Origin of the sequence: Pseudoxanthomonas sp., from assembly GCF_051953815.1 — a bacterium.
Lineage (GTDB): Bacteria > Pseudomonadota > Gammaproteobacteria > Xanthomonadales > Xanthomonadaceae > Pseudoxanthomonas_A.
The window spans coordinates 1-55170 of record NZ_JBQCIJ010000044.1 but is presented as its reverse complement, the minus strand read 5'-3'; the positions used below and the strand labels follow the sequence as shown (position 1 = coordinate 55170).

General features: G+C 67.8%; 49 protein-coding genes, 3 tRNA genes and 2 pseudogenes (1 of these 54 only partly in view). 34 read left to right on the top strand and 20 right to left on the bottom strand.

Annotated elements, in window-relative coordinates; all coding sequences use genetic code 11:
* The 14 genes and pseudogenes from ACTHN1_RS13585 to ACTHN1_RS13520 all read left to right on the top strand — a co-directional run.
* Nucleotides 1-1786 (top strand): annotated as a pseudogene (locus tag ACTHN1_RS13585) (DNA internalization-related competence protein ComEC/Rec2) (its annotated part extends 779 nt beyond the left edge of the window); the annotation flags it as partial.
* Nucleotides 1713-2342 carry a MotA/TolQ/ExbB proton channel family protein gene (locus ACTHN1_RS13580; protein WP_440471466.1) on the top strand — a complete coding sequence of 210 codons (630 nt, stop codon included), beginning with the start codon at nucleotides 1713-1715 and terminating at the stop codon, nucleotides 2340-2342. The pseudogene ACTHN1_RS13585 and the gene ACTHN1_RS13580, both read left to right, overlap by 74 nt.
* A gap of 7 nt (nucleotides 2343-2349) precedes the next feature.
* Nucleotides 2350-2772: an ExbD/TolR family protein gene (locus ACTHN1_RS13575; RefSeq protein WP_440471465.1), complete on the top strand. Its 423-nt coding sequence runs from the start codon at nucleotides 2350-2352 to the stop codon at nucleotides 2770-2772.
* Complete coding sequence (msbA, locus tag ACTHN1_RS13570) at nucleotides 2769-4526, top strand: lipid A export permease/ATP-binding protein MsbA (RefSeq protein WP_440471464.1); 1758 nt, start codon at nucleotides 2769-2771, stop codon at nucleotides 4524-4526. Before ACTHN1_RS13575 ends, msbA begins: the two co-directional genes overlap by 4 nt.
* A 5-nt stretch (nucleotides 4527-4531) precedes the next feature.
* The gene (gene lpxK / locus ACTHN1_RS13565) at nucleotides 4532-5530 is read left to right on the top strand and encodes a tetraacyldisaccharide 4'-kinase (RefSeq protein ID WP_440471463.1); all 999 of its coding nucleotides are present in this window, start codon (nucleotides 4532-4534) and stop codon (nucleotides 5528-5530) included.
* Entirely contained in the window at nucleotides 5527-6306 is a 780-nt protein-coding gene (gene kdsB / locus ACTHN1_RS13560) for a 3-deoxy-manno-octulosonate cytidylyltransferase (protein WP_440471462.1), read from the top strand. Before lpxK ends, kdsB begins: the two co-directional genes overlap by 4 nt.
* Nucleotides 6303-6767 (top strand): low molecular weight protein-tyrosine-phosphatase, encoded by a 465-nt coding sequence (locus tag ACTHN1_RS13555; RefSeq protein WP_440471461.1) that lies wholly within the window; start codon nucleotides 6303-6305, stop codon nucleotides 6765-6767. The genes kdsB and ACTHN1_RS13555 overlap by 4 nt, the downstream gene beginning before the upstream one ends.
* A 25-nt stretch (nucleotides 6768-6792) precedes the next feature.
* Nucleotides 6793-8214: a hypothetical protein gene (locus ACTHN1_RS13550; RefSeq protein ID WP_440471460.1), complete on the top strand. Its 1422-nt coding sequence runs from the start codon at nucleotides 6793-6795 to the stop codon at nucleotides 8212-8214.
* On the top strand, nucleotides 8211-10058 hold the full coding sequence (uvrC, locus tag ACTHN1_RS13545) for an excinuclease ABC subunit UvrC (RefSeq protein WP_440471459.1): 1848 nt from the start codon (nucleotides 8211-8213) through the stop codon (nucleotides 10056-10058). Before ACTHN1_RS13550 ends, uvrC begins: the two co-directional genes overlap by 4 nt.
* An 8-nt stretch (nucleotides 10059-10066) precedes the next feature.
* Nucleotides 10067-10714 (top strand): CDP-diacylglycerol--glycerol-3-phosphate 3-phosphatidyltransferase, encoded by a 648-nt coding sequence (gene pgsA / locus ACTHN1_RS13540; RefSeq protein ID WP_440471458.1) that lies wholly within the window; start codon nucleotides 10067-10069, stop codon nucleotides 10712-10714.
* A tRNA-Gly gene (locus ACTHN1_RS13535) sits at nucleotides 10705-10780 on the top strand. The genes pgsA and ACTHN1_RS13535 overlap by 10 nt, the downstream gene beginning before the upstream one ends.
* A gap of 90 nt (nucleotides 10781-10870) precedes the next feature.
* Nucleotides 10871-10944 (top strand) — tRNA-Cys (locus ACTHN1_RS13530).
* Nucleotides 10945-11042: 98 nt separating this feature from the next.
* Nucleotides 11043-11129 (top strand) — tRNA-Leu (locus tag ACTHN1_RS13525).
* Nucleotides 11130-11268: 139 nt separating this feature from the next.
* Complete coding sequence (locus ACTHN1_RS13520; RefSeq protein WP_440471457.1) at nucleotides 11269-12822, top strand: EAL domain-containing protein; 1554 nt, start codon at nucleotides 11269-11271, stop codon at nucleotides 12820-12822.
* 28 nt (nucleotides 12823-12850) lie between these two features.
* On the opposite strand, the gene ACTHN1_RS13515 is transcribed toward ACTHN1_RS13520, so the two are convergent.
* A complete protein-coding gene (locus tag ACTHN1_RS13515) occupies nucleotides 12851-14041 on the bottom strand; it encodes an MFS transporter (RefSeq protein WP_440471456.1) in 1191 nt (396 codons plus the stop codon).
* A complete protein-coding gene (locus ACTHN1_RS13510; RefSeq protein ID WP_440471455.1) occupies nucleotides 14038-15252 on the bottom strand; it encodes a serine hydrolase domain-containing protein in 1215 nt (404 codons plus the stop codon). Before ACTHN1_RS13510 ends, ACTHN1_RS13515 begins: the two co-directional genes overlap by 4 nt.
* 113 nt (nucleotides 15253-15365) lie before the next feature.
* On the opposite strand from ACTHN1_RS13510, the gene ACTHN1_RS13505 reads away from it, so the two are divergent.
* Complete coding sequence (locus ACTHN1_RS13505; protein ID WP_440471454.1) at nucleotides 15366-16274, top strand: LysR family transcriptional regulator; 909 nt, start codon at nucleotides 15366-15368, stop codon at nucleotides 16272-16274.
* A 54-nt stretch (nucleotides 16275-16328) separates the two neighbouring features.
* Here ACTHN1_RS13505 and ACTHN1_RS13500 read toward each other — a convergent pair whose 3' ends face one another.
* Nucleotides 16329-18953, bottom strand: coding sequence for a TonB-dependent receptor (locus ACTHN1_RS13500; protein WP_440471453.1), 2625 nt, complete (start codon nucleotides 18951-18953; stop codon nucleotides 16329-16331).
* A gap of 276 nt (nucleotides 18954-19229) precedes the next feature.
* Here ACTHN1_RS13500 and ACTHN1_RS13495 point away from each other — a divergent pair, with 276 nt between their 5' ends.
* Nucleotides 19230-20849, top strand: coding sequence for an FMN-binding glutamate synthase family protein (locus ACTHN1_RS13495; RefSeq protein ID WP_440471452.1), 1620 nt, complete (start codon nucleotides 19230-19232; stop codon nucleotides 20847-20849).
* 430 nt (nucleotides 20850-21279) lie between these two features.
* Here ACTHN1_RS13495 and ACTHN1_RS13490 read toward each other — a convergent pair whose 3' ends face one another.
* Complete coding sequence (locus tag ACTHN1_RS13490; RefSeq protein WP_440471451.1) at nucleotides 21280-22554, bottom strand: TIGR03862 family flavoprotein; 1275 nt, start codon at nucleotides 22552-22554, stop codon at nucleotides 21280-21282.
* Between the two features lie 119 nt (nucleotides 22555-22673).
* Between ACTHN1_RS13490 and ACTHN1_RS13485 the strand changes: the two genes are divergently transcribed.
* Nucleotides 22674-24278, top strand: a complete 1605-nt coding sequence (locus ACTHN1_RS13485) for a serine hydrolase (protein WP_440471450.1) — start codon at nucleotides 22674-22676, stop codon at nucleotides 24276-24278.
* Nucleotides 24279-24404: 126 nt separating this feature from the next.
* Here ACTHN1_RS13485 and ACTHN1_RS13480 read toward each other — a convergent pair whose 3' ends face one another.
* Together ACTHN1_RS13480 and ACTHN1_RS13475 are read right to left on the bottom strand one after the other, a co-directional pair.
* Nucleotides 24405-24836 carry an FKBP-type peptidyl-prolyl cis-trans isomerase gene (locus ACTHN1_RS13480; protein WP_440471449.1) on the bottom strand — a complete coding sequence of 144 codons (432 nt, stop codon included), beginning with the start codon at nucleotides 24834-24836 and terminating at the stop codon, nucleotides 24405-24407.
* A gap of 54 nt (nucleotides 24837-24890) precedes the next feature.
* Nucleotides 24891-25688 (bottom strand): SDR family NAD(P)-dependent oxidoreductase, encoded by a 798-nt coding sequence (locus ACTHN1_RS13475; RefSeq protein ID WP_440471448.1) that lies wholly within the window; start codon nucleotides 25686-25688, stop codon nucleotides 24891-24893.
* A gap of 35 nt (nucleotides 25689-25723) precedes the next feature.
* Between ACTHN1_RS13475 and ACTHN1_RS13470 the strand changes: the two genes are divergently transcribed.
* On the top strand, nucleotides 25724-26089 hold the full coding sequence (locus ACTHN1_RS13470; RefSeq protein WP_440471447.1) for a DUF6164 family protein: 366 nt from the start codon (nucleotides 25724-25726) through the stop codon (nucleotides 26087-26089).
* Nucleotides 26090-26114: 25 nt separating this feature from the next.
* On the opposite strand, the gene ACTHN1_RS13465 is transcribed toward ACTHN1_RS13470, so the two are convergent.
* The 3 genes from ACTHN1_RS13465 to ACTHN1_RS13455 form a co-directional block, all read right to left on the bottom strand.
* Nucleotides 26115-26666 (bottom strand): SRPBCC family protein, encoded by a 552-nt coding sequence (locus ACTHN1_RS13465; protein ID WP_440471446.1) that lies wholly within the window; start codon nucleotides 26664-26666, stop codon nucleotides 26115-26117.
* A gap of 67 nt (nucleotides 26667-26733) precedes the next feature.
* Nucleotides 26734-27171, bottom strand: coding sequence for an SRPBCC family protein (locus tag ACTHN1_RS13460; protein ID WP_440471445.1), 438 nt, complete (start codon nucleotides 27169-27171; stop codon nucleotides 26734-26736).
* Nucleotides 27168-27545 carry an ArsR/SmtB family transcription factor gene (locus ACTHN1_RS13455; protein ID WP_440471444.1) on the bottom strand — a complete coding sequence of 126 codons (378 nt, stop codon included), beginning with the start codon at nucleotides 27543-27545 and terminating at the stop codon, nucleotides 27168-27170. The genes ACTHN1_RS13460 and ACTHN1_RS13455 overlap by 4 nt, the downstream gene beginning before the upstream one ends.
* A 101-nt stretch (nucleotides 27546-27646) precedes the next feature.
* Here ACTHN1_RS13455 and ACTHN1_RS13450 point away from each other — a divergent pair, with 101 nt between their 5' ends.
* Both ACTHN1_RS13450 and ACTHN1_RS13445 read left to right on the top strand, forming a co-directional pair.
* Nucleotides 27647-28390 carry a sulfurtransferase gene (locus ACTHN1_RS13450; protein ID WP_440471443.1) on the top strand — a complete coding sequence of 248 codons (744 nt, stop codon included), beginning with the start codon at nucleotides 27647-27649 and terminating at the stop codon, nucleotides 28388-28390.
* A gap of 5 nt (nucleotides 28391-28395) precedes the next feature.
* Nucleotides 28396-29955, top strand: coding sequence for a protein adenylyltransferase SelO (locus tag ACTHN1_RS13445; RefSeq protein ID WP_440471519.1), 1560 nt, complete (start codon nucleotides 28396-28398; stop codon nucleotides 29953-29955).
* A 10-nt stretch (nucleotides 29956-29965) separates the two neighbouring features.
* Here the strand turns inward: ACTHN1_RS13445 and ACTHN1_RS13440 are convergent, their stop codons facing one another.
* The 3 genes from ACTHN1_RS13440 to ACTHN1_RS13430 form a co-directional block, all read right to left on the bottom strand.
* On the bottom strand, nucleotides 29966-30889 hold the full coding sequence (locus ACTHN1_RS13440; RefSeq protein WP_440471442.1) for a LysR substrate-binding domain-containing protein: 924 nt from the start codon (nucleotides 30887-30889) through the stop codon (nucleotides 29966-29968).
* A gap of 71 nt (nucleotides 30890-30960) precedes the next feature.
* Nucleotides 30961-32334, bottom strand: a complete 1374-nt coding sequence (locus tag ACTHN1_RS13435; RefSeq protein WP_440471441.1) for an aldehyde dehydrogenase family protein — start codon at nucleotides 32332-32334, stop codon at nucleotides 30961-30963.
* Nucleotides 32335-32401: 67 nt separating this feature from the next.
* Nucleotides 32402-33175 carry an SDR family oxidoreductase gene (locus ACTHN1_RS13430; protein WP_440471440.1) on the bottom strand — a complete coding sequence of 258 codons (774 nt, stop codon included), beginning with the start codon at nucleotides 33173-33175 and terminating at the stop codon, nucleotides 32402-32404.
* A gap of 181 nt (nucleotides 33176-33356) precedes the next feature.
* Here ACTHN1_RS13430 and ACTHN1_RS13425 point away from each other — a divergent pair, with 181 nt between their 5' ends.
* Both ACTHN1_RS13425 and ACTHN1_RS13420 read left to right on the top strand, forming a co-directional pair.
* Complete coding sequence (locus ACTHN1_RS13425) at nucleotides 33357-34028, top strand: glutathione S-transferase family protein (RefSeq protein WP_440471439.1); 672 nt, start codon at nucleotides 33357-33359, stop codon at nucleotides 34026-34028.
* A 202-nt stretch (nucleotides 34029-34230) separates the two neighbouring features.
* The gene (locus ACTHN1_RS13420; RefSeq protein ID WP_440471438.1) at nucleotides 34231-35214 is read left to right on the top strand and encodes an LLM class flavin-dependent oxidoreductase; all 984 of its coding nucleotides are present in this window, start codon (nucleotides 34231-34233) and stop codon (nucleotides 35212-35214) included.
* A gap of 229 nt (nucleotides 35215-35443) precedes the next feature.
* On the opposite strand, the gene ACTHN1_RS13415 is transcribed toward ACTHN1_RS13420, so the two are convergent.
* Nucleotides 35444-36625 carry an NAD(P)/FAD-dependent oxidoreductase gene (locus ACTHN1_RS13415; protein WP_440471437.1) on the bottom strand — a complete coding sequence of 394 codons (1182 nt, stop codon included), beginning with the start codon at nucleotides 36623-36625 and terminating at the stop codon, nucleotides 35444-35446.
* 1 nt (nucleotide 36626) lies between these two features.
* Entirely contained in the window at nucleotides 36627-37184 is a 558-nt protein-coding gene (locus ACTHN1_RS13410; protein ID WP_440471518.1) for a YaeQ family protein, read from the bottom strand.
* A 313-nt stretch (nucleotides 37185-37497) separates the two neighbouring features.
* Here ACTHN1_RS13410 and ACTHN1_RS13405 point away from each other — a divergent pair, with 313 nt between their 5' ends.
* Nucleotides 37498-37707, top strand: coding sequence for a cold-shock protein (locus tag ACTHN1_RS13405; protein WP_079722614.1), 210 nt, complete (start codon nucleotides 37498-37500; stop codon nucleotides 37705-37707).
* An 83-nt stretch (nucleotides 37708-37790) separates the two neighbouring features.
* On the opposite strand, the gene dbpA is transcribed toward ACTHN1_RS13405, so the two are convergent.
* The 4 genes from dbpA to ACTHN1_RS13385 form a co-directional block, all read right to left on the bottom strand.
* Nucleotides 37791-39170: an ATP-dependent RNA helicase DbpA gene (dbpA, locus tag ACTHN1_RS13400; protein WP_440471436.1), complete on the bottom strand. Its 1380-nt coding sequence runs from the start codon at nucleotides 39168-39170 to the stop codon at nucleotides 37791-37793.
* A gap of 78 nt (nucleotides 39171-39248) precedes the next feature.
* Nucleotides 39249-39695, bottom strand: coding sequence for a barstar family protein (locus ACTHN1_RS13395; RefSeq protein WP_440471435.1), 447 nt, complete (start codon nucleotides 39693-39695; stop codon nucleotides 39249-39251).
* Nucleotides 39692-40276 (bottom strand): ribonuclease domain-containing protein, encoded by a 585-nt coding sequence (locus ACTHN1_RS13390; protein WP_440471434.1) that lies wholly within the window; start codon nucleotides 40274-40276, stop codon nucleotides 39692-39694. The genes ACTHN1_RS13395 and ACTHN1_RS13390 overlap by 4 nt, the downstream gene beginning before the upstream one ends.
* Nucleotides 40277-40281: 5 nt before the next feature.
* On the bottom strand, nucleotides 40282-41292 hold the full coding sequence (locus ACTHN1_RS13385; RefSeq protein ID WP_440471433.1) for a YbaY family lipoprotein: 1011 nt from the start codon (nucleotides 41290-41292) through the stop codon (nucleotides 40282-40284).
* A 125-nt stretch (nucleotides 41293-41417) separates the two neighbouring features.
* On the opposite strand from ACTHN1_RS13385, the gene ACTHN1_RS13380 reads away from it, so the two are divergent.
* The 3 genes from ACTHN1_RS13380 (at nucleotide 41418) to ACTHN1_RS13370 (ending at nucleotide 43841) form a co-directional block, all read left to right on the top strand.
* Nucleotides 41418-42038 (top strand): YdeI/OmpD-associated family protein, encoded by a 621-nt coding sequence (locus ACTHN1_RS13380; RefSeq protein WP_440471432.1) that lies wholly within the window; start codon nucleotides 41418-41420, stop codon nucleotides 42036-42038.
* A 110-nt stretch (nucleotides 42039-42148) separates the two neighbouring features.
* A complete protein-coding gene (locus tag ACTHN1_RS13375) occupies nucleotides 42149-43030 on the top strand; it encodes a ZIP family metal transporter (RefSeq protein WP_440471431.1) in 882 nt (293 codons plus the stop codon).
* Between the two features lie 58 nt (nucleotides 43031-43088).
* Nucleotides 43089-43841, top strand: a complete 753-nt coding sequence (locus ACTHN1_RS13370; protein ID WP_440471430.1) for a glutathione S-transferase family protein — start codon at nucleotides 43089-43091, stop codon at nucleotides 43839-43841.
* A 171-nt stretch (nucleotides 43842-44012) separates the two neighbouring features.
* Here the strand turns inward: ACTHN1_RS13370 and ACTHN1_RS13365 are convergent, their stop codons facing one another.
* Nucleotides 44013-45779: a M14 family metallopeptidase gene (locus ACTHN1_RS13365; RefSeq protein WP_440471429.1), complete on the bottom strand. Its 1767-nt coding sequence runs from the start codon at nucleotides 45777-45779 to the stop codon at nucleotides 44013-44015.
* Nucleotides 45780-45910: 131 nt separating this feature from the next.
* Between ACTHN1_RS13365 and ACTHN1_RS13360 the strand changes: the two genes are divergently transcribed.
* The 3 genes from ACTHN1_RS13360 (at nucleotide 45911) to ACTHN1_RS13350 (ending at nucleotide 48983) form a co-directional block, all read left to right on the top strand.
* On the top strand, nucleotides 45911-47533 hold the full coding sequence (locus ACTHN1_RS13360; RefSeq protein ID WP_440471428.1) for a POT-type proton-dependent oligopeptide transporter: 1623 nt from the start codon (nucleotides 45911-45913) through the stop codon (nucleotides 47531-47533).
* 9 nt (nucleotides 47534-47542) lie between these two features.
* Entirely contained in the window at nucleotides 47543-48157 is a 615-nt protein-coding gene (locus tag ACTHN1_RS13355; RefSeq protein ID WP_440471427.1) for a rhomboid family intramembrane serine protease, read from the top strand.
* A gap of 76 nt (nucleotides 48158-48233) precedes the next feature.
* On the top strand, nucleotides 48234-48983 hold the full coding sequence (locus tag ACTHN1_RS13350; protein WP_440471426.1) for a hypothetical protein: 750 nt from the start codon (nucleotides 48234-48236) through the stop codon (nucleotides 48981-48983).
* A gap of 100 nt (nucleotides 48984-49083) precedes the next feature.
* Here the strand turns inward: ACTHN1_RS13350 and ACTHN1_RS13345 are convergent, their stop codons facing one another.
* A complete protein-coding gene (locus ACTHN1_RS13345) occupies nucleotides 49084-49293 on the bottom strand; it encodes a hypothetical protein (protein ID WP_440471425.1) in 210 nt (69 codons plus the stop codon).
* Nucleotides 49294-49489: 196 nt separating this feature from the next.
* Between ACTHN1_RS13345 and ACTHN1_RS13340 the strand changes: the two genes are divergently transcribed.
* From ACTHN1_RS13340 to ACTHN1_RS13320, 5 genes and pseudogenes are all read left to right on the top strand, one after another.
* Entirely contained in the window at nucleotides 49490-49765 is a 276-nt protein-coding gene (locus tag ACTHN1_RS13340; RefSeq protein WP_440471424.1) for a GNAT family N-acetyltransferase, read from the top strand.
* A 110-nt stretch (nucleotides 49766-49875) separates the two neighbouring features.
* Nucleotides 49876-50685: a PdaC/SigV domain-containing protein gene (locus tag ACTHN1_RS13335; RefSeq protein WP_440471517.1), complete on the top strand. Its 810-nt coding sequence runs from the start codon at nucleotides 49876-49878 to the stop codon at nucleotides 50683-50685.
* 22 nt (nucleotides 50686-50707) lie between these two features.
* Complete coding sequence (cfa, locus tag ACTHN1_RS13330; protein WP_440471423.1) at nucleotides 50708-51826, top strand: cyclopropane fatty acyl phospholipid synthase; 1119 nt, start codon at nucleotides 50708-50710, stop codon at nucleotides 51824-51826.
* A 186-nt stretch (nucleotides 51827-52012) separates the two neighbouring features.
* On the top strand, nucleotides 52013-53794 hold the full coding sequence (locus ACTHN1_RS13325; protein WP_440471422.1) for a hypothetical protein: 1782 nt from the start codon (nucleotides 52013-52015) through the stop codon (nucleotides 53792-53794).
* 194 nt (nucleotides 53795-53988) lie between these two features.
* Nucleotides 53989-55170, top strand: a pseudogene (locus ACTHN1_RS13320) (hypothetical protein); the annotation flags it as partial.

Here is a 55170-nt window from a genome sequence, read left to right as displayed (position 1 = left end):
CATTTCGGGTTTCCACGTCGGCATGGTCGCCAGCGCTTTCGCCGTGCTCATCGGTGGACTGTGGCGCCTGTTTCCCACCTGGGCGCGGCGCCTGCCGCGTCCCCAGGCGATGGGGCTGGCGGCGGTGCTTGCCGCGCTGGGTTACGCCGTCCTTGCCGGTTTCGCCCTGCCGACCGTGCGCACGGTGCTGATGATGGCCGTGTGGGCCGCGGCCCGTCTGGGACGCCGGCCCGCACGGGTGATCGACACCTTGGCGCTGTCCCTGATCGTGGTGCTGCTGTTCGATCCGTTGTCGCCGTTGGCGGCCGGGTTCTGGCTGAGCTACGGCGGCGTCGCCTGGCTGGCCTGGTGCCTACCGGCGACCGGCACCCAGCACTGGCTGCGTGGTTTCCTGTCCGCGCAGGCCGTGGCCACGGTGGGCCTGCTGCCGTTGACGGTGGTGTTGTTCGATCAGGCCTCGCTGGCCGGGCCGCTGGCGAACCTGGTCGCGATCCCCTGGTGGAGTCTGGTGGTGGTGCCGTTGTCGCTGCTGGGAACCGCGGCCGAGGCCTTGATCCCCGGCGGTGGCGCCTGGCCGTGGCGCTGGGCGGCGGCCTGCTTCGATCTGACCTGGCCGGGTTTCCGCTGGCTGTCGGAGAGCAGTTTCTCGCTGTGGTGGTTGCCGGAAGCGGCGCCCTGGGCGGTGGGAATGGCGCTCGCGGGTGCCTTCTGGTTGCTGCTGCCGCGTGGGGTGCCGGGCAAATCGCTGGCGTTCCTGTTGTGGCTTCCCTTGCTTTGGCCGGACCGCGGACTGCCGCGGCGGGGCGAGGCCGAACTGGCGATGGTCGATGTCGGCCAGGGCCTGTCGGTGCTGGTCAGGACTTCGGGACATGCGCTGCTGTACGACATGGGGCCGGCGATGCGCGGAGGCTTCGATGCCGGTGAACGCGCCGTGGCGCCGGCGTTGCGCGCCTGGGGCGTGCCGCGCCTGGATCGGGCCGTGGTCAGCCACGACGACAACGATCATGTCGGCGGTCTGGCCAGCGTCCTGCGCGTGCTGCCGGTCGGGGTCGTCCAGGCGCCGGGCGGACAGATCGCCGCCGTGGAGCAGGCGGTGCGGGCAGTGCCGGCGTCCATGGCGCTGCCTGAAATACGCGGCTGCGTCGCCGGCGAAGCCTGGGAATGGGATGGCGTGCGTTTCCTGTTCCTGCATCCGCACCGGCACTTTCCGAATATGGGCAACGAATCGAGCTGCGTGCTGCGGGTTGAAACCGCCCGTGGCGCGGCGCTGCTGACCGGAGACATCGGCGAGGTGATCGAGCGCGAACTGGCCCGGCGCTCGCCGGCGCAGTTGCGGGCGGACGTGGTGTTCGCGCCGCATCACGGCAGTGCCGGCTCGTCGGATCCGCGCTTCGTCGCCGCCACCGGGGCCCGCCTGCTGCTGGTGTCCAGCGGCCACCGCAATCGCTTCGGCCACCCCCGGCCACAGGTGGTGGCGCGCTGGGAGGCGGCCGGGGCGGAGGTGGTCGGTACCGCCGACAGCGGAGCGGTGCAGGTCTGGCTGAGCGGGGAGGGCGTCGCGCTGCGTGAACGGCGTCACGCCCGCGCCCGTCTATGGGATGCCGCGCGGCGCTGAGGGGCGCGTGGGCTATCCTATCGCCCATCGATGAGACGGCCCCGCGGGGTCCCGAGGACTGAACGTGCTTGAACTGGTCAAGGCCGGCGGCTGGCCCATGATCCCCCTGCTGCTGCTGGCGGTGCTGGCGCTGGCGATCGTGGTGGAACGCTTCTGGACCCTGCGGCGCAAGGAAATCATGCCTCCCGGCCTGGGCGAGGAGGTCCGCAACTGGGCGGTGCGCGGGCAACTGGAGCCGGCCCATATCGAATCCCTGCGCCGGACCTCGCCACTGGGTGAGCTGCTGGCCGCCGCGCTGGAGGTCCGCCAGCGCCCGCGCGACCAGATCCGCGAGCGCATCGAGGATACCGGCCGCCATGTCGTGCACCGGATGGAGAAGTTCCTCAACGCCTTGGGCAGCATCGCCTCGGCGGGTCCGCTGCTGGGCCTGCTGGGCACGGTGGTCGGCATGATCCAGATGTTCCTGGGCATCCAGGACAGCGGCGTCGGCGACGTCAACCAGCTGGCCGGCGGTATCGGCAAGGCGCTGGTGTGCGCGGCCACCGGCATGATCGTGGCGATTCCGGCGCTGATGGCGCACCGCTACTTCCGTGGCCGCATCAACGGCTACGTGGTGGAGATGGAGAAGGAAGCCATGCAGCTGCTCGACGCGCTCGATTCACGGCAACCGCGTCCCGCGGGCGCGCGCCCGGCAACCGCGCCCGCCGCCGCGGCGGTCGGGGCCTGAGCCGCGCATGAGGATTCGTGACGACCGCGCCCACGAGGAGCCGGAGATCAACCTGGTGCCGTTGATCGACGTGATCCTGGTGCTGATCATCTTCTTCGTCATCACCACGACGTTCGATTCGCGCTCGATGCTGCAACTGCAGCTGCCGAGCGCGAAGGGCGAGCCGGTGGCGGCCCAGACCAAGACCCTGAGCGTGCTGGTCAACGCCGACGGCCACTACGTCGTGGACGAACATGAAGTCCTGCGCACGGACGTGGATGCGCTGAAGCAGACCATCGCCCAGGTGGCCGGCGACGATCGTTCGCGCCCGGTGCTGCTGCGCGCCGACGCGCGCACCCCGCACCAGGCGGTGGTGACCGCCTATGACGCGCTGGCGCAATCCGGCTTCCGCACCATCCAGATCGCCACCGCGCCGGAGGTCAAGCGATGAGTGCGCAACCCGTTTCGGCCTGGCATACCTATCGCCGGCTGATCCGCCTGGCCAAGCCCTACCGTGCCCTGCTGCTGCTGGCGCTGCTGGGCATGCTGATCGAGGCCGCGGCCAGCGGCGCTTTCAGCTATCTGATGAAGCCGGTGGTGGACGGGACGTTCGTCACCCGCAATACCCGAATGGACCTGACCCTGCCGTTCGCCATCGTCGGTCTGTTCCTGGTCCGCGGCCTGGCGGGTTTCCTCACCGACATGAGCATGGGCAAGTCCGCCCGCAGCATCGCCCGCGACATGCGCGTGTCCGTGCTGGGCAAGTACCTGCGCCTGCCGGGCATGCGCTTCGACAGCGAACCGGTGCCCTCGATGCTGGTCCGGCTCGGCTCCGACTGCGATCAGATCGCGCAGGCCGCGGTGGATGCCACCAAGGTGGTGCTGCAGCAGTCGTTCCAGATCATCGCCATGCTGGCGGTGATGTTCCACAACAGCTGGCAGGTCACGCTGGCGATCCTGTTGCTGGGCCCGCCGCTGGCCTGGATCATGGACAAGGTGGCCCGGCGTTACCGCAGGATCAGCCACCGCATCCAGGAAAGCGGCGCGCAGTTGCTGCAGGCCGCGGATCAGACCCTGAGCAGCCAGCAGGAAGTGAAGGTCTACGGGGCGCAGGCCAGCGAGATGGACCGCTACCGCAAGCTGGCCGACAACAACCTGCGTCTGGCGATGAAGGTGGAAGCCACCCGCGGCGTGTCCTCGGCGCTGGTCCAGATGATGGGCGCCGTGGGGCTGTCGCTGCTGCTGGTGGTCGCGGGTTACCAGGCCATGCAGGGACGCCTGACCGCCGGCGGCTTCGTGTCGCTGATGGTGTCGATGATCGCCATCATCCCCGCGCTCAAGCAGCTCACCAACGTGCAGAACATGACCCAGCGCGGCGTGGCCTCGGCCGAACGCCTGTTTTCGGTGCTGGATGCGCCCGACGAAGTCGACGCGGGCACCCGCCCGCTGGTGCGTGCGCAGGGACTCATCGAGTTCCGTGACGTCACCGCACGCTATCCGGGACAGGTGCGGCCCGCGCTGGGCGGCATCAGCTTCACCGCGCGGCCGGGAACGGTCACCGCGATCGTCGGTCGTTCCGGCAGCGGCAAGTCCAGCCTGATCAAGCTGATTCCGCGCTTCTACGAGCCAGAGGCCGGCCAGATCCTGGTCGACGGCCATCCGGTGCAGGAATATCCGCTGGCGGATCTGCGGCGGCAGATCGCCCTGGTCGGCCAGCAGGTGATGCTGTTCGACGGCACCGTCGCCGCGAACGTGGCTTTCGGCGAAATGGAGGACGCGCCGGAGCCGGCGCTGGTGCAGGCGGTGGAAGGCGCCAACGCGATGGAGTTCGTGCGCGAACTGCCGGACGGTTTGCAGGCCCAGGTCGGCGCCAAGGGCGGCCGGTTGTCCGGCGGACAGCGCCAGCGCCTGGCGATCGCGCGGGCGATGCTGAAGGACGCGCCGATCCTGATCCTGGACGAAGCGACCGCCGCGCTGGACAACGAATCCGAGCGGTTGGTGCAGAACGCGCTGCAGAAGCTGATGCCGGATCGCACCACGCTGGTCATCGCGCATCGCCTGTCCACCATCGAACACGCCGATCAGGTGCTGGTGCTGGATCAGGGACGCCTGGTCGAGCAGGGCACCCACGCCGAGCTGCTGGCCCGCGACGGTCTCTACGCGCATCTGCACCGCATGCAGTTCCGGGAAGGCGACGGCGAGTGAGTGAAGTGAGCAAGTCCCGGCATGTCCCGCCCGCCTATTGGTATTCCAACGCCGCCGTTCCCGCGCATGCGCGGCTGCTGGCGGCGATCTATGGCGCGCTGATCGGCCTGCGCGCGCGCCTGTTCCGCTGGGGCCTGCTGCGCCGGCACCGGCTGTCCGCGCCGGTCATCGTGGTCGGCAACGTCACCGTCGGCGGCACCGGCAAGACCCCGCTCACCATCGCCCTGGTCCAGCGCCTGCGCGAGGCCGGATTCAAGCCGGGCGTCGCCAGCCGGGGATACGGCCGCGCCGACGAGCGCCAGGCCCTGTGGGTGGAGGCGTCCACCTCGCCGGAGCAGGGCGGGGACGAGCCCGTGTTGATCGCGCGCCGAACCGGAGTTCCGGTGCGGGTGGATCGGGATCGTGTCGCCGCCGCGCGCGCGCTGATCGCCGCCGGTTGCGACATCGTGGTCTGCGACGACGGCCTGCAGCACTATCGCCTGCGACGCGACATCGAGATCGAGGTCATCGACGGACAGCGCCGCTACGGCAACGGCCGGTTGCTGCCGGCCGGCCCGCTGCGCGAGCCGGTCGAGCGTGGCGCGGCCTGCGATTTCCGGGTGCTCAATGGCGGCGAATCCGCCTTCGGCGAGTGGCCGATGCAACTGCACACGGATGCGGCGCAGCCCCTGCGCGGCGGTCGTCCGCATCCGCTCATGTCGTTCGCCGGCCAGCGCGTGCATGCGGTCGCCGGCATCGGGCATCCGCAACGCTTCTTCGACAACCTGCGCGGTCTGGGTATCGGCGTCGTGCCGCATGCCTTCGACGATCACCATGCCTATCGTGCCGAGGACTTCGCGTTCGGCAGCGAACTGCCGGTGCTGATGACCGAGAAGGACGCGGTGAAATGCGCCGCCTTCGCGAAGGACTGGTACTTCAGCGTGCCGGTGTCGGCGCGCCTGCCGGAGGCGTTCTGGGTGGCGCTGCTGGACCGCCTGGCCCATCCGGAATCTCCAAAGCCATGACGACAGACCCCGTGAAGACAGGATTCATCGTGGCCATCCCGGCCCGCTACGCGGCCTCGCGGCTGCCGGGCAAACCGCTGCGCCTGATCGGCGGCGAACCACTGGTACTGCATGTGGCCCGCCGCGCGCTGGCCGCCGGCGCGGGCGAGGTCTGGGTCGCCACCGACGACGAGCGTATCCGCGAGGCGTTGCGGGGAACCGGCGTACGGGTGGCGATGACCCGCGACAGCCACGCGTCGGGCAGCGATCGCCTGGCCGAATGCGCCGACATCGCCGGTTGGCCGGACGATGCGGTGGTGGTCAACCTGCAGGGCGACGAACCGTTCGCGCCGGTGGCGGGCATCCGCACGGTCGCGCGGACGCTGGTGGACAGCGGCGCCGAGATGGCGACCCTGGCCACGCCGGTCGAGTCTGCCGAGCTCCTGTTCGACCCCAACGTCGTCAAGCTGGTGCGGGCGGACAGCGGCGACGCGCTGTATTTCAGCCGCGCGCCGATTCCCTGGCACCGGGATGCCTTCGCGCGCGATCGCAGTGCCCTGCCGCAGGGACCCTGGCTGCGCCATATCGGCATCTATGCCTATCGCGCAGGCTTCCTGCGCCGCTTCACCGGCCTGCCGCCCGGACAACTGGAACAGATCGAGTCGCTGGAACAACTGCGGGTGCTCGAATCCGGATACCGCATCGCGGTGGCGCTGACCCCGGAACCGTTCCCGCCCGGCGTGGACACGCCCGAGGATCTGGCCCGGGCCGAACAGCATTGGTCCCGCGGCGCATGAGGCTGCTGGTGGTCTGCCTGGGCAACATCTGCCGCTCGCCCATGGCCGAAGGCGCGCTTCGCCATCATCTGGCGGCTTCACCGCTGGCCGGACGGGTGGAGGTGGACTCGGCCGGCACCGGTGACTGGCACGTGGGAGAACCGCCGGATCGCCGGGCCATCGCCTGCGCCCGCCAGCATGGCGTCGACATCGCCGGCCTGCGCGCGCGCCAGCTGCGGCGGGAGGACTTCGAAAGGTTCGACTGGCTGCTGTGCGCGGACGGGCAGAATCTGCGCGATGTCCGCCAGCTGGCGCCCATGGAACTGGGGCACAAGGCGGAATTGTTGCTGGAGTGGACCGGCATCCAGGCCGGTGGCAGCGTCCCGGATCCCTACACGGGCGGCACCAAGGACTTCGAACACGTCTGGCAACTGGTCGATTCGGCGGCACGGGCGGCGGTCCGGCGCCTGTCCCGCGGATAGGACTGCGGCATAATCGGAGCGGATCATGAATGCCTCGCCCGCTCCCGAACTTCCCCAGGGATTGCCCTGGCTCAACGCGCCTTCCGGATCGCTGCTGGAACAGCGCGGTCGGATCGTGGCGCTGACCTTCGTCAACGCCGCCTCGGCCTGGTGCGGGCAACGCCTGAACGAACTGGCCGCCCTGCAGGCCCGTCACCTGGGACGCCTGCAGACGCTGGTGGTCAACGTGCCGCGTTTCGACAGCGAACGCGATCCGCAGACCGCCCTGAAGCGCCTGCGCCGGCACGGAATCGCTTTTCCAATCGCGCATGACGCCAACTGGGCGGCGTGGCAGGCATTCGGTATCGAGGCCTGGCCGACCGTGCTGCTGATCGACGGCGACGGCGTCACCCGCCACCGGCTGGTCGGCGTCGACAACACCGCCGAGCTGGAGCGCGCCGTGTCCGCGTTGTGCGAGACGCTGGCCCGGCCCAGCGACGACGATCTGCGCAGTCCGCGTGAAAGCCATCCCGAGCCGCGCCTGGCGCTGCGTTTTCCCACCGGCCTGGCGGCCACGCCGGACCGCCTGTTCGTGGCCGACAGCGGGCATCACCGCATCCTCGAATGCACCCACTCGGGACGGGTCCTGCGCCAGTTCGGCCTGGCCGCCGCCGACCTCATCGATGGCGACCACACCCATGCCGCGTTCCGCAATCCGCACGGATTGGCGGTGCTGCGCGAGTCCCTGTACGTGGCCGACAGCGGCAACCATGCGTTGCGCCGCATCCATCTGGCGACCGGCGCGGTTGACACCCTGTGCGGCAACGGCCGCGCGGGTGAACCCGTGGAAGGCATCGTCGGCCAGCCGCGTGGCGTGCCGCTCAACCAGCCGCTCGCGCTGGCGACCAGCAACAACCAGATTCATATCGCCATGGGCGGCGACAACCGCATCTGGAGTTATGACCTCGCCACCCGCGAACTCAGCGCGCGGGCGGGCTCGGGGCAGCTGGAGGTACGCGACGGCAGCGGTTCGATGGCGGCGTTCGCCCAGCCCGCGGCGCTGGCGGCTGTCCATCAGACGCTGTACGTCTGCGACGCGCTGGGATCGGCGATCCGTTCGCTGCAACTGCGTACCGGCGTCGTGCAGACGCTGGTCGGGCAGGGGCCCTGGGTGTTCGGCGCCGAGGACGGGCCGCGCGAGACCGCGCGTCTGCAGCATCCGCAGGGCATCGCGATCAGCAGCGACGCGCCGCAGATGTGGATCGCGGACAGCGGCAACAGCAGCCTGCGCACCTTGCGCCTGGGCGGCGGCGAGCTCACCAGCGTGGCGTTGCCGCGGCCGCTGCACGGTCCCACCGGCCTGGCGCTGTCGGAGGGCGTGGTCTGGATTGCCGAAACCGATGCCCACGCCGTGCTGCGTTATGACATCGCCAGCGGCGAACTGAGCCACGTGCCGATCGACGAATGAGCGGTCGCAGGTCCACCGATTTCGACGGCAAGGCGTTCGCGGCGGGCTTGAGCCTGGCGCCGGGCGTCTACCGCATGTATGCCGCCGACGACAGCCTGCTGTATGTCGGCAAGGCCGGCGCGCTGCGCAAGCGCGTGTCCAGCTATTTCAGCAATACGCCCAAGACGCCGCGTATCCTGTCGATGCTGTCGCAGGTGGCGCGGATGGACGTCACGGTCACCCGCTCCGAGGCCGAGGCGCTGCTGCTGGAGAACCAGCTGATCAAGTCGCTCGCGCCGCGCTACAACGTGCTGCTGCGCGACGACAAGAGCTATCCCTATGTTCTGCTGACCCAGGAGACCTGGCCGCGGATCGCGTTCCACCGCGGGCCGCGTGCGATACCCGGCCGCTACTTCGGCCCGTATCCCAGCGCCGGCGCGGTGCGCGAAACGCTGAACCTGATGCAGAAGCTGTTCAAGATCCGCAACTGCGAGGACAGCGTGTTCCGCAATCGCTCGCGTCCGTGCCTGCAATACCAGATCGGTCGCTGCAGCGCGCCCTGCGTGGGATTGGTGGAAACCGGCAGCTATGCCGAATCCGTGCGCCAGGCCGGCCTGTTCCTGGATGGGCGCAGCGACGAACTGACCGGCGAACTCAGCCGGGCGATGGAAACCGCGAGCGAACAGCTGGAATTCGAGGAAGCCGCGCGCCTGCGGGATCTGATCGGCTCGATCCGCAGCCTGCAGGCACGCCAGTATGTGGACGGCCATGCCGCGGATCTCGACGTGCTGGCCTGCGCGATGCGCGGCAGCTCGGCGTGCGTCCTGTTGCTGGCGTTCCGCGACGGCCGCAACCTCGGCACGCGCACCTTCTTCCCGCGCACCAACGGAGAAGAGAGCGCGGAGGAGGTGCTGGCCGCGTTCGTCTCCCAGTATTACGGCGAGCAGACGCCACCGCAGGAGATCATCCTGGATCGGGAGATTCCCGACGCGGAACTGATCGAAACGGCGCTGAGCACCTCGGCGGGACGCAAGGTACAGTTGAAGTGGAACGTGCGCAGCGAACGCGCCGGCTACCTGGATCTGGCGCGACGCAATGCCGAGATCGCATTGGTGACCGAGCTGTCCAGCCGCGGCGCGCAGACCGCGCGCAGCGAGGCCCTGCAGGAGTTGCTGGGTCTGGCCGAGCCGGCGCAGCGGATCGAGTGCTTCGACATCAGCCACACCATGGGCGAAGCCACGGTGGCCTCCTGCGTGGTGTTCGACGCCAACGGACCGGTCCGTGCGCAGTACCGCCGTTTCAACATCACCGGCATCGAGCCCGGCGACGACTATGCGGCCATGCACCAGGCCATCGAGCGCCGGTTCCGCCGCGCGGTGGAGGAGGGCGGCGTGCTCCCGGACGTGCTGCTGATCGACGGCGGCGCCGGACAACTGGCGCAGGCACGGGGCGTGCTGGCCGATCTGGGCGTGGACAGCGTGGTGTTGGTCGGCGTGGCCAAGGGGGAGGAGCGCCGGCCGGGCCATGAAACGCTGGTCCTGGCCGACGGCCGCGAGGTCCGGCCCGGGGCGGCGTCGCCGGCCCTGCAGTTGATCCAGCAGGTCCGCGACGAGGCGCACCGGTTTGCCATCACCGGTCACCGCGGCAAGCGCCAGAAGGCGCGCATGACCAGCAAGCTGGAGGACATCCCAGGCATCGGCCCGCGCCGCCGCGCCAGCCTGCTCAAGCATTTCGGCGGCCTGGCCGGCCTCAAGGCCGCCGGCGCGGACGAGATCGCCCGTGTTGAAGGCATCAACGCCGCGCTCGCCGAGCGGATCTACGCTAACCTGCACGGGTTGCCGGCGCCGATTGCGGGAAACGAGTAGAAAAAGCAATGAAGTTGACCCTCCCCACCTGGCTCACCCTGTTGCGGATCGTGCTGATTCCGGTGCTGGTGCTGGTGTTCTACCTGCCGCACAAATGGACCAACTTCGCGGCGGCCTTCATCTTCATCCTGGCGGCGGTCACCGACTGGCTGGATGGCTGGATCGCGCGGCGCTACCACCTGTATTCGGCGTTCGGCGCGTTCCTGGATCCGGTGGCGGACAAGCTGATGGTGGCGGTGTCGCTGTTCCTGATCGTGCAGGACAACCCGACCATGTGGATGGCCATCTGGGCCGCGGTGATCGTCGGGCGCGAAATCGCCGTGTCCGCGCTGCGCGAATGGATGGCCGAGCTGGGCCAGCGCGCACGGGTCAAGGTGGCCACCATCGGCAAGATCAAGACCATCGTGCAGATGGTCGCGCTGGGCTGCCTGCTGTACGCGGCGACCCCCGGGACGGTGGAGCGTTCGGACATCTGGCTGGGTGAATGGGTCTTCAGGATCGGTGACTGGCTGCTCGCCATTGCGGCTATACTTACCCTCTGGTCCGGCTTCCAGTACCTGCATGCGGCATGGCCGATTCTGCGGGCAGACGAGAAAAAAGCAGTTGACAGTTCTCGGGATACCGGTAAAATTTCAAATCTCACGACGCGGGAATAGCTCAGTTGGTAGAGCACGACCTTGCCAAGGTCGGGGTCGCGAGTTCGAGTCTCGTTTCCCGCTCCATATTCAGAACACAACCCCGTTCGCGGGGTTTTGTTTTGTAAGGCGCTTGAAATGGCGCCGGGATTGCGCCAGTCTCGCGCAATCGCCATCGGCCTGGTGGCAGAGTGGTTATGCAGCGGACTGCAAATCCGCGTACGCCGGTTCAATTCCGACCCAGGCCTCCATTTCTGAAAACCGACCTCGCGGTCGGTTTTTTTGTGCCTGACGGACGGAAGGGTTCGCGACTTTCCATCCCGTCCTGGCTCAGGCACGCTATCGACATGCCCGGATGGCGAAATTGGTAGACGCATCGGACTTAAAATCCGCCGGCCGCGAGGCCATGCCGGTTCGATTCCGGCTCCGGGCACCATGATGGAGAAACGGGATTCCGATGCGGAATCCCGTTTCTCGATCGGGGTTCGTCCGGGATGTCTGTGGCGGGCAACGGTCGGCAGGGGGCTGGCCAGCGACGTGGCGATCATCCATTCCCACCGCAAAGAACGATATCCATGAAGCAGGCACGGAGATGGGCAACCTCGCGCTGGGCAGGTCGTTTGATCTTCCTGGTCGTGCTGCTTGCCACGCTGGCGGTTGCGTTGCAGATGCGAGATGCGGTTGCAGACCGATGGCTGGACCATGAAGTCAGCCAGCAGGGGGCGCGGGTCGTCGATCAGATCGACCACGTGTTCGATACGACGGCTCGCATGCTGGCTGAAGCGGACCGCTCGACGCATGCCGACTGTTCGGCGGAGGAACTGCGGCGGCTGCGGGCGGTTTTCATGCGGGCCAAGTTCACCAAGGATCTTGGCCGGTACGTGGGAGGAAACCTGGCATGCACTGCCGTGCTGGGAGTCCTGGCCAAACCGGTCGTGCCGCGCCAGGAGCCCCTCGTGCTGGCGGCTGGGTTGACGGGTTACTGGACGGCGCTCTCGCTGACGGATCGGGATTCCTTTGCCCTGGTGGTGCGCACGGAGAAGTCGGGTTTCCAGCTCGATTTGGATGCATTCCGAGTGACGCGGTCGCCGGGCCTGTATTACGTGGTCGGCTTGCGGGACCGGGCGACGCGTCTCGTCATCGGGCTCGATGCGCAGGACTCGCCCGGCTTTGTCGAAGCTGGAAAAGGGCAGGGTCGCGAGGATGGTCGATTCTGTTCGCGGCGTTTTCCCATCTGCGCCACCGTCCTGGTGACTGCCGTGGCCGACGAACGCGCGTGGACGAGCGCCATGTGGATGGTACTGATCCTGGGGGGGCTGCTTGGAACCTGCCTGGGCTGGCTGGCGCTAGCCGCGCACCGTCGCTGGAGCGCGCTTCCGGCGCGGATGCGCCGCGCGCTGGCGGCAGGACGATTCGCGCTTCGTTATCAGCCCATCGTCGCGCTGGAGACATCTCCACGCATCGTCTCGGCCGAGGCGCTCATCCGCTGGATCGATGGCCCCGCATCACCGGAGGTGTTCATCGCGGAGGCGGAGCGCGCGGGGATGATTGCCGAGGTGACCGCGTTCGTCGTGCGCACGGTGCTGGACGAGAACCGCAAGCTGTTCGAGGCCTTTCCCGATTTCCGGGTGACCATCAACGTGAGTTCTCCCGAACTGGTGGATGGCAGCCTGATGGAGACCCTGGACTTCCATTGGCCGCCCGGCCTGCCGCGACGTCATATCGGCTTCGAATTGACCGAGCGTTCCACCGCGGAACTGCAGGACATCCTGCCCGAGCTTGAACGCCTGCGCTGGCTCGGCCATCCGATCTACGTGGACGACTTCGGTTCCGGCTATTCCAGCCTGAGCCAGCTGCAGCACCTGCCAATCGATTACATCAAGGTCGACCGCTCGCTGTTGCCGGAAGCGGCGGCGCAATTGCAAGGTTCGATCCTGCCGGAGATCCTCGCCATTGCCCGCCGCCTGGAGGCGGGCCTGGTGTTCGAAGGCGTCGAGACCGGCGAACAGGCGCGGATGCTCGCGTGCGCGGATCAGAGGGTACTCGCGCAAGGTTGGTACTTCGGCAGGCCAGATACGGCCGAAGCGCTGGCGCGGACGATGATGTCGGGCGCGTCCGCGGCGGCGTGACGCGACCCGGTTCGCGGCGCGCCCGTGTTCATCGCCAATCACGCGCGGACAGGGATAAGCCGAGGGCCGGCAGCAACAGCAACAGCGCCGACCAGGACAGGCTGGCGGGGCCGATGCTCTGCAGCAGCAGTCCCCCCAGGATGCCGCCACCGGCGATGGCGATGTTCCAGCCGGTGACCAGCATCGATTGCGCGACGTCGGCGGCGTCACCGGCATTGCGCGTGAGCGCGGTCTGGAACAGGGTGGCCGCGCCACCGTAGCCCAGTCCCCAGATCGCGGTCGCTACCGCGAGTAGCACCGACGCGTCCGGCGATGACGCCATCATCACCACCGACGCTACGAACAAGGCAAGGCTGGCCAGCGTCAGTTCGTGCGGCCACCGGTCGATGAGCGCGCCGACCACGCCGATGCCGACGAGCGCGGCGACGCCGAACAACAGCAGGTAACGCTCCACCATGGCAGCTGCATCCGCCACGACGAGCAAGGGGGCGATGTAGGTGTACAGCACGTTGTGGGCGAGCACGAACAACAGCATCGTCCCCAGTACGCGCGCAACGCCGGGCAAGGCCAGCACCCGGCGCAATCGCAATGGCACGCCTGCTGTCTGACCGGCGAAATCGGGCAGGCACGCGCGCGCCCACGCCAGCAGGCCCAGGCTGAGCAGCGACATCAGGCCAAAGGTCCAGCGCCATCCGATGGCCTGGCCCAGCACGGCGCCGGCGGGAATGCCCAGCGACAGCGCCAGCGGCGTGCCCACCATCGCCACCGCGATCGCGCGGCCCTGCTGGGCGGGCGCGACCATCCGGCTGGCGTGGACCGCCAGCAGCGCCCACAGCAGGCCGGCGCTGACGCCGGCGACGAAGCGTGCGACCAAGGTGAGACCATAGAACGGCGAAACGGCGGTCACCGAATTGGCCACGGCGAAACCGGCGATGGCCATCAGCAACAGCGGTCGTCGCCGTCGATGGCGGGTCGCGGCGACCAGCGGAATCGCCGCCAGCAGCGAACCCAGCGCGTAGGCGGTGACCAATTGTCCCACCCAGGCTTCGCCGACTCCAAGTCCGGCGCTCATGGCGGGCAGCAGTCCGGCCGGCAAAGCCTCGGTCAATATGGTGATGAATCCCGCACAGGCCAGCGCCAGCAGTCCGGCCCACGGCAGCCGCGAATCCACGTCCGTCGACGAGGCCGCACGGTCGACACCACCGTCACCGGCACTCATGCCGCCGCTCCACGCAAGCCGGCATAGACCGCGTCGCGAAGCGCGGTGACGAAGGTCCCCGACATGCCCTCGTAAAGCGTGTTGGTCAGCGCCACCACGCTCAGGCGGCGTGAGGGATCCACGAACCAGCTGTGCCCATAAGCGCCGCCCCAGCGCCAGGTGCCGACGGACTCGGGGCTGGCGGCGGCAATCGGGTCGTGCAGGACCGAGAAGCCCAGGCCGAAGCCCACGCCGGGACTGTCGGGAGGTCCGTGCGGACCACTCTGCACGCGTCCCATTTCGGCGATCCATTCGGTGGACAGCGAGGGAACGCGGGCCTGGCGCAGCGCTTCCAGCAGATGCATCAGATCATCGGCGCTGCCGACCATGCCGCCGCCAGCGGAAGGGAAGGCATGCGCATCCAGCGCACGCGACGGATTGAAGCGGATGCCCGCCAGCCCGGGGAAGGGAGAAGCGATTTCGCCTTCCTGCAACCGGTGCGGCGGTGTCGCGCCGTCGGCGGCGGCGTAGGCGGTGGCGAGCCGCGCCGGGTCGAGCGCATGGAATGCGGTATCGCGCATTCCCAGGGGACCGGTCACGGCGGCGTCCACCACCGCCGGCAACGGTTGGCCATCGACGGCTTCCAGCAGCGCGCCCAGCACGTCGGTCGCCAACGAGTAGCCCCAGGCGGTACCCGGCGGGTATTGCAGGGGAACCCGCGCGATGCGACGCAGGTTTTCCGCCAGTGACAAGGGGCTGGCATCCATGCCGTCGGATACGCCCGCGCGGGCGTGCGGGCCATCGCCATCCGGCGCCGGATCCAGGAAACGGTAGCCAAGCCCCGCGGTATGGCTGAGCAGTTGCCGCACGCTGATATCGGGCCGGCTGCCGTTCGCGAGTGCGGGTCGGAAGTCGGGCAGCCAGTGCTGGATGGGGTCATCCAGATTCAACCGGCCCTGGGCGACGCGCACCATCGCGGCGGTGGAAACGATGGGCTTGCTGACCGACGCGAGCCGGAACAGCGCATCGCGGTTCATCGCGCGCCGCGCCTCGCGGTCCGCCCAGCCTGCGGCGCGTGCGTAGCGGAGCTGACCGTCGACAGCGATCAGCACGACCGCGCCGACCAGGCGCTGTTCGGCAAGCGCGATATCCAGCACGCCATCGACGGCCGTGACGAGCGAGGGAAGGGGGAGCGGAACGGCTGAGCGGGCAACCAGGGGACGCGACGGCATGGAAGGTTCCAGGCATGGAATGAGCCGTCATGGTGGTAATGCTCCGGCGGGCGAAAAAGGCGGGTAGAGTTCGCCGCAGCACGGACAGGAATGTCCGCAATGGGAAAAAGTGGATGGAAAGCCTGGGCAGCCTGCAAACCTTCGTGCACGTCGCGGAGACGCGCGGCTTCGCCGAAGCCGGTCGTGTGCTCGGTGTCTCCGCCGCCGCGGTGGGCAAGAGCGTGTCGCGGCTGGAGCAGAGCCTGGGAGTGCGCCTGTTCCATCGCAGTACCCGCAGCGTCGCATTGACCGCGGAGGGCGAACTGTTCCTGGTGCGCTGTCGGCGGATCCTGGAGGAAGTGGCGGCCGCGGAGGCGGAACTGTCACACCATGCGGGTCATGCGCAGGGCCGCTTGCGGATCAGCCTGCCGCTGATCAGCGATCTGGCGCTTCCGGTATTGGCGGACTTCATGCGCGCCTATCCGGACGTGCTGCTGGATCTGGATTTCACCGATCGCCTGGTCGATGTGATCGAGGAAGGCTTCGACGCGGTCCTGCGCGTGGGCGATCCGGTCGATTCGCGCCTGACCGCGCGGCATATCGGTCATTTCCACCGCCGGCTGGTGGCATCGCCGGCCTATCTGGACGAACACGGCACGCCCGGCGAACCGGCGGATCTGGCGCGACATCTTTGCCTGCAGTACCGCAATCCGAGCAGCGGACGCATCGAAGCCTGGCCGCTGCGCGGCGCGCCGACGGACCTGAGGGTGCCGGAATCGATGGTGTGCAACAACATCGAAACCCGGGTGTGTTTCGCCAAGCGGGGGCGCGGCATCGCCTATGTGCCGGATCATTCGGTGCGCGAAGCACTGCGCACCGGCGAACTGGTGACGGTGCTGGACGATTACGTGGACGCGCCCGGGAATCTCTACCTGCTGTGGCCCTCGGGGCGCCATGTGTCCCCGAAGCTGCGGGCGTTCGTCGACTTCGTCAGCGAACACCTGTTGCCGGCCTGTTGCACCGGCCTGCCGGTGAAGGCCTGACGGGCGCACGAAAGCGGCGGTGGCCTTGCGCCAGCCGCCGCCCCGTCATCCGCGTCAGAACCGGTACTTCACCCCCAGCGAGACGAACTGGCCGCGCAGGTTGTACTGGGTGATGTCGAAACCGCTGGAGCCGCCGGCCGGATCGAACGGCGGGTCCTTGTCGGTGAGGTTCTGCACCGCCAGCGACAGCGTGGTCTTGGGAATGCCCTGGTAGGCCACGTAAAGATCCAACTGGTGATACGGCTTGACCTTGTCGCGCAGGCCCGGATTGCTGGCCTGGGTGGATACGCGCTGGTCGTAGCCGGCGATGTACTGCAGGCTCAGCGTGCTTTCCCAGTCGCCGGCTTCCCAGCCGAGCGAGGTGGTGCCGCGGTTCTTCGGCAGCGCGCCCAGACGGTTGTTGCCGGCGCCGTCGTAGGGCGCCTGTCCGGCGACCAGCGGCTGCTTGAACTCCAGCAGGTGGGTCCAGCTTCCGCTCAGGGTGAAATTGCCGGCCGAGGCGGTGCGGAAGGTCCGGCTGAAATCCAGATCGATGCCGGAAGTCTTCAATTCTCCCTGGTTGGAATACTGGTTGGTGATGATCTGGATGCGACCCTGCGCGTCGCGGATGACCCGACCCGGGAACTGGGTGGGATTGTTGACGATGAACTGCGCGTTGTCCGGCTTGATCAGGTTGTCCTGCTCGATGCGGTAGTAGTCCAGGCCGATGCTGGTGTCCGCGTCCGGCGACCACACCGCGCCGATGTTGAAGTTCTTCGAGCGTTCCGCGTCCAGATCCGGGTTGCCGGTGCGCACGTTGGTGACGCCGCGGCTGCCGCCCGGCGACAGCGGATCGTAGGGATCCACCACGGTGCCGTAGCTGATGGTCTGGCCGGGCGCGATTTCCGGCAGCGACGGTGCACGGAAGCCGCGCGAGAACGAACCACGCAGCAGCAGCGACTCCAGCGGCTGCCAGCGCAGCGCCACTTTCGGCGAAAAGGCGTTGCCGAAGTCGTCGTAGTGATCGGCGCGGCCGGCCAGTTGCAGCTCCAGGGTCTGGTGCAGCGGCACGCTGAACTCGGCGTAGGCGGCGCTGACCTTGCGTTCGCCCTTGACGATGTTGATGGCCGGGCGCAGTTCGGTGCCGGACAACACCTGGCGGCTGGTGCGCGCGTCCAGCGACTCGCGGCGGAATTCCGCGCCCCAGGCGAAGCCGATCGAGCCCGCCGGCAGTTCCAGGAAGGACGTCGAGGCCTTGGCGCTGATCCCGTCCAGGCGGTAGTAGCCCGGACGCTTGGTCTGCAGGCGCAGGTCGTTCAGCGGCGCCGGTGTGCGGGAGGGATCCAGGAAGTCGTAGCTGCCATCGGCGAGGATGCGCTGGAACGCGTAGCGGTTGATGAAGTTGTCGACGTACTCGCGTTGCAGGCTCTGCGAGGTTTCCGCGGCCACTTCCCAGTCCCAGCGCTCGGTCTGCCCGCGCAGGCCGGCCAGGGCGCGATAGAACACCTGGGTGTTGTCCTTCAGGCGCGGGCCGAGATCGAAGAAGGTGTATTCGAACGGCAGCGGCACCCCGTTGGGGTTGTTGGGATGACCGACCGGCAGCGCGACCGGGATGTCCACCAGGGTGCCGGTGGCCGGGTTGTAGGCGCGCAGGCCGGGACCGACCGTGAGCGGGGCGCTGAAGATCTGATCCGCCTGGTTGTGGCTGTAGAGCAGGTCGGCGAAAAGTTCGGTGCGCTCTCCCAGGCGGAAGGTCGCGCTCAATGAAGCCTGGATGCGTTCGGCGCCCGGCTGCAGGGTCTTGTATGGCTGCGCGTTGAAGGCGCAGGCATTGCCGGGCAGGGTGCTGCCGAAATCGCTGTACGGACGCAGCACGCTGCCATCGGGGCACGGCGAGAACGGGGTCGGCTGGCGCGGATTGAGCAGCCAGTTGCGACCGGCGGTGGACCAGCCGGCCAGGCGCCCGCCGGGCTTGTCGCGGAAGTCGCCGCTGCGGGTGAAGGCGCGTTCGTCCGCGTCCAGGCGCTCGCGCTTGAGCAGATCCAGGCCGAACAGCACGTTCCAGCCCTGCTGTTCGAGATCGCCGAAGCCGAGCAGCAGGTTGGCCTTCTGTTCGTCCAGGCCGCCGCGGGTGGCACCGCCGACCGCGCCGCCGACCTCGATGCCCTGGAAGTTGCGGCGCAGGATGATGTTGACCACGCCGGCAATCGCATCGGAACCGTACACGGCCGAGGCGCCGTCCTTGAGCACTTCGATGCGCTCGACCGCGCTGATCGGCAGCGCGTTGAGGTCGACGAAGGTGTCCTGGGTGTTCAGCGCGAAGCCGAAGTTGGCCACGCGGTACCCGTTGACCAGCACCAGGGTGTTCTTCGGGCTCAGGCCGCGCAGGCCGATAGAGGCCGAACCGGCGGAGAAGCTGCCGGTGTACTGCTCGTCGTAGCTGTTGCCGGCGTTGGCCGACAGCGAGCGCAGCACGTCGGTCAGGGTGGATTTGCCGGTGCGTTCGATTTCCTCGCGGGTGACGACCTGCACCGGGTTGGGACCGGCGGTATCGCTGCGCTTGATGTTGGAGCCGGTGACGACGACCGCGTCGAGGGTCTTGTCCGGTGCGGGCGCGTTGGCGCCGGTGTCCTGGGCGTGGAGGAGGGGAGAGAGGATGGCCAGCGAAATGGCCAGGGCGAGCGGGGTGGTTCGCGACATCGAAAGGCATCAAACAGTGGGCGCATGATTACCGCACGCCGATGCTGCACTGCCGAATGACCTGCGATTATCCCCACATGACCGATTGGCATGTCTTCGCGCTTGACCTGGCTTGTCCGACCGGCCCGCGACCGAAAACCACCCGTACAGGTGGCGGTCGCACGCCGGTGGCGGCGGGACATTAAGATGCCCGGGCCGCAGGGTCCGGCGCTTGGCGCCGGACGCAATAGGATTGGCGGGCGGGGAGCGCGGCGGCCTGGCCCGACGAGGAGCGTGATGAATCGTTACCTGGCCTACGGGCTTTGCATCCTGCTGGCGCTGCTGTCGCTGGCGCTGTCCTTCCAGTGGCCCGCCTGGGGCTGGCCGGCCGCGCTGTTCGGCGTGTTGGCGCTGCTGGGCACCTGGGACCTGCTGCAGACCCGCAGCACCCTGCGGCGCAACTACCCGGTGCTGGCCCATTTCCGCTACGGGCTGGAATCGGTGGGACCGGAGATCCGCCAGTACTTCATCGAAGGCGACACCGCCGAGGTGCCGTTCTCGCGCCAGCAGCGCTCGCTCGTCTATCAGCGCGCCAAGGGCGTGATGGACGTGGTGCCGTTCGGCAGCCAGCAGGACGTGTACAGCGTGGACTACGAATGGATCAACCATTCGCTGGCGCCGACCCAGGTGGATTCGCACGACTTCCGCATCACCATCGGCGCCGGCACGGCGCAGCCGTATTCGGCCAGCGTGTTCAACATTTCGGCGATGAGCTTCGGCGCGCTGTCGGCCAACGCGATCCGCGCGCTCAACGAGGGCGCCCGCCGGGGCGGTTTCTACCACGACACCGGCGAGGGCTCGATTTCCCCGTACCACCTGGAACACGGCGGCGACCTGGTGTGGGAAATCGGCTCCGGCTACTTCGGCTGCCGCGACGAGCAGGGCCGTTTCAGCGAGGAGCGGTTCGTGCAGAACGCGCGCCTGCCGTCGGTGAAGATGATCGAGATCAAGCTCTCGCAGGGCGCCAAGCCCGGCCACGGCGGCGTGCTGCCGGCGGCCAAGGTCAGCCCGGAGATCGCGGCCACCCGCGGCGTGCCGATCGGACACGACTGCGTGTCGCCGGCGCGCCATTCGGCGTTCTCCACGCCGGTGGAACTGCTGCAGTTCGTCGCCCGCCTGCGCGAACTGTCGGGCGGCAAGCCGACCGGCTTCAAGCTGGCCATCGGCCATCCCTGGGAATGGTTCGGCATCGCCAAGGCGATGCATGAAACCGGCCTGTTGCCGGACTTCATCGTGGTGGACGGCGCCGAGGGCGGCACCGGCGCGGCGCCGGCCGAGTTCATCGACCATGTCGGCGTGCCCATGCACGAGGCCCTGCTGCTGGTGCACAACACCCTGGTGGGTTTGAAGCTGCGCGAACGCATCCGCATCGGCGCCGCCGGCAAGATCATCAGCGCCTTCGACATCGCCCGGACCATGGCGATGGGCGCGGACTGGTGCAACTCCGCGCGTGGATTCATGTTCTCGCTGGGCTGCATCCAGTCGCAGAGCTGCCACAACGATCGCTGCCCGACCGGGGTGGCGACCCAGGATCCGACCCGCTGGAAGCATCTGGACGTCGGCGACAAATCCGTGCGGGTGCAGCATTTCCACGACAACACGCTCAAAGCCCTGCGCGACATGCTGTGCGCGGCGGGCCTGGAGCATCCGCAGCAGCTCGGGCCGGAGCACATCCTGCGCCGGGTCTCGCCGATCGAAGTGCGATCGCTGGCGATGCTGTACCGCTTCCTGGAACCGGGCGAACTGCTGGATCGGATTCCGGCGCATGCGGTGTTCCAGCAGTTCTGGTCCGAAGCGCGCAGCGACGCGTTCAGCCCACCGGCGCGCGTGCGCGCGCTGCAGGACAGCAAATGCTGATGTCGATGAAGGCTGATGGAGGAACGGCATGAGGTCATGCCGATGCGTTCGCACGAACTGTGAACGCAAGCTGCGTTTGTCATCGCAATGAAGTCAAACGCTAACCGAATTTCAACGTCCTGCTTTGTATCTTACGCGCACGCCCCGCTATCGCTGCGCGCAGGTTCTCTCCAGCCTGCCGCAGCCATCGCGGGCGACCAGACAAGGGCGACGATGCGTTTCATGCGGACAGGAAGTCCGAGGGTGGAAACGGAATCCGGAACCTGAAAGCGTGTGGTGTGGAAGACCCGCCATCCATGTCCTGCCCGAGCGGCAGGCATGATGGCGGGGATCTGGGCGGCGTGGCAATGAAGCCGTTGCGCCGCTCACGATCGAAAGCCGACTGCCGATGTTCTTTTGCTCCGCCGTGTCGTTGAACGGCCACGTCCTTTCAGCGTGATGCGATCCCGCGTTTCTCCAGCCAGGCCAGCATGCCCTCGGCGGCGCGCTGACCGCTCGCGAAGCAGGCGGTCAGCAGATAGCCGCCGGTCGGCGCTTCCCAGTCGAGCATTTCGCCGGCGGCGAACACGCCGGGCAGCGCGCGGATCATGAGGCCTGCATCCAGGGCTTCCAGGCGGATGCCGCCGGCGCTGCTGATGGCCTCGTCGATCGGGCGCGGACGAAGCAGCTTCAGCGGCAGTCGCTTGAGGGTGGCCGCCAGCGCGGCGGGATCCCGCATGGCGTCCCGCGTCATCACCTCGTACAGCAGCGCGGCGCGGACACCGGAGACGCCGGCTTGGCGACGCAGGTGATCGCCGAGGCTGCGGGCGCCGCGCGGCTTGCCGAGATCGCGGCGCAGCCGCGCTTCGTCGCGACCCGGCACCAGATCCAGATGCACGGTCGTTTCCCCATCGCGCGTGATGGCCTCGCGCAGCGTGGCCGACAGTGCGTAGATCAGGCTGCCCTCGATGCCGGTGGCGGTGATGACGCATTCCCCCTGCAGCGACCGCCACTGACCGGTGGCGTCGCGCCAGTGCGCGATCACCGGCTTGAGCGGACTGCCGGCGAAGCGGCCGGAAAGATGTTCGCTCCAGCCGATGTCGAAGCCGCAGTTGGCAGGTTGCAGCGGCGCGACATCGACGCCGCGCGCGGTCAGCAGCGGCACCCAGCCGCCATCGGAGCCCAGCTCCGGCCAACTGCCGCCGCCGAGCGCGAGCAGCACGGCGTCGGCGTGCACTTCGATTTCGCCTTCCGGATGGTGGAAGCGCAACGGGCCCGCTTCGCTCCAGCCCATCCAGCGATGCTGCATGTGGAAACGCACGCCCTGGTCGCGCAGCCGCCGCACCCAGCCGCGCAGCAGGGGCGCGGCCTTCAGGTCGCGGGGAAACACCCGCCCCGAGCTGCCGACGAAGGTCTCCACGCCCAGCCCCGCGGCCCAGGCGCGCAGGGCGTCGGCGTCGAAGCCGCGCAGCCAGTCCGCCACCGCCGCTTCGCGGGCGCCATAGCGGGAGACAAAGACGTCGAAAGGATCGGAGTGGGTCAGGTTCAACCCGCCCTTGCCGGCGATCAGGAACTTGCGCCCGACCGAACCCTTGGCGTCGTAGAGGTCCACTTCCAGCCCGGCCGCGCGCAGCCGTTCGGCGGCGAACAGCCCGGACGGCCCTCCGCCGACGATGGCGACGCGTGCGGGAGAACGGGCGGGCGGGGAGGGCGGGACGGCGGACATCGCGCCATTATGCCAAGCCGGGTTCCCGCGACGGCCTTACGGTGACCATCGGCAGGGGGACGCCCGCCCCGGGCTGACGTATCGTTGGCGGTCGTCTTCGCTTTCCAAGGGGCTCAATGATGCGGATTCCGCTGATCGCCGGGCAGGCCGGCGCGCTGGTGCTGTCGTTCGGACTGTGGACGGGCGCGCATGCGCAGACCCAGGCCGTTCCCGCGCAGTTGCAGGATTTCGACGCCTACGTCGAATCGGTGCGCAAGCAGTTCGACGTGCCCGGCATCGCCGTGGCCATCATCCAGGACGGCAAGGTGGTGCTGGAGCGCGGCTACGGCGTGCGCGAGCTGGGCAAACCGGAGAAGGTGGACGAGCACACCCTGTTCGCCATCGCCTCCAACACCAAGGCCTTCACCGCCGCCTCGCTGGAGATGCTGGCCGACGAGGGCAAGCTGGACATGGACGACCGGGTGATCGACCACCTGCCGTGGTTCCGCATGTCCGACGCCTACGTGACCCGCGAGATGCGCATCCGCGATCTGCTGGCCCATCGCAGCGGCCTGGGCCTGGGCGCGGGCGATCTGCTGTATTGGCCGACCACCAGCTACACCAACCGCGAAGTGGCCGAGCGCCTGAAGGACGTGCCGCTGATCGGCGGTTTCCGCGCCCAGTACGCCTACGACAACATCCTGTTCGGCGTCGCCCAGCTGGTGATCGAGCAGGTCAGCGGGATGGGCTACGAGCAGTTCCTGCGCAGCCGCATCTTCCAGCCGCTGGGCATGGCCCAGACCCGCTTCAACAGCGATGCGCTGAAGCCCGGCGACAACGTCGCCACCGGCCACGCCAAGGCCGATTTCAAGGACCTGAAGCCCGCGCCGCGGATGACCTGGTCGAACGTCGCCGGCGCCGGCGGCATCTATTCCAGCGTGCACGACATGACCCGCTGGATGGGCATGCAGCTGGCCAGCGGCACCTACACCGACCAGGACGGCCGCCAGCAGACGCTGTTCACGCCGAAGCGGCAGCGCGACATGTGGTCGATGATCACGCCGATTCCGGTGTCCGAGCCGAAGATCGAAACGCTCAAGCTGGCCAAGCCCAATTACCTGGGCTACGGCGAGGGCTGGATGCTGTCGGATTACCGCGGCCAGAAACTGGTCTGGCACACCGGCGGCTGGCCCGGCATGGTCTCACGGGTGACCCTGGTGCCGGAGCGCAAGCTGGGCGTGGTGGTGCTGACCAGCCAGGAAGTCGGCGCGGCGTTCAACGCGGTGACCCTGCGCGCGCTGGACGCGATGCTGGACGCGCCGAAGACCGACTGGCTGGCGGCCTATGCCGAAGCGGTGGCCAAGTCGCAGGAGAACGCCGATGAAAGCTGGCAGAAGCACCTGGCCGCGCGTGACGCCAAATCCAAGCCCTCGCTGCCGCTGGCGAAGTACGCCGGCACGTTGCGCGATCCCTGGTATGGCGATGTCGTGATCAGCCAGGAGGGCGGCAAGCTGGTGCTGCGCTTCAGCAAGACCGCCGAACTGGTGGGCGACCTGAGCCACTGGCAGCACGACACCTTCGTGGTGCGCTGGCGCGAGCGCTGGCTCAACGCCGACGCCTTCCTCAATTTCGCGCTGACGCCCGATGGCGAAATCCGCGAGGCGCGGATGGAGGCGATTTCGCCGCTGACCGACTTCAGCTTCGACTTCCACGACCTGCGCCTGGCGCCGGTGAAGAAGAAGTAAGCGCCATTCCCCGTAGGAGCGAGGTCAGTCGCGACCCCGTAACGAAGCGCCCGCTGGCGCGGTTCCAGGCTGGAAGATTCCGGTCGCGACTGGCGTCGCTCCTACGGGAGGGGGTGGAGCCGAGCCCTAGTGCGGCTTCACGTCCAGCAGTTCCACTTCGAACACCAGCGAGGCGTTGGGCGGAATCGCGCCGCCCGCGCCATCGCGGCCGTAGGCCAGATCGGCAGGAATCAGCAGCACGCGCTTGCCGCCGACCTTCATCCCGGCCACGCCGTCGTCCCAGCCGCGGATGACACGCCCGGCGCCGAGCAGGAAGGTGAACGGCTCGGCGCGATCCACCGAACTGTCGAACTTCTCGCCGCGCTGGTTGGGCACGCGCTTGTCGTAGAGCCAGCCGGTGTAGTGCACGGTGACATCCGAACCCTTCGCGGCGATCGCGCCGGTACCGACGCGTTCGTCGATGCGTTGCAGTTCCGCCACGCTGCCGCCGGGCGGCGGTCCGGGATCGGCGCAGCCGGACAGCAGCAACAGGGCGAACGGCAACAGGAAACGGCGCATGGAGGCATCCGGTGGAAAAAGGTGCGCCGAGGTTACCCGATCATTCTCCGCGGGTCAGTCCACCAGCGAGCCGCAGCTCAGGTTGGCGATGGCGCCGGTCATCGCGCCGGCACGGTCCGAGGCCGCGAACGCCGCGAAGCCCGCCACCTGCGCCAGCGTGGGCAGGCGCTTGAGCAGCGTCGCGGTCGCCGCGCGTTCGGCCAGCATGGCATCGATGGAGACGCCCAGGTCACCGGCCGCCGCCGCGAACACCTTCCCGGAGTGGGAGGTGGCCACGGCTTCCGGAATCGCGTCCGGGCGTAGGCAGACGACCCGGATACCGTATCCGCCCAGTTCTCCCGCCAGCAACCGCGAAAACGCCTCGACGGCGGCGCTGGCCACGCCATTGCCGAGGAAGCCCGCACCGCTCAGGCGCGCACCCGGTGTTGAAAGGGTGAGCAGCACACCGCCGCCCTTGCGCATCATGTGCCGCGCCGCCGCCTGCGCGGTGCTGAAGTTCGCGCGGGTATAGGCGTCGACGGGATGCAGGTAGTCGTCCAGCGGAAGATCCAGGAACGGCGTGCCCTGCACGTGAAAGATACCGACCGCGTTGAGGCTGACGTCGATGCCGCCGGCCTGCGTGGCAATCCCGTCGGCATGCCGTCGGGTGGCCGCGGTGTCCAGCACGTCCAGGATGTCGAACGAAGCGCGTCCGCCTGCGTCGCGGATTTCCTCGGCCACCCGTCGCAGCGGGGCGGCGGTGCGGCCGGTCAGAAACACTCGCGCGCCTTCCTGCGCGAACGCGCGTGCGCACGCGCCGCCGACGGCACCGCCGCCGCCATGCACGATCACGACCTTGTCTTGCAGTAGCATGTCCGCCTCTCCTGTGGGAATCCGGGCCCGGCCCGATGTCGAAACGATTGTTCAACCTGCGCGGCGTGCCGGACGACGAAGCCGGCGAGATCCGCGAACTGCTGGATCGCGAGGGCCTGGGCTGGTACAAAACGCCGCCGAGTCCGTGGGGCATCTCGCACGGCGCGCTGTGGCTCTCCGATGCGACCCAGTATCCGCGCGCCAAATCCCTGCTGGACGACTATCAGCGCCAGCGTGGCGAGCGGGCGCGCAGCGAGCACGCGCAGGCGCTGCGGGCCGGCACGGCGCAGACGTTCGCGGGTCTGCTGCGCGAACGCCCGGTGTTCGTGCTGGTCACGATCGGCGCGATCCTCTTCATCCTCGCGCTGACGCTGGCCTTGCCCTGGTTGCTGCTGGGCTGAAACCGCGCGCCGGCGCGTACACCGATCAGGCGTTTTCGGGACGCGGCAGGCGCTGGTCGTACTCGGCTTCCAATCCGTCGTGCAGGCGCCAGAAGTTGCGGGGTTCGCGACCTTCCAGGCGATCCCGCAGGATGTTCAGGTGGGCGTGCCAGCCGCCGGCGACGCTGACCATTTCCTCGCGGTCGCGCAGCTTGCCGTGGGTGACCGTCAGCAGCACGCGTTCTTCCCTGGGTTCCAGCTCGAACAACACCTCCGAGGTGCTGCCGTCGCTTTCGCCCCAGGTGTAGCCGAGCCGTCGCGGCGGCTCACAGACGGTGACGCGTCCGTCCATGCCCACGCCGTCCTCCATGTCCTGGTACTTGGCCGGCGCGCGGCCGGGTTCGCTGGACAGGCTGGCGTGGTGGAAGAACAGATGCACCCGGCCGCCGACGCGCAGTTCCATGTCGCCGCGCGCCATCCATTCGCCGCGCTTGTCCGATTCGGTCAGGTAGGCCCAGACCCGCTCGATCGGGCCGGGCAGGGAGCGCTGGATGCGCAGCGCATCGCGGGCGATGGGTTGGCCGTAGTCGTCGTTCATCGGTGTGTCTCCTGGTGGGGCCGGATGGCATCGCGCGATCCCGTCGCGCCGTGGCCGGTGGCGGGAATCAGAACAGGCGGTGCAGGGCGTCGAGCATCGTCGTCCAGCCGTGCCGCGTGCGCGAGGCGTAGTCCGCCCACTGCGCGGGCAGGGTATGGGTGAGGGTGAGCGCGCAGCCTTCCGGCGTGGCGGCGAGGTCGATGGCGACCGTGCTGCCGTCGTCGTCGGACTCGCCGCGGATGGCCCAGGTGAAGACCAGCCGGCGCGGACGATCGATCTCCAGATAGGTGCCGATGTGATCGATGCGCTGGCCGTCGCGCTCGACCAGGAACGAGAAACCGCCGCCGACGCGCGCTTCGGTCCGTAGATGCAGCACGGTTTCCGGGCGCACGTCGGGGCCGAACATCCAGCGGCCGAGCCAGGCCGGATCCAGCCAGGCATCGAAAACGGCTTCGGGACGGGTGGCGAAAGTGCGGGTGACCCGTACGTCGACGGTGGCGGTCATGGCGTCTTTTTCCTGCGTGGCGAAGCGGAGGGAACGGGCATTGACGCCGGTGGATCGCCGAGCGCCTCGGCCAGCGCATCCAGGCGTTCGTTCCAGAACCGCTCGTAGAAGCGCAGCCAGTCCTGGCCGGCGGCGAGCGCCTCGGGTTGCAGCCGGCACAGATGGGTGCGGCCCTGCACGGTGCGGGTGACCAGGCCCGCGCGTTCCAGCACCTTGATGTGCTTGGAGGCGGCCGCCAGCGAGATCTGGAATGGCGCGGCCAGCTCGCCCACGCTGCGGGCCTGTCCACCGAGGCTGCGCAGCATGCGCCGGCGGGTGTGGTCGGACAGGGCGTGGAACAGGCTGTCGAGCTGGGCGGGAGAATATTCAACCATAAGGTTGATGATTCTCCGTCGCGGGCCGATTGTCAACCTTTTGGTTGAATTAATCCGGGTGCCGCGCCGGAGCGCCGACGGGGGACGGGTAAAATGCGCGGATGATCGTCAACATCGCCGCCTATCACTTCACCGCCATCGATGCTCCCGAAGCCTTCGCCGACGCGCTGCGCGCGCGTGGCCAAGCGCTGGACCTGCGGGGCACGGTGCTGGTGGCCGGGGAGGGCGTCAACCTGTTCCTCGCCGGGGGCGAAGCCGCCATCGAATCCTTCCTGGCGCCGCTGCGCGCGGATCCGCGCTTCGCCGATCTGCGGGTCAAATACAGCCACAGCGCGCAGTCACCGTTCGCCCGGCTCAAGGTGAAAGTGAAGCCGGAGATCATCAGTTTCCGCCGCGACGACGCCTCGCCGCTGGCGGGGCGCGCACCGGCGGTGGCGCCGGCCACCCTGCAACGCTGGCTGCGGCAGGGCGGCGTGGACGACGGCGGTCGGCGGGTGGTCCTGCTGGATACCCGCAACGCGCAGGAGATCGCCCACGGCACCTTCGCCGGCGCGCTGACCCTGCCAATCACCCGATTCACCGAACTGCCCGAAGCGCTGGCGCCGCACCGCGAGGATCTGCGGGATGCGACCGTGGTCAGTTTCTGCACCGGCGGCATCCGTTGCGAGAAGGCCGCGTTGTGGATGCGCGCCGATGGCATGGACAACGTGCTGCAACTGGACGGCGGCATCCTCGGCTATTTCGAGGACGTGGGCGGGGAGGGCTACGAGGGCGGCTGTTTCGTGTTCGACGAGCGGGTGGCGCTGGACCCGGAACTGAAGCCGCTGGCCGACGGAATGGCGTGAACGCCATGCACGCGCTGCGCTACGACAATGCCTTCGTGCGCGAACTGCCCGGGGATCCGGAGCAGGGAACGCGCCGCCGGGAAGTCGTGGGCGCGTTGTGGTCACCGGTCGCGCCGACGCCGGTGGCCGCGCCGCGCCTGATGGCGTGGTCGCGCGAGATGGCGGAGACGCTGGGTTTCGGCGAATCGGATCTGGCCGATCCGGCGTTCGCGCAGGTATTCGGCGGCAACGCGATCCGGCCGGGCATGCAGCCGTTCGCGGCCAACTACGGCGGCCACCAGTTCGGCGCCTGGGCCGGTCAGCTGGGCGATGGCCGGGCGATCACGCTCGGGGAAACCCTGGATGCGCGCGGACGCCGCTGGGAACTGCAATTGAAAGGCGCCGGTCCGACGCCGTATTCGCGCACCGCCGACGGCCGCGCGGTGCTGCGTTCTTCGATCCGCGAATTCCTGTGCAGCGAGGCGATGCATCACCTCGGCGTCCCCACCACCCGCGCGCTGAGCCTGGTCGCGACCGGCGAGGCGGTGGTGCGCGACATGTTCTACGACGGACATCCGAAGGCCGAGCCAGGCGCGATCGTGTGCCGGGTGGCGCCGTCGTTCCTGCGTTTCGGCAATTTCGAGTTGCCGGCCTCGCGCGGCGACGTGGCCCTGCTGCGGCAATTGGCCGAGTTCTGCATCCGCCGCGATTTCCCGGAACTGGCGGGCGAAGGGGAAACGCGGTGCGGCGACTGGTTCGCCGCGATCTGCGAGCGAACCGCGCGGCTGATGGGCGAATGGATGCGGGTGGGCTTCGTGCATGGGGTGATGAACACCGACAACATGTCGGTGCTCGGGCTGACCATCGACTATGGCCCGTACGGCTGGATCGACAACTACGATCCGGACTGGACGCCCAACACCACCGACGCGGCGGGCGGGCGCTACCGTTTCGGTTGGCAGCCGAAGGTCGCGTACTGGAACCTGACCCGGCTGGCGCATGCGATGTCGCCGCTGTTCGGTTCGATCGAACCCCTGCAGGACGGCCTGCAACGCTACGCCGATGCGTACGCCGCCGCCGACCGCGACAACACCACGCGCAAGCTCGGCCTGGAAGCGCACCGCGACGGCGACACCGAGCGCATGCGGAGCCTGCACGAACTGCTGTGGAACGGCGAGGTCGACATGACCCTGTTCTTCCGCGCGCTGCTGGATGCGGATCTGTCCGCGCCTGACCTGGCGCATTTCGAGGCTGCCTTTTACGACAGCGGGCGGCGCGATGCCATCGCCGCGGATCTGCTGGCGTGGCTGCGCGGACTGGGCGAACGGGTGGCGTCGGACCCCCTGCCGCCCGCCGTGCGCCGGGAGCGGATGCGCCTGGCCAATCCTCGTTATGTGCTGCGCAACTACCTGGCGCAGCAGGTGATCGAGCGTGCCGAAACCGGCGACGAGAGCGGCATCGCCGAACTGCTGGAGGTGATGCGGAAACCTTACGACGACCAGCCCGGAAACGAACGCTTCGCCCTGCGCCGGCCCGACTGGGCTCGCGAGCGCGCTGGTTGTTCGATGCTGTCGTGCAGTTCCTGAGCGACGGGACTCAGATCATCGGGTCGTCCGCCAGCACATGCGGTGCGACCAGCTCGCCGAACCAGTCCGAGAACGCCAGCACCCGCGCGGTGCGCTGGCGCCGATGCGGATAGACCAGCGACAGCGGCGTCGGCGCCGGCCGCCGGTCCGGCATCACTTCGACCAGGCGGCCCTCGTCCAGCAGGTGCTGGACGTCGAAGCGCGGCACCTGGATCAGACCCAGTCCGGCCAGGCAGGCGGCGATGTAGTTCTCCGCATTGTTGACGGTGATCATGGCCGGCGCGCCCACGCTGAGCGGAACCCCGTGCGGGGTGACGTAGTCCCATTCGGCCGCGCGCGGCGCGCTGGTGATGGAATAGCCGATGATCCGGTGCAGCGGGGCGAGGTGATCCGGATGCTCCGGATGACCGTGCGCATGGAGGTAGGCCGGGCTGGCGCAGTTGATCAGCTCCAGCTTGCCCAGCGAGCGCACCACCAGGCTGCTGTTCTCCAGTTCGCCGACCCGGATGGCGCAGTCGATGCCTTCCTGCACCAGATCGACGAAACGATCGCTCGATCCGAGGAACACCTCCAGTTGCGGATGCCGGGCCAGGAAGTGGGACAGCTGCGGCACCAGCAGGCGGCGGACGATCCGGCTGGGCGCGTCGATGGACAGGCGGCCGGAAACCCGCGAACGGCGATCCCGGAACTGCGCTTCCAGCTCCTCCACATCGGTGACGATCGGCCGGATGTGTTCGAGCAACTGGATGCCGTCGGCGGTCAGCTGGGTCTGCCGGGTGGTGCGATGGAACAGCCGGGTGCCCAGGCTGGATTCCAGTTGCTGGATCGCCGCCGAGACCGTCGCCCGCGGCAATCCGAGCGCCTTGGCCGCGCCGATGAAGCTGCCCAGTTCGGCGACCTGCATGAAGATCTGGTAGCGATCGATTCTGTCCATGGTCCGATGCGGTCAATCGATGCCGCCAGTATGGCGGTGCGACGGGGCAAACGTCCAAGTCGGGTGGTTGCTCAGGCGAACAGGCGCAGGCTTGCAGCGATGTCCTTGCCTGCGTAAGGCGGAAACACATCCAGTGGGACATCGGGATTTCCGATAAGCAGCGCCTTGGTGTTGGACAACGCATCGAAACCCGCCTTGCCGTAGTACTTGCCCATGCCCGAGTAACCGACGCCGCCAAAGGGCAGGCTGTCGATCCAGCAGTGCAGGTTGGTCTGGTTCACGCAGCCCCCGCCGAAGGACACTGAAGACAGGAAGTAATCGATGGCCCGCTGATCCTTGCTGAAGATGTAGGCAGCCAGTGATTTTGGCTTGCGCTTGATCGTCTCCACCACGTCCCGGAGATCGTCGAAGGGCAGCACCGGCAGCACCGGGCCGAAGACTTCCTGCCGCATCGCCGGATCATCCCAGGTGCTCGGATAGAGCACCGTGGGTTCGACATAGCGTCCGGCCACGTCGTGGCGTCCGCCATGCACGACCTTGTCCGGCAGGATGTATCCGGCCACGCGCTCGGCGTCGTGTTCGCTGATCATTCGCGCGAAGTCCGGACTCTGCCGGGGATCCTCACCATACATGGTGGTCAGCGAGCGCTTGAGGCGGGCTAGGAAATCGTCGGCGACGCGGCGATCGACATAGACATAGCCGGGAGCGATGCACCACTGCCCGGAGATGGCGTTGTGGCCCCAGGCGATGCGATCGGCGGCGATGTCCAGGTTGGCGGTCATGTCGACGACGGTTGGATTCTGTCCGCCCAGTTCCAGGATCACCGGCGTCAGGTGCTCGGCGGCGGCGCGCATCACCACCTTGCCGACCGCCGAACTGCCGGTGAAGAAAATGAAATCGAATGGCAGTTCCAGCAGCGCGCCGATTTCCTCGCGGCCACCGGTGACCACGCTCACCGCCTCGGCGCGGAAATAGCGCGGCACCAATCGCTGGAACAGCGCCGCGACCGTCGGTGTGGTGTTGGCCGGCTTGAGCACGACCGTATTGCCGGCGGCGAGCGCGGCGATGGCCGGATCCAGCAGGAGCAGGATTGGCGCGTTGAACGGGCCGATCACCAGGGCCACGCCATAGGGCTCCTTGTGGATCACGCCACGGTTGCCGGTGGCTTCCAGTCCGGCGGGAATGGCCACCGGCTGTGGCGCCATCAGTTCGGCCAGATGCTCGCGGTAGTAGCGGATCACGCCCAGCGGCACGGTGATTTCAAACTGCTGCTCGAACGGCGGCTTGTGGAAATCCTGATACAGCGCCTGGCAGAACGCGTCCTGGTTCTCCCGGAGCATGCGCTCCATCCGGTCCAGTTGCTCCTGCCGCCAGGCCAGCGATTTGGTGGCGTCGGTGAAGAAGAACTCGCGCTGCCGCTCCAGCAATGGCTGATATCGGTTCATGTGTCCACCCGTGGCAGGAAAGGATGGCCGGCGGCCGCACGCCGCCGGCTACCGGTTGGCGCGTGCTTTACTTGGTGGTGTAGCCGCCGTTGATCAGCAGCGTCTGTCCGGTCACCCACCAGCCGTCGCTGACCAGGTGGCGGATGAACGGCACCACGTCTTCGATGTGGGTCAGGCCGGTGGGGGTGAAGCCCGACAGCGCGGCGGCGGTTTTGTGGTAAGCCACCGCGTCCGTGCCTTCGGCCGGATAGAAGAAAGGCGTGTCCATCGGTCCCGGCCCGACCGCGGTGACCGAGATGCCACGTTCGCCGAATTCCTTGGCCGCCGCGCGGGTGAAATGCTCCACCGGCGCCTTGGTGCCGGCATAGGAGGAGTAGAACGGCGTGAACGCGCCGAGCAGCGAGGTCACGATGGTGCAGATCTTGCCGTTGTCGTTGACGTGCCTGCCGGCCTCCTTGAGGAAGAAGAACGCGGCCTTGCTGTTGACCGCGGTCATCTCGTCGTATTCGGCTTCGCTGATCTCCACCATCGGTTTCTTGAGCACCTTGCCGACGGTGTTGATGGCGATGTCGGGCCGTCCGACCGCCGCCACGGTATCGGCGAACAGCTTCTCGACCGCGCCGGCCGTGGTCAGGTTGCCCTGCAACGCGACCGCCCTGGCGCCGGCGGCCTCGATCGCGGCGACGGTCCGGTCGGCGTCGGCCTTGCTGGCGGCGCTGTTGTAGTGGATGGCCACGGCGCCGGCGCCATGTTTGGCCAGATCGGTGGCCAGCAGGCCGCCCAGGTTCTTGGCGCCACCGGCGATCAGCACGGTCTTGCCCTGGAGGGAGTGATCGGTCATCGGAAGGTCCTGCGGGATTGGGGAAGCCGCAGTCTAGGAGCGCCGCCCCGCGCGAATCAGCCGCCCGGCGCTGGATGCACTGTCCAGGAATCGCGAACAGTTCCTCCCGGCCACAGCAGCGACGGGTATCGCGGCCGCCGGATCGCGCACTAAGATGCGGCATCGCCCCGGAGGCCGCGCCATGATCACCGTCCATCATCTCAACAACTCCCGATCCCAGCGCGTGTTGTGGCTGCTGGAGGAACTGGGCCTGGACTACACCGTGGTCCGCTACCAGCGCGATCCCGAGACCTTGCTGGCGCCGCCGTCGCTGCGCGCGGTGCATCCACTGGGCAAGTCGCCGGTGCTGGTGGACGGCGGCAACACCCTGGCCGAATCCGGCGCGGTGCTGGAGTACCTGGTCGAGCGCTACGACGCCGCGCGCGCCTTGGCGCCCTCGCCGGGCACGGCCGAACACCTGCGCTACCGCTACTGGCTGCACTACGCGGAAGGCTCGGCGATGCCGCCGATGCTGCTGAGCCTGGTGTTCTCGCGGATCAAGCAGGCGCCGATGCCGTTTTTCGCGCGTCCCATCGCGCGTTCGATCGCCGACAAGGCCCTGCGGGGTTTCGTGGCCCCGCAGGTGCGCCTGCACCTGGACTACATGGAAGCCGAACTGGGCGAGGCGCGCTGGTTCGCCGGGGAGAACTTCAGCGCGGCCGACATCCAGATGAGCTTCCCGGTGGAAGCCGCCGCCGCGCGCGCGGGCCTGGACGCGCATCCGAAACTGGCCGACTTCCTGTCGCGCATCCACGCGCGGCCGGCCTACCAGCGGGCGCTGGCGCAGGGTGGGCCGTTCGATCTGCTCGCCTGACCGGCTTTCCGCAGGAGCGACGTCAGTCGCGACGATGAACTGGAAACCGGTGAAATTCCGCAAGGAACTTCGGTGTTCCGGTCGCGACTGACGTCGCTCCTGGGAGGAATGGGGAGCATGCGGGATTCAGTATCCCGAATGCCGGACTGGAAACGAGGGCGCGGGGGCCCCACGACGAAGGCATCGTCTGCCAGGAGTTGCCATGATTCCCTATTCGCTGCTCGATCTCGCCCCCGTCTGCGAAGGCAGTGACATCACCCGGGCCTTCGCCAACATGCGCGATCTGGCGCAGCACGCCGAGGGCTGGGGATACCAGCGTTACTGGCTGGCGGAGCACCACAACATGCCGGGCATCGCCAGCGCCGCCACCGCGGTGCTGATCGGCAATGTGGCCGGTGCGACGAGCCGCATCCGGGTCGGGGCGGGCGGGGTGATGCTGCCCAATCATTCGCCGCTGCAGGTGGCCGAACAGTTCGGCACCCTGGCGTCGCTGTATCCGGGCCGCATCGACCTCGGCCTCGGCCGTGCGCCCGGCACCGACCAGCCCACCGCGCGGGCGCTGCGCCGCTACTTCGACAACGCCGAGCAGTTCCCGCAGGACGTCAACGAACTGCTGCACTACTTCGAGCCCGCGCAACCCGGGCAGGCGGTGCGCGCGGTGCCGGGCGCCGGCGTCGATGTGCCGGTGTGGCTGCTGGGCTCCAGCCTGTTCAGCGCGCAGCTGGCGGCGGCGCTTGGGCTGCCGTTCGCGTTCGCCTCGCATTTCGCGCCCGATGCGATGGACCAGGCGTTGATGATCTACCACCGCAACTTCCAGCCTTCCGCGCGCCTGGCCAACCCGCACGCGATCCTGGCGTTGAACGTGGTGGTGGCGGAAACCGACGCCGAAGCGCGTTATCTGTTCACCACCCAGCAGCAGGCGTTCGTCAACCTGCGCCGTGGCAAGCCGGGACTGGTGCCGCCGCCGATCGACGACATCGAGGCGTTCTGGCAGCCGCATGAAAAACTCGGCGTGGCGCAGGCGCTGGCGTGTTCGGTGATCGGCGATATCGACACCGTGCGCTCCGGCATCCGCGCCTTCATCGAACGCCATCGCCCCGACGAGGTGATGTTGACCGCCAACATCTTCGATCACGGCAAGCGCCTGCGCTCGTTCGAACTCGCCGCCCAGGCGATGCAGTCGTAGCGCGGAGCTCGCGCCGCCGCGCAAGCGCGGAAGCCTGTCCGGGCTTCCCGTCAGTCAGAGCAAGCTTGGCTCAACACCAAGGCGGCGATGCCCAAGGGCGAAGTTTGCTCCGCTGTCATGAGCACGGAAAAACGTTCGGACCGCCCTCAGCCAGATAAGCCTGTCTCCACGCCTCCCCCTTCGAAGAAGGGGGACCGAGGGGGATTTGCTTTTGGCGTGCCGGAACGCCCTAAACCGCCATTCCCGCCGCATGGCCCGAGGCCCACGCCCACTGGAAGTTGTAACCGCCCAGCCAACCGGTGACATCCACCACTTCGCCGATGAAGAACAGGCCGGGTACGTGGCGCGACATCATCGTGCTGGAGGACAGACCGTCGGTGTCGACACCGCCGAGGGTGACCTCGGCGGTGCGGTAGCCCTCGGTGCCGCTGGCGACCAGCGGCCAGGACGCCAGCACGGCGGCGATCTCGCGCAACTGCGGTTCGTTGAACTGGCGCATCGGCCGATTCGGCAGCCATACCTCGCACAGGCGCTGGGCGAACCGGCGCGGCAGCGCGTCGGACAGTACCGTCCTGAACTCGGCGGCGGGCCGCTGCGCCTGCTGCTGCTTCAGCCAGTCCAGCGCGTCCTGGCCCGGCAGCAGGTCCAGGCGCAGGTCGTCACCCGCTTGCCAGTACGAAGAGATCTGCAGGATGGCCGGACCGCTCACGCCGCGATGGGTGATCAGCATGAAGTTGCGGAACGCCTGCTTGCCGCAGCGTGCCTCGACCGGCACGGCCACGCCGCTGAGATCCTGCAGGCGTTCCTGGTGCTTGCCGCTGAGGGTCAGCGGCACCAGGCCGGCGCGGGTCGGCAATACCGCGTGGCCGAACTGGCGCGCCAGTTCGTAGCCGAACCCGGTGGCGCCCATGCTCGGGATGGACAGGCCGCCGGTGGCGACCACCAGCGACGGGGCGGCGAACACGCCGTGCGAGGTGGCGACGCGGAAGCCCCCGTCCACCGCCTGCACGCGCTCGACGCCGCACTGGGTTTCGATGCGCACGTGGGCGGCCTGGCATTCGTCCAGCAGCATCTTGACGATCAGCTTGGACGAGACATCGCAGAACAGCTGGCCCAGTTCCTTCTCGTGATAGGCGATGCGGTGGCGTTCGACCAGCTCGATGAAGTCGGCCGGCGTGTAGCGCGCCAGCGCCGACTTGCAGAAATGCGGATTGGCGGACAGGTAATTGGCGGGACCGGCGCCGGTGTTGGTGAAATTGCAGCGTCCGCCGCCGGACATCAGGATCTTCTTGCCGACCTTGTTGGCATGCTCGATCACCAGCACCCGCAGGCCGCGCTGGCCGGCGGTCAGCGCGCACATCAGCCCGGCGGCGCCGGCGCCGACGATGATCACGTCATGGGTGGGCGCCATGTCAGGCCGATGCGGTTTCCGCGCGCTGGCGGTAAACCGGCGTCACCGTGACGGCGCGGGCGTCGTCGATCAACTGGATCTCGCCGTCCTGCACCATCACGCTCAGGCGCATGCCGCGGGCGAACAGGGCGGTCAGCGCGTCCAGGTCGGCGGCGGACAGGTCGAGCACGCTCAGGTTGCGCAGCCGGGCCAGGCCGGCGGCATTCTTTTCCCACCACAGGTCGGCCGCGCGGCCGCCGTAATTGAACACGATCACCTCGCGGGCCCGCCCGCAGGCGCGGCGGATGCGCGATTCGTCGGGTTGGCCCAGGTCGATCCACTGCTCGATGTCGCCGGTGTAGTCACGGCGCCACAGGTCCGGATCTTCCTCCGTGCTCAGGCCGCGACCGAATTCCAGCCGTTCCTCGGCGAACAGGGCGAACGCCAGCAGCCGCACCATCAGCCGGGCGTCGGTTTCGGAGGGGTGCTGGGCCAGGGTCAGGCCGTGGGAGGCGTAGTAGTGCCGGTCCATGTCGCTGATCTGGAGGTCGGCTTTGACGACGGTGGCCTTGAGCGCCATGGCGGGGTCGGGAGGGGCGGAAAGGGGCGCCATGATACGGGTCCGGCGGCCGGATCCGGCCCCGGAGGCCGTTGGAACACCCGAAACTGAAGAAAAAGGGCCTCCAGGCGTCGGAAACCTGTCGCTTTTGGCCCGCAGGCCCGGTAGAGTGCGCGGACTGTGCTTGCCAGGGTCACCGTGAATCGTGAGCCTGATGCGGTAGATACATCTGCTACATCTTCCCGCTTTACCAACGCCTGCAAACTCAGTCTCGGTCCGGAACGTTCCGGCGCCGCGATTTTTCAACCCAACCATGTTTCAGGAGTTAGTAAAGATGTCTGAGCGTCAGACCGGAACCGTCAAGTGGTTCAACGATGCCAAGGGCTTCGGCTTCATCACCCCGCAGAGCGGCCCGGACCTGTTCGTGCACTTCCGCGCGATCCAGGGCACCGGCTTCAAGTCGCTGAAGGAAGGCCAGGCGGTCACCTTCGTGGCGGTGCAGGGCCAGAAGGGCATGCAGGCCGACCAGGTGCAGCCGCTGTAATCCAGCGCTGACCTTCGTGTCGCAATGAAAACGCCGGGGCTTGCCCCGGCGTTTTTCTTTTTTTGGATCCCGGGCGCCGGGGCTCAGATCCGGCGGACCCGGAAACTGCGTCCCTTGATCCGGCCGGCGTTCAGCCGGGCCAGCGCCTGAGCCGCCTTGCCGCGCTCCACCGCCACGTAGGAACGGGTGGCGAAGATCGCGATCTTGCCGATGGCGGTGCCCGGCAGGCCGGCGTCGCCGGTCAGCGCGCCGAGGATGTCGCCCGGGCGCAGCTTGTCGGTCTTGCCGGCGTCGATGCGCAGGGTGCTCATCGACGCCGGCGGCGCGCTGCCCGCGCGGGGCGCCGGCGGCAGGCCGCGATCCCAGCGCAGCGGCTGGCCCAGGCGTTCCTCGATGGCGGCCGTGCGCGGGCGTTCGCGCGGGGTGACCAGGCTGATCGCCAGGCCGTCGCGACCGGCGCGGCCGGTCCGGCCGATGCGGTGGACATAGGTATCCACGTCACTGGGCAAGTCGTAGTTGAACACCGCGGCCAGGTCGTCGATATCCAGGCCACGGGCGGCCACGTCGCTGGCGACCAGCACGTTGCAGCTGCGGTTGGCGAAGCGCACCAGCACTTCCTCGCGATCGCGCTGTTCCATCTCGCCGTGCAGCGCCAGCGCGGAAAAACCGAAGTGCTGCAGCGAGGTCGCCACCTCGTCGGTGTCCTTGCGGGTATTGCAGAACACCACCGCCGATTCGGGCCGCTGCGCCGCCAGCAGGCTGGCCAGCGCGACCTGCTTGCGCACCGGTTCGACCTCGACGAAGCGCTGCTCGATGCCGGTACGCGCATCCTCCGGCGCCGCCACGGTGACTTCCACCGGCTCGCGCAGGGTGGCGCGGGCCATGATCCGGATCGCGTCGGGGAACGTCGCCGAGAACAGCAGGCTCTGCCGGTCCGGCGGGGTCCGGCCGATGATTTCGCGGATGGGCTCCTCGAAGCCCATGTCCAGCATGCGGTCGGCCTCGTCCAGCACCAGCGTGCGGATGCCGCCCAGGTGCAGGATCTTCTTGCGCATCAATTCCTGCACCCGTCCGGGCGTGCCGACCACCACGTGCGGGTCATGCGCCTCCAGCGAGGCGATCTGCGGCCCCAGCGGCATGCCGCCGCACAGCAGGGTGACTTTCAGGTTGGGAATGCCGATGGCCAGCTTGCGGATCTGCTGGGCGACCTGATCGGCCAGCTCGCGGGTCGGGCACAGCACCAATGCCTGCGCGCGGATCAGCGCCGGATCCAGCCGCTGCAGCAGGCCCAGGCCGAAGGCCGCGGTCTTGCCGCTGCCGGTCGGAGCCTGCGCGATCACGTCGCGACCGGCCAGGATGGCGGGCAGGCTTTCGGCCTGCACGGGGGTCAGGTGGGTGTAACCGAGGGCCTCGACGCCGGGGCGCAGGCCGTCGAGCAGGGGCAGGGTGCTGAATTCGCTCATGCGCCATGATCGCACGGCACGGGCGCGATCATGGCGAACCGGCTCCGACGGTCGGGCCGGAGCCCGAGCCGGGACCCATCAGGACGCCTGCGCGTCCAGTTCCTCGAAATCGTCCTCGTCCAGGGCCAGGAAGGCCCAGAACGGCACGTCCTGGCCGGCCCAGAACTGCGCGGCCTCGTCCAGCACGTCCAGCAGGGTGTCGAACACGGCTTCGTCGCGCCGGCGCAGCTCCGCGCCCTGGTCCAGCAGCAGCACGTAGCCCGGGGCCGGCAGCCACGACAGATCCCGCAGGTTGTCGGACAGGGCGTCCCAGTTGCGGCCGGTGCTGTCGGGGAAATCCAGCTGGGTGGCGAGCCGCAGCATCAGCGAGGCCTTGTTCTCGCAGCCGGACAGATCCACCCGGCGCACGCCCAGCGCGGCGTCGCGGCCGGCGGCGGCCAGTGAATCCAGATCCTCGCTGGTGACGAAGAACACGCCGGCCTGGCGCGCGTCGCCCAGGCCCAGGTCAAAACCGGAGTCGGTCATCGGTTCACCTGCGCGGCGGGAATGTCGAAGCGGCGGAAACTCTCATAGTGATCATCCGTGTAGTAGTACTCCACCGGGGGCTGTCCGCCGGTGACGATGCGGCGCGCGCCGCGGTGATCCAGGCCCGGGGTGTCGACGGTGTATTCGCGATAGTAGCCGCGCTGCCGGGCGGGCAGGCGGCCTTCGCGGTTGCCGAACACGCTGCCGTCCTGGCGGTTCGGGAACGGCCCGCCCCGGGCGATCAGGGCCAGGGTGCGATGCGCTTCCGGTGGCAGGAACGCGGGCAGGGTGTCGTTTGTCGTCGCCGGCGCCGACACGGGCGTCGCGGCGGGCGGAGGCGGCGGCGCGACGGACGTGCCGGCATCCGCGCCGACCCGGGTGGACTCGATCGGCGGCAGTGGCAGTTCGGAACGGCCCGCAGGCGCGCCGGCGTTGGCGCCGATCGTGGGCGGCGCTTCGCCCACGGCGTCGTGGCGCGCGCGTTGCTGCTGCCAGAACCAGCCTCCAATCAGGACCAGCAGGACGGCGATGATGACGAGGGGCTTGCGGAAGCCCGAGCGCTGACGGGAACGGCGCGGCATGACGATCACTCCGCCAGGAAGCGGCCGCAGCCGCGATAGGTCTTGTCGCCGACGGTCAGTACGGCGGTGGCCGGGAAGTCCTGCCCGCTCATGTCGTCCTGGCAGGCCTTGCGCGTGGCGGCCAGCGCCACCTTGACGCCATCACCGGTGCTGCCGCGGAAACCGTCCGCGGTGGCCTCGGCGCCGGCCACATCAAGCTTGCGCTCGCCGTAGTCCAGTTCCGCGTGCAGCGACGGCGTTTTGCCCGCGCCGACCTCCACCCACCAGCCCGGTTCGTTGCCGACCGCGCGGAAGGCGATGCCGCGATCGCGCGCCGCGTCCCACGGCGACACTTCGTCGGTCTGGGTGCAATCCACTTTTTCCTTGCCGGCCAGGGTCAGCATGCCTTCGCGGCCCTTGGTCCAGAATTCGTTGCCGGCGGCGTCGGCATAGCGTGCGCCGGACGCGGACACCGCGTGCGGCAGCACCAGCGGCTTGCCGCCCAGGTCCAGGCTGACGTTGTCGGCCGGGCCGTTGTCGAAACTGGCGCCGATGCGCTGATCGCCGCACTGCCATCGGGTCTTCACGACCGCGTCGCCAGGCGATTCGTCGGCGACGCGGATCAGGGACAGGCGGGCGGTCTGGCCATCGCCCGGCACCACATTCGTGCGCGTGTCGGTGACGAACCACAGTTTGCCGGCGCCGTCGCGCAGGCTCGCGTGCAGACCGTAGCTGCCGTTGGCCCGGAGCTTGGTGGCGTCGTAGGGCAGGTCGAACGCGAACGGCGGTCCCTTGGCGTCCTTGACCTCGGTGCTGGCGATGATCGCGGTGGGCGTGTCGGCCAACTGATTGTCGATCAGCTGCACGGTCAGCACCGCGCCGGGAGGCGGCGCGATCCGCTCGCGGTAGGCGGCTTCGCCGTGGATCGTGGTTGCCGCGCGGGTCGCGGGCGTGGCCGGGGCATCGGCCGCCGGCTTCGGCTGGCAGGCGGCCAGGGCGATCAGCAGGGCGGCGGGGAGCGCGGGACGAAGGGCCATGTCCTGTTTCTTCCTTCGGCGAAACGGCCAGCATAGTCGCGCGAAGCTTCACCCACCGTGACGGCGTTCCTGCGTGGCCGGCGGCGCGCTAGAGTGGCCGCTGGTCCCGTGGCAGGAGCCTTACGATGAGCCAGCACGATCCCCGCATCGATGCCTACATCGCCCAATCGGCCGAATTCGCGCGCCCGATCCTGGAAAAGCTGCGCGCCCTCGTCCACGAAGCCTGCCCGCAGGTGGAGGAAACCCTGAAGTGGGGCATGCCGACCTTCATGCACGCCGGCGGCATCCTGTGCGGCATGGCGGCGTTCAAGCAGCACGCCTCGTTCGGGTTCTGGAAACACGCGCTGGTGGTCGGCGAAGGCGTGCCGCGCGATGGCATGGGCAGCTTCGGCAAGATGACCCGGCTGGCCGACATCCCGCCGAAGAAGCAACTGCTGCCGCTGATCCGCAAGGCGATGAAATTGAACGAGGAAGGCGTGAAATCCGCCGGCCCGCGCAAGCGGTCGGCGCCACGCCCGGCGCCGGAACCGTCGACGGATTTCCTCGCCGCGCTGAAGAAGAACCGCAAGGCGCTGGCCGCGTTCGAGGCGTTCAGCCCCAGCCATCGGCGCGAGTACGTCGAGTGGGTGGCCGAGGCCAAGCGCGAGGACACCCGCCAGCGGCGCATCGCCCAGTCGATCGAATGGCTGGCCGAGGGCAAGCCGCGCAACTGGAAATACATGCAGGCCGGCGTCAGCGCGCGATAGGCCGGACCGAACATGGCCATCGGCGCTTCCGAATGGCTGCCGGCCGGACCCGGCGCTAGTATCCGGCGTGCGTCCGGTGCGTCCGCGCACCGATTCCGGAGCCGCCGGTCATGAATCGCGTACTGCAACCGCTGGCCTTCCGCCAGGCCAACGCCTGGCCCTATCTGGCCGCCACCGGCCTGATCATCGCCGCGAGCCTGTGGACCCTGTTCACCGCGCCGGCCCAGGCCGTCGGCGCGATGGCCGGTTGGCGTGGAGGTGCCCTGTGCGCGCTCGCCACCGCGCTCGGCGCGGTGCCGGTGCTGGTGGTGCGCGGCCTGCCGCAGCGCCTGGCCGATGGCCTGCTCGGTTTCGGCGCCGGAGTGATGCTGGCCGCGACCGCGTTCTCGCTGATCCTGCCCGGACTGGAGGCGGCCCAGCAGATCGGCTACGGGCGCTGGGGCGCGGCGGCGCTGATCAGCGGCAGCCTGCTGCTTGGCGCGCTGGCCCTGCTGGGACTGGACCGCGTGCTGGTGGACGAACCGGTGGACGCGCATCCGGATGCGCCGCTGGTGCCGGCGCGCGTGCTGGTGTTCGTGTTCGCGATCCTGCTGCACAACATTCCAGAAGGGATGGCGGTCGGGGTCGCGGCGGGCGGGCATCTTCCCGGCGCGGAGGGCCTGGCGATGGGCATCGCCCTGCAGGACGTTCCGGAAGGCCTGGTGGTGGCGCTGATTCTGGCCGGCGCCGGCATGACGCGGGCCAAGGCGGTGTTCATTGGCGCGTTCTCGGGCGTGGTCGAGCCGTTCGCCGCGGTGCTCAGCGCCTGGGCGGTTGGCGTTTCGGCGGTGCTGCTGCCGTGGGGGCTGGCCTTCGCCGCCGGCGCGATGCTGACCGCGGTGGCGCACAGCGTCATTCCCGAATCCAACCGGCATGGACACGGCGGTTTCGCGACGCTGGGCCTGGCCATCGGCTTCTGCCTGATGATGACGCTGGATACCGCGCTGGGCTGAGGCTTGACCGCGCCACCGGCTGCCCGCAGGCTCGGGGCCTTTCTCCTGGAGCATGCGCATGCGCGAACCCGTGACGATCCTGGGCAACTACCTGTCGCCCTACGTGCGCAAGGTGCTGGTCTGCCTGCAATTGAAAGGGATTGCGTACCGGATCGACCCGTTCGCGCCCTTCATCGGCGACGACGCGTTCTCGCGACTCAGTCCGCTGCGGCGCATCCCCGTGCTGATCGACGGCGATTTCGTCCTCAACGATTCCACCGTGATCTGCGAATACCTGGAGGATCTGCAACCCACGCCCGCCCTGTATCCGGCCGCGCCCCGCGATCGCGCCCGCGCGCGCTGGCTGGAGGAATTCGCCGACTCGCGGCTGGGCGAGGTGATCATCTGGCGGATGTTCTACCAGTTGCGCGTCAAGCGTTACCTGTTCGGCGAGACGCCCGACGAGGCGGTCGTGCGCAAGGCGCGCGAGGAGGAATTGCCGGACGCGCTGGACTACCTGGAAACCCAGTTGCCGGCGGAGGGCTTCCTGTTCGGCGATGTCGGCGTGGCCGACGTCGCCATCGCCGCGTTCTTCCGCAATGCCACGTTCGTGCGCTACCGGATCGACGCCAACCGCTGGCCGCGCGCGGCGGCCTTCGTCGAACGCATGCACGCGCTGCCGGCGTTCGCCGCGCTGGCCGAGTTCGAAGACCGGACCCTGCGCACGCCGGTCGCGCAGCAGCGCGAGGTCCTGATCGACATGGGCGCGCCGGTCGCCGCCACCACGTTCGGCAACATCGCGCCGCGCCGCGGCATCATGAAAGTCGAGTAGGGCGGTCCGCGCGTTCTTGCCACAGGCAGCCGGACAAGTTCGGCGCCGGGCATCCGATGGAGCGGAGTTTTTCCGCCGCGCTGGCGATTCCGCAAAAAAGATCCCGGCTTTCGCCGGGATGACGCTGTTGGATTCCCGCGAGCTCATGAGAGGCGGAAGCCCCTCCGGCCGTCATGGAACCCGGTTGGTGCGGTAGACCGGATACAGGTTGAAGCGCTCGTCCCATGCCGGATGGCGGCGATAGAAGAACTCCAGGCGCGCGCCCGGATTCTTGGCGAATTCCGGATCCTCCTTCAGCTTCTGATCGAATGCGGCCTTGACCGCCGGGTCCTGCAGCATCTTGCGGGCCACGTCCTCGGCTACGTAGTCCTCCATGTATTCCTTGCGCTCGAACGCGCTGTTGAATTCGCCCCAGGCGGCCAGCGAATCCGGTCCCTGCGGCTCCAGCAGCGCCATCAGCAGGCGCGACTTGGCCTGCGCGATCGGCACGAACAGCGAACCGGCCGGCACATCGCGCGTTTCCGGCGCCCACGCGCCTTCCACGGTCAGGCGCTGGTGGGTTTCCACCGGTTGCGCGCCGAAGCGGGTGCGGGTGGCGCGGAAGGCCTCGACCTTTTCCTTCGCCAGCGCCGGAACGCGGCGGAACTCGATGCCGTGCTGCTTCAGTTTCTCGCCGACCCACGCGGCATGCGCGGCTGGTACCAGGTAGCCCGCGCCGGGCGCGGGAATGCTGAGCGAGGGATGCAGATCGTCGCGCATCGGCACTTTCCAGATCTGCGGCTTCGTCTCGTCATAGCGGGTCATCAGCGCGCCGGACACGTCCGACGGCGTGCGGGTGTATTCATAGCCGCGGAACTCGACCGTGTGGCTCTTCTCGCTCGCCGCCCATTCCAGCGGCACCGGCTGGCCGGCCAGCTTCGCCGCCGCCGCGTCGGCCTGCTGCGCGACCTTCAGCCAGTCCGTACCGTGTGCGGCGATCTGGTCCAGCGTCGCGACGATGGTGTTGCGGGTGATCTTCACCCGTACCGGATATTCCTTCCAGGAATGCGTTTCCACCAGCATGCCGATGCGGTTGCGCAGCTGGAAATAGCCGTGCGAGAAACGCGGCGGGGCGACGCCGTCCTCGAAACCGGAGCTGGGATCGTCGCCGACCACGAAAGACGGGTAGTACGGCAGCGGCAGCGAACCCTGCTTGGCCAGATCCGCCAGCACGCCGTCGCGCAGATCGCGACCGGCCACGCGCAAGCCGGCATCGCCGGCATGCACCGGTTCGACCTGCACCGAGATGTCGTGCTCGAACTGGGCGCCGTCGGTGGCGTGCAGATCCACGTAGGCCAGCGGATCCCATTGCTGCACCAGCCGCAGCATCGCCTGCATCTCCGGCGCGTCGGCTTTCACGTAGTCGCGGTTGAGGTTGTAGTTCTGCGCGGTGACGCGCCAACCCATCTCCTCCGGGCCACGCTGGTTGGGACGGTTCCAGGCGCCGAAGCGCTCATGGCCGTCGACGTTGAACACCGGCACGAACACCCACACCAGTTTGTCGAGCGCGCCGGGCGCGGCCTTTCCGTCCAACACTTCGCGCAGGGCCAGGAAGCCCGCGTCCTTGCCGTCGATCTCGCCGGCATGGATGCCGCCCTGGATCAGCACCACCGGCAGGTTCTGGCGACGGGCCTGGTCGGGGGTGAACGCGCCGCGGGTGGACGCCACCAGCGCCTTCATCGGCCGGCCCTCCGGCGTGGTGCCGAACTCGATGCAGCGCACCGCCTTCGGATACGCCTTGGCGAAGCGATCGCACAGCGCGATGACTTCCTCGTAGCGACCGGTGCGGACGAACCCGGAGCGTTCGGATTCGGTGGTCAGATCCGATGCGGCGGCGAAGACCGGAACCGCGGGCAGGGCGAGGGCGAGCAGGACGGCGACACGGAGCGGACGAAGCATGAACGGCACCCGGGAGGTCGAAAACACCGAATGATGCCGCCCGGAAGCCGCCGCGCCCAGCATGACCAAGGAGGTTCGACCCCTCGGAGCGGATACGGTAACCTTCCCGCAATTTGCCATCGGAACACCGGATGACCACTCCCAACGAAGCGACCGCCGGCCGGATGCCTCGGCAGATTCCCTACATCATCGGCAACGAGGCCTGCGAGCGGTTCAGCTTCTACGGGATGCGCAACATCCTGGTGCAGTTCCTGACCAGCAGCATCCTGCTGGCCTACCTGCCCGAAGCCGACCGGGCGGGCGTGGCCAAGGACGTCTTCCACAGTTTCGTCATCGGCGTGTACTTCTTCCCGCTGCTGGGCGGCTGGTTGTCGGATCGCTACTTCGGCAAATACAACACCGTGCTGTGGTTCTCGCTGATCTACTGCGCCGGCCATGCCTGCCTGGCGTTGTTCGAAGACCACCGCACCGGTTTCTACACCGGCCTGTTCCTGATCGCACTGGGCTCGGGCGGCATCAAGCCGCTGGTGGTGTCGTTCGTGGGCGACCAGTTCGACCAGAGCAACAAGAGCAAGGCCAAGATCGTCTTCGACGCGTTCTACTGGACGATCAACTTCGGTTCGTTCTTCGCGTCGCTGCTGATGCCGCTGTTCCTCAATCACTACGGGCCGGCGGTGGCGTTCGGCATTCCCGGCATCCTGATGTTCATCGCCACCTTCATCTTCTGGCTGGGACGCAGGCAATACGTCAACGTGCCGCCGTCGGGCGAGGATCCGGATTCGTTCCTGCGCGTCGTGCGCACCGCGCTGGCGACGACCCGGCAAGGCGAGGGACGCTGGGGTTATGCCGTGGCGATGCTGGGTGCGGCGATCGCGGTGGCGCTGCTGGTGCTGTGGGCGCTTTCGCTGGTGGGCATGGCGCCGGGCTGGTGGCCGGATTCGTTCGGCTTCGTCATCGCCGCGTGTCTGGCGCTGGGCGTGTTGATCGCCTTCGGCGGCGTGGGCGCCTCGATGCAGCTGGAGCGCGCGCGCGGCCGCCATCCCGACGCCGCCGTGGACAGCGTGCGCGCGGTGCTGCGGATCCTGATCGTATTCGCGCTGGTCACGCCGTTCTGGTCGCTGTTCGACCAGAAGGCCTCCACCTGGGTGCTGCAGGGCAACGAGATGGTGATGCCGCATGACGCGTGGTGGTGGCCGAGCTGGCTGATCAAGAGCGCCGGCCAGTTGCAGGCGCTGAATCCGGCGATGGTGATGCTGCTCATACCGTTCAACAACCTGGTGCTGTATCCGGCCCTGCGCAAGCTCGGCTTCGAACCGACGCCGCTGCGCCGGATGGGTTGGGGCATCGCGTTCTCCGGCCTGGCCTGGGTGGTCGCCGGCACGCTGCAGTTGTGGATGGACGGCGGCGATCCGGTCTCGCTGGCCTGGCAGATCCTGCCGTACGCACTGCTGACCTTCGGTGAAATCCTGGTCTCGGCGACCGCGCTGGAGTTCGCCTACAGCCAGGCGACCCAGGCGATGAAGGGCGTGATCATGGCGTTCTGGTACCTGACCAGCACCTTCGGCAGCCTGTGGGTGCTGTTGACCAATGCCGGCGTGCGCAATGAAACGGTCACCTCGCACATCGCCAGCACCGGCCTGAGCGAGAATGCCTTCCTGATGTTCTTCTTCGCCGGCTTCGCCTTCCTTGCGGCGCTGGCGTTCGCCCTGTACGCGCGACGCTACCCGATGCAGGACAATTACCGCGCGGTCTGAGGAATTCCCATGCAAGCCCCCATCACCCTCATCCTGATCCTGGTCACCGCGGCGGTTTCACTGCTGGCGTTCCGCACGCCGTCGCTGGCCGGCCGCCTGATCCTCTGGCCGCCCGCCATCGACCGCAACAAGCAGTACGACCGGCTGGTGACCTACGGTTTCATCCATGCCGACATCTGGCACCTGCTGTTCAACATGGTCACGCTGTTCTTCTTCGGCCGGATCATGGAACAGATCATCACCCGGCTGACCGGCAGCGTGCTGGTCTATATCGGCTTCTACCTGTCGGCGCTGGTGGTGTCGATCCTGCCGACCTATCTCAAGCACCAGAAGGACCCCAACTACCGCAGCCTGGGCGCATCCGGCGCGGTATCGGCGGTGCTGTTCGCGTTCATCCTGATCAATCCGTGGGCGATGATCGGCGTGTTCTTCATCCCGATGCCGGCCATCGTGTTCGCCGTGCTCTACGTGGCCTACAGCATCTGGATGGACAAGCGCGGCGGCGACAACGTCAACCATGGCGCGCACCTGGCCGGCGCCGCCTATGGCGTGCTCTTCATGATCGCGATGGAACCTGACGTGCTCAGCCATTTCCTCGGCCAGCTGACCCGGTTCGGCGGCTGAACGCGACAGCGGTCAATCACCTGATCTGAAGATTAGCTGTGCTATCCCACGGGTGAACCACACCCGTGGAGGCAGCATGGCGACACGCACCCGCAGCACCGCCCGCAAGACCACCGGCAGGGCGACGAAGAAGGCGGCAAAGAAGACCGCGAAGAAGGCAGCAAAGAAGGCGGTCGGGAAGGTGGCGAAGAAGGCGGCCCGCAAGGTCGCGAAGAAAGCGACCGCTTCCGCAGGCAAGACCACCCGCAAGGTCGCCAAGAAGTCCGCCCGCAAGACGGGCGCCGCCGGCGCGAGGAAGACCGCGGCGAAAGCGACGAAGGCGGTCAGGAAGACCGCGCGGAAGGCCGCCGGCAAGACCACGGCGCGCAAGACCGTCGGCGCCGCCAGCCAGCCGGCGAAGAAAGCCGCTCGGACGACGACGCGTAAGACAGCGAGCGCCACCGCGCGCAAGCGTGCGGTGGCCCCGGGCGGCGGCGGCGCGGCCCGCAGATCCCCTTCCGCCGGGCAGACGCCCCGGAGCGGAACGCGCACCCGGCGCACAGCGCCGTCGCGCCGACCCGGAATCACCCCCGAGCAGGCCCTGGCGCGCACCCAGGAACTGCTGGCCGAAAAGCAGCAACGCGACCGCGAACCGGCGGCCTGGCAGCGACTGGATCAGGCGCCGGCCGGGACGCCGCCGCCGCCGGATGGCTATCAGTCCTCGACGGCGGCGAGCAAGTCACTGGAACTGCACGCCGCCGAAAGCCGGATGAAGGCCATCCAGGGCAGCATGAGCGCGCGCGATCGCCGCAGCCAGGGCAAACGCGATCATCGCGGCGAGGAGTAGGGGTCGAAAAATCAGGGCGCCCGGCGTCGAAGCGCCTGTCCCGCTCTCCGGTTCTGCACGCGCGGCCGGGAAGCGGGAACGGAGGCGGGGAGGCGAGGCCTCAACCCGCCATCAGGGTCTTGGACAGCTTGACGCTGCCGACTTCTTCCTGCGCGTAGTTGGACAGCAGGCGTTCGTAGACGGCATTGTTGAGCCGCTCGAATTCCCAGTCTTCGGTGTGACCCGTCACGGTCAACTGGAACAGGCCTTCCAGCAGGGTGAAATCGCTGGCGACGGACGGGATGTCGGACGGGTGATCGTTGGCGCTCATGGTGTTCCCTCAACCGGATGGCTTGCCAGGGATTACGCACAGACCGTGCCAATCGGGCCCCGGGAGTGAAAACACCGTGAAATAGAGCCCTCCGTCAGCTTTTTGACGTGACCAAGAGTGACGCGGCGCGTCGGCTTCTGTCGCATTCCCGGCCGCCACGGCAGAATGGAACCCCTCTGGATTCAATGAGATAGTGATGGACATCACGATTCAGCACGACCCCGCCAATCACCGCTTCTCCACCGAAGTGGATGGCCACGAAGCCGAACTGATCTATCGCCTACGCGAGGACCGCATGGTCATCGAGCACACCGGCGTACCCGAGGCCATCGGCGGCCGCGGCGTCGCCGCGCAACTGGTCAAGGCGGCGCTCGACCACGCGCGCGCCGCAGGCTGGAAGGTGGTGCCGGCCTGTTCGTACTCGGCGGTGTACGTGCAGCGCCATCCCGAGTACGCCGACCTGCTGGCGTGACGCTGTATTCCCGTGCGAGGGGCTGGAGGGCTGCTGCGACGCGGCATAAACTGTGCGCTCGTTGAGTGGAAGGAGCCCCTGACGTGAACCCGGTTTACCGCAGCCCCCTGATGATCGCGGCGCTGGCCTTGGCGCTGGCCGCGTGCAAGCGCGAACCCGATGGTCCGCAGGCCCCCACGGCCCTGACGCCGGAGGCCGGCGCGCCCGTCGCGGAAGCCACCGCGCCGGTGGCACCGGTCGATCTCAAGGATGTCATCGAGACCAACGAACGCTACGTCGTCGGCATCACCTATCCGCCGGGCATCGATCGCTATCCCGGCCTGGCCAAGGCGCTGTCCGACTACGCGCAGGCCGCGCGCGGCGAACTGATGGAGGCGGTGGACGGTTTCGGCAACGACAAACCCACCGCGCCGTACGAGCTTTCGCTGAGTTTCGAGAAACTGCTGGAAACCCCGCAGATGGTGGCGGTGGCCGCCGACGGCAGCCGCTACACCGGCGGCGCGCATGGCCAGCCGCTGATCGCGCGTTTCGTCTGGTTGCCGCAGCAGAACCACCTGCTCTCTGCGGGGGACCTCATCGCCAAACCCGCCGGCTGGCAAGCCGTCAGCGATTACGTCCGCGAACAATTGCTGACCAGCGTGACCCTGCGCGCGGAAGCCGATGAGCTGGCACCGGCCGAGCGCAGCGAAGTGCTCAAGAACGCCTCGCGCATGATCGACGACGGCACCGAGCCCAAGGCGGAGAACTTCGCCCAGTTCGTGCCGGTGCTCGACACCAGCGGCCACATCAGCGCGTTGCGCTTCGTGTTCCCGCCGTACCAGGTCGGCCCCTACGCGGACGGCACCCAGACCGTCGATGTCCCGGCCGCCGTATTGCGACCGCATCTGTCGTCCGCCTACAGCGGTCTGTTCGCCCAATAGGGTCCACACGACAGGGCATGCCATGAGCACGTCACGCTTCGCGCAACGGGTCGAACGACTACTGGCGGAAGCGGATGTGCGGATTGGCGGTGATCGGCCCTGGGACATCCAGGTCCATGATCCGCGCGCCTACGCGCGAATGCTGGGGCAAGGCTCGCTGGGCCTGGGTGAAAGCTACATGGATGGCGACTGGGATGCCGGCTCGCTGGACGGTTTCCTGTTCCATGTGTTGAACGCGCGGCTGGACGAACGCGTGCACGGCGCCGGCGAAATCCGCGACGCCCTGTTCGCGCGTTTCTTCAATCCGCAGACCCGCCGCCGCAGCCGCGAAGTCGGCGAGCGCCACTACGATCTCGGCAACGACCTCTATCGCGCCATGTTGGGCGCGCGGCTGGTCTACAGCTGCGGCTACTGGCGGCAGGCCGACAATCTCGACGACGCGCAGGTCGCCAAACTGGATCTGGTCTGCCGCAAACTGCAATTGAAACCGGGCATGCGCGTGCTGGACATCGGTTGCGGCTGGGGCGAGGCCTTGAAGTTCGCCGCCGAGCGATACGGCATCTCCGGCGTCGGCGTGACCATCTCGAAAGAACAGGCCGAGTATGCATGCGAACTGTGCAGGGGCCTGCCCATCGAAATCCGCCTGCAGGACTACCGCGATCTACACGAGTCTTTCGACGCGGTGTTTTCGCTGGGCATGTTCGAGCACGTCGGCGTCAAGAACTACCGCACCTATTTCGAAACCGCGCGCCGCGTCCTGCCGGAACATGGCCTGTTCCTGCTGCACACCATCGGCACCAACCGCTCAGTCAACCACACCGATCCGTGGATTGGAAAATACATCTTTCCGAACTCCATGCTGCCGTCCGCCGCACAGATCGCGCAGGCCAGCGAAGGCCTGTTCGTCCTCGAGGACTGGCACAACTTCGGCACCGACTACGACCGCACCCTGCAGGCCTGGCGCGCCAACGTCGAACGCGCATGGCCGGATCTCGACGCCCGCTACGACGAACGTTTCCGCCGCATGTGGCGCTTCTATCTCGCGGCGTCCATGGCCACATTCCGCAGCCGGCGCTCGCAGCTGTGGCAGGTGGTGTTGTCGCCCCGGGGGAGCAAGGATGGATATGTTGCGGCGCGATGACCAGTTTGGAATTCATGGGGGAATTCCTGACCGGGCAATGATGTTTCGGAGGGGGAGGAGACCGAGTTGACGCGGGTATCCATGGACAGGTATTGATACTCGCATCTGCTTTTGCTTCAGGGGACGCGGCGAGCTCGTCGCGCAATCAGGGAATTCGACCGGCCACGGTTGAAAGGGACGAGGTAAATGAAGGGCTCCATCGGGACACTGCTTCTGGCGACGTCGGTTGCCACCCTGCCTGCTTTCGCGCAGGTCACCATTCCGCAGGAATACGAAAAGACCGTCCAGGCAACCCAGGTGGTGGGTGCGCTGGGAACGGGTCTGTTCGGTGAAAGCATCAGTTTTTACACCGGCGCGACGAGTTTCTCCGCGCTGGATGTCAGCCTGCCCGGCAACAACGGATTGCCGATGGAAATTCGCCGGCGATTCGTTGTGGAAAGTCGTGACCAGCTGGATCGCAACCGCCTGCTGAGCCGGGACGGTGGATTTGCGGACTGGGAACTGGATTTGCCGCATCTGCGCGGGGTCTTCGCGTATGGCAAGGGATGGCAGGTGAACGGCACCACGACCGCGGCCAGGAACCAGCGCTGCGCCGGCGGAAACTCGTTTCCGCCCGAACCGCCCATCGCCGATGGCTCTCCCAGCGGATTCTGGGCCGCCGCCGAATACTGGCAGGGCAACCACCTGCATACGCCGGCGGGGGGCGACCAGGAAATACTGCTCATCGAGAATCCGACGTTGCCGCGTCCCAACGACGGCAAGACCTATGTCTGGATTACCGAAAATCTCTGGGCCTTCTCCTGCCTCACCAGCACCGCCAACGGCGTGGCGGGCGATGCATTCCTGGCAGTGGCCCCGGATGGCACCCGCTATTGGTTCAACTGGGTCGCCAAGCGGGAGGTCGCGGTCATCACCAAGACGGTCGGCGGGCCCATCGATGCCCTCGCAGCGCGGGACGCCAGCGTCATGGCCGCACCGGCGGGAACAGGGTCCGGCCTGATGCGCGAAGAAGTCCGTTTTCTTCCCACCCGCGTGGAAGACAGGGCGGGCAACTACATCACGTATACCTATGACACCGCAAAGCCGTGGCGACTGCTGAGCATGGTCGCCAATGACGGGCGCTCCCTGACGATGACCTACGATGCCGCAGGCCACATCAGTACGGTTACCGATGGCACCAGGACATGGACGTATACCTACGGTAATGGACTTACGGAAGTCAGGCTGCCTGACCAGAGTCGCTGGCAGATTGATTTTTCAAGCCTGCGCAATGCCTTCACAACCCCCTATTCGCCAAGCGAGTTGATGTGCTCCAAGTCCGGAGCCAGCACTGTCCAATCCGTGTATACGGGCACCATCACCCATCCCTCCGGTGCCACGGGCACTTTCAGCTTCCAGTCCCGCACTCATGGCAGGTCTTACGTGCCCAAGGTCTGCGTAAGACCAGGCGGCATCGCGGTACTGGATGACTACGCCCAGACGCCTTTTCTGTTCAACACGGTGGGCATCATCCAGAAGAAGATCGAAGGTCCCGGCCTCGCATCTCCTAATATTTGGACCTACAGCTACGGCGCGCCCAACAACAGTTGGGAGGAAAACTGTGCGGCAGGATGCATAGCGACCAAAACGGTGGAAGTCACGGGGCCGGATAGCTGGACGCGCTATACCTTCGGCAACCGCTATCGCCAGAGCGAAGGCCGTTTGCTGAAGACGGAGTCAGGCTCCGGCCCGACCAACGTCCTGGAAGTGGAGGAAACCGTCTATCAGACCGACCCGACGGGGCAGCCCTATCCCCAATATCTCGGTAGCAGCCTCTATACGCGCGGCGACTACATGGCGGGCAAGTTGACACCGGTAAAGACCCGAACCATCAAGCGCCAGGGCACCGGCTTTACCTACACGGCCAACAGCTATGACCAGTACGCGCGCCCAATCAGCGTCACCAAGAGCAGCGCGCCGTCGCCATGACGGGATGCGGCAGGGACAGGACAGAACGACCGGCCTTGGCCGGTTCCGATGGGGAATCACGCATGACGCGGACAGGGAAGCAGGGGATGAAGCGGACGGTATTGAGCGTGCTGGTGGCCTTGCCCCTGGCGGCGCAGGCGCAGACGTACAGCAAGACCGAGACTATCGAGTACCACGACAACACGACGTTATGGGTGCTGGGGCAGACGGCCAAGGTCACCTGCGTGGCACCGGCCGAGTGCACGCCGTCCTGGGCGCCGAGCGGCATCGTGATGTCGGAGACGACCTACGACACCCTGGCCCGACCGGTGACGGTGAAGTCCTTCGGCAAGCTGACGCAGACCCTGACCTACGACGCCACCTCCACGGTGGCCAGCGGCCAGCTGGGGACGCTGAAGACGGTCAAGGACGGCAACAACAACATCACCACCTTCGGCAACTGGAAGCGGGGCATTCCGCAGACCATCACCCATGCCGACAGCACAAGCCAGTCGGCGGTGGTGGATGACCGGGGCTGGATTGCCTCGGTGACGGACGAGACCGGGGCCAAGACCTGCTACACCTATGACGCCATGGGGCGGATGGCGAGCATCACCTATCCGTCCGAGACGCAGGCCGGCGTCTGCGATGCGTCGAAGTGGCAGGTGACGTATCAATCGTTCGCGCCCGCCAGCACCGGTTATGGCGGCATGCCCGCCGGTTATTGGCAGCAGACGGTGACCACCGGCTACGGTCGCAAAGTGGTGCTGTTCGACGCATTGTGGCGTCCGGTGATTTCCGAGTCGTATGACATGCAGGACGTGGCCGGCACGATGTCGCAGTCGGTCACGCGCTACGACAGCGAGGGGCGGCCCGTCTTCCAGTCCTATCCGCAGCGCACATCCGACACCGGCATCATCAACACCTGGGCCAACCCCGCGGTCCCGGTGCATGCATCGACGAAGGGCACCTATACCGAGTACGACGCCCTGGGCCGGGTGACGTCGGTGACCCAGGACAGTGAGTTGGCGGCGCCGAACCATCTGCTGGTGACGCTCACCGAGTACCTGCCCGGGTTCAAGACCCGGGTGACCAACCCGCGTGGGCAGCAGACGCTGTATGAGTACCAGGTCTTCGACCAGCCCAGTACCGACGTACTCACCGGGGTGACGCAGTTTGCCGGTGTGGACACGGCAGCCACGGAAATCCAGCGTGATGTGTTTGGCAAGGTCAAACGGCTGACGCGGCGCAACGCGGACGGCAGCCTGCGCGTGGACCGCCACTACGTCTACCAGGCTGACCAGTTGCTGTGCAAAAGCATCGAGCCGGAGACCGGGGCGACGGTGTATGCCTACGACTGGGCCGGCAACCTGACCCATTCGGCCTCGGGCCTGGTG

What these genes read in the sequence shown, in the direction of transcription:
- ACTHN1_RS13580 (WP_440471466.1), top strand. Translation starts at nt 1,713, where the DNA reads ATGATCCCCCTGCTGCTGCTGGCGGTGCTGGCGCTGGCGATCGTGGTG.
- ACTHN1_RS13575 (WP_440471465.1), top strand. Translation starts at nt 2,350, where the DNA reads ATGAGGATTCGTGACGACCGCGCCCACGAGGAGCCGGAGATCAACCTG.
- msbA (WP_440471464.1), top strand. Translation starts at nt 2,769, where the DNA reads ATGAGTGCGCAACCCGTTTCGGCCTGGCATACCTATCGCCGGCTGATC.
- kdsB (WP_440471462.1), top strand. Translation starts at nt 5,527, where the DNA reads ATGACGACAGACCCCGTGAAGACAGGATTCATCGTGGCCATCCCGGCC.
- ACTHN1_RS13555 (WP_440471461.1), top strand. Translation starts at nt 6,303, where the DNA reads ATGAGGCTGCTGGTGGTCTGCCTGGGCAACATCTGCCGCTCGCCCATG.
- ACTHN1_RS13550 (WP_440471460.1), top strand. Translation starts at nt 6,793, where the DNA reads ATGAATGCCTCGCCCGCTCCCGAACTTCCCCAGGGATTGCCCTGGCTC.
- uvrC (WP_440471459.1), top strand. Translation starts at nt 8,211, where the DNA reads ATGAGCGGTCGCAGGTCCACCGATTTCGACGGCAAGGCGTTCGCGGCG.
- pgsA (WP_440471458.1), top strand. Translation starts at nt 10,067, where the DNA reads ATGAAGTTGACCCTCCCCACCTGGCTCACCCTGTTGCGGATCGTGCTG.
- ACTHN1_RS13520 (WP_440471457.1), top strand. Translation starts at nt 11,269, where the DNA reads ATGAAGCAGGCACGGAGATGGGCAACCTCGCGCTGGGCAGGTCGTTTG.
- ACTHN1_RS13515 (WP_440471456.1), bottom strand. Translation starts at nt 14,041, where the DNA reads ATGAGTGCCGGTGACGGTGGTGTCGACCGTGCGGCCTCGTCGACGGAC.
- ACTHN1_RS13510 (WP_440471455.1), bottom strand. Translation starts at nt 15,252, where the DNA reads ATGCCGTCGCGTCCCCTGGTTGCCCGCTCAGCCGTTCCGCTCCCCCTT.
- ACTHN1_RS13505 (WP_440471454.1), top strand. Translation starts at nt 15,366, where the DNA reads ATGGAAAGCCTGGGCAGCCTGCAAACCTTCGTGCACGTCGCGGAGACG.
- ACTHN1_RS13500 (WP_440471453.1), bottom strand. Translation starts at nt 18,953, where the DNA reads ATGTCGCGAACCACCCCGCTCGCCCTGGCCATTTCGCTGGCCATCCTC.
- ACTHN1_RS13495 (WP_440471452.1), top strand. Translation starts at nt 19,230, where the DNA reads ATGAATCGTTACCTGGCCTACGGGCTTTGCATCCTGCTGGCGCTGCTG.
- ACTHN1_RS13490 (WP_440471451.1), bottom strand. Translation starts at nt 22,554, where the DNA reads ATGTCCGCCGTCCCGCCCTCCCCGCCCGCCCGTTCTCCCGCACGCGTC.
- ACTHN1_RS13485 (WP_440471450.1), top strand. Translation starts at nt 22,674, where the DNA reads ATGCGGATTCCGCTGATCGCCGGGCAGGCCGGCGCGCTGGTGCTGTCG.
- ACTHN1_RS13480 (WP_440471449.1), bottom strand. Translation starts at nt 24,836, where the DNA reads ATGCGCCGTTTCCTGTTGCCGTTCGCCCTGTTGCTGCTGTCCGGCTGC.
- ACTHN1_RS13475 (WP_440471448.1), bottom strand. Translation starts at nt 25,688, where the DNA reads ATGCTACTGCAAGACAAGGTCGTGATCGTGCATGGCGGCGGCGGTGCC.
- ACTHN1_RS13470 (WP_440471447.1), top strand. Translation starts at nt 25,724, where the DNA reads ATGTCGAAACGATTGTTCAACCTGCGCGGCGTGCCGGACGACGAAGCC.
- ACTHN1_RS13465 (WP_440471446.1), bottom strand. Translation starts at nt 26,666, where the DNA reads ATGAACGACGACTACGGCCAACCCATCGCCCGCGATGCGCTGCGCATC.
- ACTHN1_RS13460 (WP_440471445.1), bottom strand. Translation starts at nt 27,171, where the DNA reads ATGACCGCCACCGTCGACGTACGGGTCACCCGCACTTTCGCCACCCGT.
- ACTHN1_RS13455 (WP_440471444.1), bottom strand. Translation starts at nt 27,545, where the DNA reads ATGGTTGAATATTCTCCCGCCCAGCTCGACAGCCTGTTCCACGCCCTG.
- ACTHN1_RS13450 (WP_440471443.1), top strand. Translation starts at nt 27,647, where the DNA reads ATGATCGTCAACATCGCCGCCTATCACTTCACCGCCATCGATGCTCCC.
- ACTHN1_RS13445 (WP_440471519.1), top strand. Translation starts at nt 28,396, where the DNA reads ATGCACGCGCTGCGCTACGACAATGCCTTCGTGCGCGAACTGCCCGGG.
- ACTHN1_RS13440 (WP_440471442.1), bottom strand. Translation starts at nt 30,889, where the DNA reads ATGGACAGAATCGATCGCTACCAGATCTTCATGCAGGTCGCCGAACTG.
- ACTHN1_RS13435 (WP_440471441.1), bottom strand. Translation starts at nt 32,334, where the DNA reads ATGAACCGATATCAGCCATTGCTGGAGCGGCAGCGCGAGTTCTTCTTC.
- ACTHN1_RS13430 (WP_440471440.1), bottom strand. Translation starts at nt 33,175, where the DNA reads ATGACCGATCACTCCCTCCAGGGCAAGACCGTGCTGATCGCCGGTGGC.
- ACTHN1_RS13425 (WP_440471439.1), top strand. Translation starts at nt 33,357, where the DNA reads ATGATCACCGTCCATCATCTCAACAACTCCCGATCCCAGCGCGTGTTG.
- ACTHN1_RS13420 (WP_440471438.1), top strand. Translation starts at nt 34,231, where the DNA reads ATGATTCCCTATTCGCTGCTCGATCTCGCCCCCGTCTGCGAAGGCAGT.
- ACTHN1_RS13415 (WP_440471437.1), bottom strand. Translation starts at nt 36,625, where the DNA reads ATGGCGCCCACCCATGACGTGATCATCGTCGGCGCCGGCGCCGCCGGG.
- ACTHN1_RS13410 (WP_440471518.1), bottom strand. Translation starts at nt 37,184, where the DNA reads ATGGCGCTCAAGGCCACCGTCGTCAAAGCCGACCTCCAGATCAGCGAC.
- ACTHN1_RS13405 (WP_079722614.1), top strand. Translation starts at nt 37,498, where the DNA reads ATGTCTGAGCGTCAGACCGGAACCGTCAAGTGGTTCAACGATGCCAAG.
- dbpA (WP_440471436.1), bottom strand. Translation starts at nt 39,170, where the DNA reads ATGAGCGAATTCAGCACCCTGCCCCTGCTCGACGGCCTGCGCCCCGGC.
- ACTHN1_RS13395 (WP_440471435.1), bottom strand. Translation starts at nt 39,695, where the DNA reads ATGACCGACTCCGGTTTTGACCTGGGCCTGGGCGACGCGCGCCAGGCC.
- ACTHN1_RS13390 (WP_440471434.1), bottom strand. Translation starts at nt 40,276, where the DNA reads ATGCCGCGCCGTTCCCGTCAGCGCTCGGGCTTCCGCAAGCCCCTCGTC.
- ACTHN1_RS13385 (WP_440471433.1), bottom strand. Translation starts at nt 41,292, where the DNA reads ATGGCCCTTCGTCCCGCGCTCCCCGCCGCCCTGCTGATCGCCCTGGCC.
- ACTHN1_RS13380 (WP_440471432.1), top strand. Translation starts at nt 41,418, where the DNA reads ATGAGCCAGCACGATCCCCGCATCGATGCCTACATCGCCCAATCGGCC.
- ACTHN1_RS13375 (WP_440471431.1), top strand. Translation starts at nt 42,149, where the DNA reads ATGAATCGCGTACTGCAACCGCTGGCCTTCCGCCAGGCCAACGCCTGG.
- ACTHN1_RS13370 (WP_440471430.1), top strand. Translation starts at nt 43,089, where the DNA reads ATGCGCGAACCCGTGACGATCCTGGGCAACTACCTGTCGCCCTACGTG.
- ACTHN1_RS13365 (WP_440471429.1), bottom strand. Translation starts at nt 45,779, where the DNA reads ATGCTTCGTCCGCTCCGTGTCGCCGTCCTGCTCGCCCTCGCCCTGCCC.
- ACTHN1_RS13360 (WP_440471428.1), top strand. Translation starts at nt 45,911, where the DNA reads ATGACCACTCCCAACGAAGCGACCGCCGGCCGGATGCCTCGGCAGATT.
- ACTHN1_RS13355 (WP_440471427.1), top strand. Translation starts at nt 47,543, where the DNA reads ATGCAAGCCCCCATCACCCTCATCCTGATCCTGGTCACCGCGGCGGTT.
- ACTHN1_RS13350 (WP_440471426.1), top strand. Translation starts at nt 48,234, where the DNA reads ATGGCGACACGCACCCGCAGCACCGCCCGCAAGACCACCGGCAGGGCG.
- ACTHN1_RS13345 (WP_440471425.1), bottom strand. Translation starts at nt 49,293, where the DNA reads ATGAGCGCCAACGATCACCCGTCCGACATCCCGTCCGTCGCCAGCGAT.
- ACTHN1_RS13340 (WP_440471424.1), top strand. Translation starts at nt 49,490, where the DNA reads ATGGACATCACGATTCAGCACGACCCCGCCAATCACCGCTTCTCCACC.
- ACTHN1_RS13335 (WP_440471517.1), top strand. Translation starts at nt 49,876, where the DNA reads ATGATCGCGGCGCTGGCCTTGGCGCTGGCCGCGTGCAAGCGCGAACCC.
- cfa (WP_440471423.1), top strand. Translation starts at nt 50,708, where the DNA reads ATGAGCACGTCACGCTTCGCGCAACGGGTCGAACGACTACTGGCGGAA.
- ACTHN1_RS13325 (WP_440471422.1), top strand. Translation starts at nt 52,013, where the DNA reads ATGAAGGGCTCCATCGGGACACTGCTTCTGGCGACGTCGGTTGCCACC.